This window comes from Amycolatopsis sp. NBRC 101858 (genome assembly GCF_030269325.1).
GTDB lineage: Bacteria > Actinomycetota > Actinomycetes > Mycobacteriales > Pseudonocardiaceae > Amycolatopsis > Amycolatopsis ponsaeliensis.
Genome location: NZ_BSTD01000005.1, coordinates 830,990 through 885,664, shown reverse-complemented (window position 1 = coordinate 885,664; position 54,675 = coordinate 830,990). Strand labels below are relative to the sequence as shown.

Below are 54,675 nucleotides of genomic sequence, written 5' to 3'. Positions count from 1 at the left end.
GTTGACATTGCAGCGGGAGTCACAGGCCCCGAGCGGTGAGGTGCGTGACCGGGGTCACCACCCGTTCTGGTCCCGCAGCCGCCGCTCGAACCACCACGGCGACGGGTCGCGCGGGTCGGGCAGGGTCCGGTCGGCGTACCGGCGGTCGGCGCGCGCCAGCACGGGACCGAGCAGCGCCCGGTCTCGGCGCGGCAGTCGGTCCAGCAGGCCGGCGAGATCGGCGCGGGCGCCGACCGGATCGCAGCCGTGGCACGAACAGTGCGGCCACGACGGCCTCGACAAGCGGCGCGTCTCGTGCAGCCAGGCTCGGAGCGGTTCGGAGACGGCACCGGGCCACAGGCCGGCATCGACTTCGGCGAAGGCGAGCTGCCGCTGAGCGCGGCGGGAGAGGTGGGGAATCTTGGCCGGCGGCGGCCCCGCGACGTCGAGTCGGCGGGTGCGGCGCAGGCTTCCGGGGCGCCTACGCGGCATGGCCCTTTCGGTAAGTGGTCACCCGGCGATCATCCCGGAGCGGCGCACCGGTCACAAGACCCCGGACACCTCGCGCGCCGCCGCTCGCAGGCCGTCCAGTGAAGCCTGGGTCGACCTCGGGTTCAGCGCGTTCGCCGCCAGGCGGAACAGCACCGCGCGCAGCAGCAGCTGGGGCCACTCCGGCAGGTGCGCCCAGCGCTCGAGCAGGTCGCGGGTCGCGTCGCCCCAGGCCAGGGCGTCCACCGCGACGATCGCCGCGCCGTACTCGCCCGGGCGGTAGTACGGGACGAAGTCGACGACGCCCGGTGCCGCGTCGCCGTCGAACAGCAGGCCCGCCAGGAGCTCGCCGTGGGCCACCTGCAGCGGCAGCTTGATCGGGCGGCGGGCACCGGCGAGGACCTCGAACCAGCGGCCGCCCTTCGTCTCCTCCAGGGGGACCTCGAGCTCTTCCCACGCGATCCGGTCGGCAACCGCGTCGACGTCGCGGCGGCCGGCGATGAAGTCCGGGCGCGGCAGGCCGATGGTCGCGCGGTGCAGCTTGACCGCCGCCAGCACCGCCGCGTCGCCGCGGTGCTCCGGTGTGCCGGGGACGAACCGGGACGCCGTCCAGCCGCCGACGATCCAGCGGCCATCGCTGGAGCGGACCGGCTTCGCGACCCGCAGGCCCGGTTCGTGCACGTAGTCGAGCGCGCGGGCGGTCCACAGCGTCTCGGCCTTGTCGGTGACCGGCTTGAACACGAAGTCGCCGCAGCGCCACGCCGTCGAGTCCGGCAGCGGTTCGCCGGCGTCGTCAAGCCCGCCGAAGGCCGCGCAGACGTGCGCCGGAGGACGTTCGAGAGTTGTCCGCACAACTGGTGACGGTACCCGGCCGGGTGGTCCACGATCGAGAAGACGCGCTGGTCACGCAGTGTTTTAGAACCTGCGGCACGACTCGGGCGAAACGCCGTGAAGGCCGCCTCCGAAGCTGGAGGCGGCCTTCACGGGGAACCACTGTCAGTAGGTCGGCAGGCTCGGGTCGATCTGCTTGGCCCACGCCAGCACGCCGCCGCCGAGGTGCGTCGCGTCCTTGAAGCCGGCCGCGTGCAGCGCGGCGAGCGCCTCCGCGGACCGCGCACCCGACTTGCAGTGCAGGACGATCGGCTTGTCCTGCGGCAGCTCCGCCAGCGCCTCGCCCGAGAGGATGCGGTCCTTCGGGATGAGCGTCGCGCCCTTGATGTTGACGATCTCGTACTCGTGCGGCTCGCGGACGTCGATCAGGGCGAAGTTGTCGCCGTTGTCGAACTTGGCCTTCAGCTCGGCCGGGGTGATCGTGCTGCCCGACGCGGCCTGCGCGGCCTCGTCCGACACCACGCCGCAGAACGCCTCGTAGTCGATCAGCTCGGTGATCTTCGGGGTCTCCGGGTCCTTGCGGATCTTGACCTCGCGGTACTTCATGTCCAGCGCGTCGTAGCTGATCAGGCGGCCGAGCAGCGGCTCGCCGATGCCGGTGATGAGCTTGATCGCCTCGGTCACCATGATCGAGCCGATGGACGCGCAGAGCACGCCCAGCACGCCACCCTCGGCGCACGACGGGACCATGCCCGGGGGCGGCGGCTCCGGGTAGAGGTCGCGGTAGTTGAGGCCCTTGCCGTTCGGCGCGTCCTCCCAGAAGACGCTGACCTGGCCCTCGAAGCGGAAGATCGAGCCCCAGACGTACGGCTTGCCCAGCAGCACCGCGGCGTCGTTCACCAGGTAGCGCGTGGCGAAGTTGTCGGTGCCGTCGACGATCAGGTCGTACTGCTCGAAGATCTCCAGCGCGTTCGACGAGTCGAGGCGCTCGGTGTGCAGGTGCACCTTGACCAGCGGGTTGATCTCGGCGATCGACTCCTGCGCGGACGCGGCCTTGAGCTTGCCGACGTCGGACTGGCCGTGGATGACCTGGCGCTGCAGGTTCGACTCGTCCACGACGTCGAAGTCGACGATGCCGAGCGTGCCGACGCCGGCCGCGGCCAGGTAGAGCAGCGCGGGGCTGCCGAGGCCGCCGGCGCCGATGACCAGGACCTTCGCGTTCTTGAGCCGCTTCTGCCCGGTCACCCCGACGTCCGGGATGATCAGGTGACGGCTGTACCGGGCCACCTCGTCCTTGGTGAGCTCGGCAGCCGGCTCGACGAGCGGCGGCAGTGCTGACATCGGGTCCTCCATCTCGCGCGGATCGCGTCCATCCCACTATGCACAACGCGCGCCGGCAAACAGACCTTCCCGGGTCCACATGCTGGGAGCTACGGCGTGGGGTTCGGCCAGGAGTTGGTCTTGCAGATCCGGCCGTCCTTGGCCACCTTGCCCTTGTCGCCGCCGGGGATGTCGTTGAGCATCGACACGTAGTCGTCGTTGACGCCGAAGGACTGCTGCATCATCACCGGCGCCGGCTGGTCGTTGCCGCCGCAGCCGACGTGCTGGTTGCCCAGTGCGTGCCCGACCTCGTGGTTGATGGCGTACTGGCGGTACCCGGTCATGTCGGGGCCGTACGCCTTCGCGCCGCGCACCCAGCGGGCCAGGTTGATCAGCACGCGCCCGAGGCTCTTGCGGTAGCAGGACGCCTCGAACTTGATCTGGAACCCGCAGGCGTCCGGCCGGTGGGTGGTCTCCGGCGTGGTGAGGCTCACCTTGAACGTCGGGTTCGGGAAGTTCGCGTCCACCCGCTGGAACGCGATCTTGCCGTCCCAGGTCCAGCCCTTCTTCGGGTCGGACAGCGTGCCCTGTACCGCCGAGGCGAAGGCGTCGTCACCGGCGTAGCTCGCCGGGTCGATGCCGTCCTCGACCTCGATGGTGTACGTGTACAGCTTCCCGGTGCCGATCTTCGGGCCGCTGCCCGGCACGACGTGCCACTTGCCGGCGCCCGCCTGCGTGAACGGGCCGCCGTCGGGCAGCTCGGCGGTCGGCACCTTGAGGTCGACCGGCGTCGCCGGGTTCTCCGGGATGGTCTGCTCGCCGTTGCCGTCGATCGCGCCGCCCGCCGCGTCGCCGCCCGCCGACTCGACGCCGGCGGGAGCGCCCTGCTCGGCGATCGGCTCGGCCGGGCTGTTCGCGGTGTTGACGACGACGAGCACGGTCAGCACGACGAGGATCGGCAGGGCGTAGACGCGCCAGCCGTAGGTCTTGGTGAACTTCGCGAGACCGCCGGCCTTCGGGGGCTCCGGCTTCTCGCGCGGGGTCTCGGCGTGCGGCTTCCAGGAGGCGCTCAGCGGCTCGGCGCTGGTCCGCCGGCTGCCGGGGCGGTAGCGGTCCTCGCCGACGCGCTGGGCGGCCGGCTGCCGGGCCGGGCGGTACTGGCCGGTCCGCGGGGCGTCTCCGGGCTCCGGGGTGCGGCGGGCCGAGGCACGGTGGGGAGCCCGCCGATCTTCGCCTCGCGCGTCGTGCTTCACCCGGTCCACCGCACCAGGGTGCCACAGCGCCACCGAACCGTTATCGGCGACTGAGGCTTATTCTGGTTAGGCCGCCGCAGCCCTCCGCGAAAACCCACTGGTCACCACGGAAGTCATGCGGCGGCCGACGGCTGAATAAGCCTCACCGGCTGACCACCCGCCGATTCGTACTCCCCCGATCGGGCTACCAGGTGCCCGCTTCGACGTGCTCCCACATGCCCAGCACGGCCTTCGCCACGACGATCGGGCGCTCCATCTGCGCCACGTGCCCCGTCCGCGGCAGGACGAGCAGCCGGGCCTTCGGGATCACCCGGGCCGTCCGCAGCGCGCGCCGCACGGAGATGACCCGGTCCTCGCGACCCCACACCACGAGCGTCGGTGCCTGCACCTTCGGCGCCGACGACCAGAGCGAGGACTTCCCGAGCGACGACCACGCCCGGAAGATCGCGAACGTGCTGCGTGCCATGGCGGGCGCGGCCCAGGTGAACCCGGCGCGGGCGCCGTGCTCCTCGGCCAGCTCGTCCAGCCTGCTGTCCGGGAACCGCGACGGGTCGGCGAAGCACAGCTTGATCACCTGCGCGGCGCGTTCACGCGGGCCGAGGGCGGCCAGCTGCGCCCGCACCCGCGCGCCGACCAGCGGCAGGTACGCCAGCGCCATCCGCGGGTCCGACAGCCGCCGCGGGTCCGGGCGGCGGTCCGGCATCGCGGGCGAGATCAGCGTCAGCGTCTTGACCAGCTCGGGACGGCGTTCGGCGATCATCAGCGCGATCGCCCCGCCCATCGAGTTGCCGAGCAGGTGCACCGGCGCGCCGACGTCCTCGATGTGCCGGGCGACGACCTCCGCGTGCGCCTGGAGGCTGAAGTCGAAGCCCTGCTCGGGCTCCGAGTAGCCGAAGCCGGGCAGGTCGGGCGCGGTGCCGCCGGCGACCGGCGCGAGCAGCGCGGCCAAGTCGGTCCAGTTCGTCGACGAGCCGCCGAGGCCGTGCACGTAGACCGCGGGCACGCCGTCCGGGCCCGGCGTGCGGCGGACGTGGAGGCGGGCCGTGCCGACTTCTTCGAAAGTCGCCGGCCAAGGCGGGAGTATCGGCTCCAGGGACGGCAATTCCCTGGTCGAAAGGGGCACGTGGGTCAGCGGCGCCCGCGTGGTCGCGGCGGTGTTCACGGATCCAGGATGCCCGACACTTGGCAAGGCATACATACCGGCGAGTAATCTTCAGGACGACTTCACGCGGTGGCGACCCCGCCCGTCGAAGGTGTGAAGACGGGAGGATGGGCATGACGGAGATGACACGGCTGCAGCAACGTGGGGTGCGCCTGCCCCGGACTGAGCGCCGGGCCCAGCTCCTCGCCGCGGCGCAGCGGGTCTTCGCCGAGAACGGCTACCACGCCGCCGCCATGGACGAGATCGCCGAAGTGGCCGGTGTCAGCAAGCCGGTGCTGTACCAGCACTTCCCCGGCAAGCTCGACCTGTACATCGCGCTGCTGGAGAGCCACGTCGACGAGCTGGTGAAGCGCGTGCAGACGGCGCTGGACTCGACCACGGAGAACCGCCAGCGCGTCCCGGCGACGGTCGGCGCGTTCTTCGACTTCGTCAGCAACGACGCGGGCGCGTTCCGGATGGTGTTCGAGTCCGACCTGCGCGGCGAGCCGGCGGTCCAGGAAGCGGTCGACCGCGCGACGTCGGCGAGCGTGGACGCCATCACGGAGACGATCACGGCGGACGCCGGCCTCGACGAGGACAAGGCGCGGCTGCTGGCGGTGGGCCTGGTCGGGATGAGCCAGGTCAGCGCCCGGTTCTGGCTGCAGCACCACCAGTCGATGAGCCGCGAGGAAGCGGTGGCGCTGACGGCCAACCTGGCGTGGCGCGGCATCGGTGGCGGCTTCCCGCTCAAGGACTCCTGAGAGGCGTGCCGGCCACCTCGCGAGGTGGCCGGCACGAACTCGGTCACCGTCGCGCGGCCACCCGGACCAGCGCGGTGATCTGCCGGGCGACCTCGAACGGGCGCTCCTGCGGCAGCATGTGCCCGGCGCCCGGGTAGCGCACGAACTCCGCGTGCGGCAGCTCGTCCGCGATCACCTTCGCGTGCGCCAGTGGGCAGAGCCGGTCCTTCTCCCCCGCCAGCACCACCGACGGGACGTCGCACAGCGCCCCCAGCCCGCCGACGCCGCGGTGGGCCGCGATCGCATCGAGGAACAGCCCCGCGCTCGCCGGGTGCGCGCTCAGCAGCTGCTCGACGACGCTGTCCACCTGCACCCGCCCCGGCCGGTCGCCGAAGACCAGGCGCCGCGCCCCGGACCGGACCAGGCCCGGTCGCAGCCGCAGCGTGTCCGCCTTCAGCCGGGCGAGCAGGCGGGCCACCCGCGGCTCGAAGCGCGTCACACCCCGGCCGACCAGGCCCGGGAACCCGAGCGTCAGCTGGTCCATGTCCCCCGACGACGTCGCGACGAACGCCGCCCCCGCGAGCCGCTCCCGGACGAGCGCGGGGTGCCGTTCGGCGAGCACCATCAGCGTCATGCCGCCCATCGAGTGCCCGGCCAGCACCAGCGGCCCCGCCGGGACGCGGTCGGCGATCACCTCGGCCAGGTCGTCGGCCAGCCGCGAGATCGTCGCCGAGCCGGGACGGGCGTGCGCCGAGCCGCCGTGGCCGCGCAGGTCGTAGCGCAGGACCCGCACGCCGGGGTCGAGGTGCGGCAGCACGAAGTCCCACGTCCGGTGGTCCTGCGTCCAGCCGTGCACCAGCACCAGCGTCACGGCGGAGTCGGCGGGCCCGGACTCGGCGATGTGCAGCGCGGCGCCGTCGCTCGCGACGAACCGGTGCGCGATCGACGGGTCACGCAGCCGCGCGGCGGTCGTCACCGGCCCGCCGGGAGCAGGAACGACTTGCGCCAGAAGTACTTCCCGGGCAGCCCGACCAGGCCGGACTCCTCCAGGAACGGCATGATCTTCTCCCCCGCCCACGCGATCGTCCCCTGCCAGTGCGGGTTGTTCAGCGCCGCTTCGACGCCGTCACGCGGCCGGATGCCGACCGCCTTGTAGACGTTCGGGTTGATGAACGCCCGCGTCACGAAGTACGAGATGAGCGCGATGATGAACTGCTGGTAGCCGATCTCGGCCTTCGACAGCTTCGCCATGCCGCGCGTGACCTCTTCGCGGGCGAAGGTGACGTGCCGCGCCTCTTCGAGGACGTGGATCCGGTTGACCATCCGGACCAGCGGCTGGACGCCGTCGTCGTTCATCTGCTCGCGCTGCAGCCGGTCGAGCACCTCCTCGGCGACCAGGATCGCGCCGTAGCGCGCCGGGCCGTAGGAGATCGTCGGCATCAGCTTCGCCAGCTTCCGCAGCCACGGCACCGGGCCGTAGGCGGGGCAGCCGATCCGCGACGCCATCCGCGCGAACATCGTCGAGTGGCGGCATTCGTCGGCGATCTCGGTGAGGGCGAACTGCGCGTGCGCGGACGTCGGGTCCTGCTCGTAGACCTCCTTGAGCAGCATCTGCATCAGGAGGATTTCGAACCACAGTCCCGTGGTGGCGACGCTCGCGACCTCGTGCTTGCCCAGCTCGATGCGCTGCTCGGGGGTCAGCTTGTCCCAGAGTTCGGTGCCGTAGAGCGAAGAGCGCTCGTCGAGGATGAAGCGCTTGCCCTCGACCAGGGGCGCCGTCCAGTCGATGTCGACGTCGGGGTCGTAGAACTTGTTCGCCGACGACTTGAGCAGCCGCTCCGCGGTCTTGTCGCGATCCGGTTCCTTCAGCGTCCGCGTCATTGCCGACCACCCCTTCCGAAACATGTAACTTGAGGTAACAGTTACCTCTGGTAGCATCCCTCCCGTGATCGAACGTGTCAAGCGCTCCGGCAAGCAGTCCAAGCCCTCGTCGCGCGACGAGGAGGCGACCGGCGACGCCCGCCGCGACCGCTGGCGCAAGCACCGGATCGCGCGGCGCAAGGAGTTCGTCGAAGCCGCGTTGCGCGCGCTCGACACGCACGGCCCGGACCTCGGCATGGAGGACGTCGCCGCCGAAGCGGGCGTCACGAAACCCGTGCTGTACCGGCACTTCGACGACAAGGCCGACCTCTACGTCGCCCTCGGGCAGCGCGGCACGGAGATCCTCTTCGAGCGCCTGATCCCGGCGATCAACGCCGAACTGGCGCCGGTCCCGCGGATCCGGATGGCCCTCGACGCGTTCTTCACGGTGATCGAGGAGCACCCGAACCTGTACCGGCTGCTGGCGCACGGGCGCCCGGAGAAGCCGGTGTCGTCGGACGTCGTGGCCGAGGACAAGGAACTGATCGCGACGGCGCTGACCGCGCTGCTCGGCGACTACATGCGGATGTTCAACATGGACTCCGGCGCGGCCGAGCCGTGGGCGCACGGCATCGTCGGCATGGTCCAGAACACCGGCGAGTGGTGGCTCGACCGCCGCTCGATGGGCCGCGACGCGGTGGTCGAGTACCTGACGCAGATCATCTGGGCGGCGATCGACGGGCTGACCCGCCAGCACGGCGTGGTCATCGACCCGAACCTGCCCCTGGAAGCCAACAAGGTGGTCCAGCTGGGCCGCACGGAGTCCGATTCGCTGGAGGAGACGTCATGAGCGACCACGACGAAGACGGCTACAGCGGCGAAGCGACCCTGGTGGTCGACGGCGTCTCGCTGACGACGACGGTGGAGCTGCGCGGGTACTTCCAGCCGATCGACGGGTATTATCGCTGGTACGGCCGGGTCGCGGTGAACGAGGAGCTGTCGAAGCTGGCGGGCGGCAAGAAGAAGCCGGTGTCGATCCAGGCCGGCGCGCATTCGGCGACCGGCGAGCTGTCGGACCCGGACCCGTGGGGGCGGTACCGGATCATGGGGACGAGCACCCCGCCGTTCCACGTGCCCACGACGCTGGAAGAGCTCAACGCCTGAAGCCGGGTCGGCCGACCCGCGCGGCGGCCGACCCGGCCGGATCAGGGGTGACGCGGGCCGGGCAGCGGGCCCGGCAGCTCACGCCCGGGCAGCCAGCCGTTCGGGATGTCCGTCGCGCGCCACTTGCGGACGCTCAGGCGCACGGCGGTGACCGGCGCGGCCAGGAACGGCGCCGCCTCGGGCACCTTCGCCACCAGCAGGTCGCGCACCAGCGCGTCGTCGTCGGCCGGGACAACCTCGGCCAGCGCCTGGGCCTGCAGGAACGGCTGCATCGGCGAGCCCGTCGACACCACCACCGAGACGACCGGGTTCTCCCGGACGGCGGCCAGCGTGCGGCCCCGGTCCTCGAGGACGAGGTTCAGCGTGAACGGTCCGCTCTCGGCGAAGTACACGCCGCCGACCCACGGGCCGTCGCTGCCCGAGGTCGCGAGGAACATCGACTTGTGCGCGGAGAGGGTGTTCCGCACGAGATCCGCCACGTCGCTCGCCATCGGCTCGACAGTGGTCATGCTGGGTGCTCCCGGGGGTCGTCCGTCCGGGTCCCGTGACACCGGATCGCTCGCCGAAGTTAGGCGGCGGAATCGCGACACACCAAGGAGAACCGACCGATCCGGTGAACCCGAACGCACGAAGGCCACCCCGGGAGAACCCGGGATGGCCTTCGCGACGGCTGCGAGTCAGTCGCCGACGCCGAACCCGACCTTGCGGACGTCGGACGGGGCGATCTCGACGTACGCGATGCGGTCGGAGGGGACGATGTACTTGCGCCCCTTCTCGTCGCTGATGCGGAAGAGCCCGTCACCGGCCGTCAGGGCCTCGGCGACCAGCTTCTCCACCTCGTCGGGAGACTGGCCACTGGACACCACCAGCTCGCGCGGCGTGTCCTTGATGCCGATCTTGACCTCCACGTGGGACCTCCGCTGGAAATTCGTAAGGGATGTGCTCGGCAAGGCTAACCGAACGGGCTCGTTCCGGTGGCGCATGTCCGCGCTCGACCGCGTCGTCACTTCCGGGTACTCCATCGGGATCAGCCCAGGCCGAGCGCCTGCATGCGCTTCGTGTGCCCTTGTTGCAACCGCCGGAACAGCGCCGCAATTCCGGAGAGGTCGCCCGATCCGCCGATGATCAGCTCGGCCAGCCCGTCGCGCTCGGCGACGACGTACTGGGCCTGGGTCAGTGCCTCCCCCAGCAGGCGGCGGCCCCACAGGGCCAGCTTGTCACGGGTCTTGGGATCGGCTTCGATGCCGGCCGCGACTTCGCGTTCGGCGAACGCCGAGTGGCCGGTGTCGGCGAGCACAGTGAGCACCAGGTCCTTGGTCTCGGGGTCGAGCCAGCTGGCGATCTCGCGGTAGAGGTCGGCGGCCAGTCCGTCGCCGACGTAGGCCTTGACCAGCGACTCCAGCCACGACTTCGGCGGCGTCGACGCGTGCCAGGCGTCGACCTGGGCGACGAACGGCGTCATCGCGTCTTCGATCTTGACGTCGTGACCGGCCAGGTGCTGGGCGAGCAGGCCGTAGTGACCGATCTCCGCGGCCGCCATCTGCGCCAGCGCGGCCCGCCCCGCCAGGGTGGGGGCGCTGCGCGCGTCTTCGGCCATCCGGTCGAACGCGGACAGTTCGAGGTAGGCGATCACACCCAGAAGGTCGACTACGCCTTCTGAGATCTCTTTCGGCTCGGTCACGGGGGCAGGGTATCGCCGAAGCACCCGGGCGTGTCGGGACGAGACCGATCACACTGGTTCCGGCGTGCCGGGTACTGTCGAAAAACTGCTGACCAGGTACACTGCGATGGAAACAGAAGCTTCCGTACGCCATACCGGCGTCGGGAACAGGCAGGTCACGTTGGCTTGCCGACGTACTGCAATGTGCGTGCACGCCTCTTCCGGCATTCCCGGGACGGACCGGTTCCGCGCTCCAGATCAGCGCCAGGGACCAGGGTTTACTCCCGGTCGAGTGTCGAGCGGACACACGGCTGTGCGCGCTGGTCACGAGAGAGGCGATCACCCTGACCGCAGAAATTCCCACAACCGAACAGACCCCCGCCGTCGCGCTGGAACACAGCGAGACCGGCCCGGCCGCGCTCGACACCTCCCACCCGCTGCAGGCGGGGGTCGAGGTCGAGCCCGAAGCCCCGACCTTCGCGTCCTTCGGCGTCAAGCCGGAGATCGTCAAGGCCCTCGGCGAGGCCGGCATCGAGCGGACCTTCGCGATCCAGGCGCTCACGCTGCCGCTCGCGATGGCCGGCGACGACCTCATCGGCCAGGCCCGCACCGGCATGGGCAAGACCCTGGGCTTCGGCGTCCCGCTGCTGCACCGCGTGCAGGTCCCCGGCGACGGCACCCCGCAGGTGCTGGTCGTGGTGCCGACCCGCGAGCTGTGCATCCAGGTCGCCAACGACCTCAAGGGCGCCGGCAAGCACCTCGGCATCCGCACCCTGGCCATCTACGGCGGCCGCCCGTACGAGCCGCAGATCGAGGCGCTCCGCAAGGGCATCGACGTCGTGATCGGCACCCCGGGCCGCCTGCTCGACCTGGCCGAGCAGCAGCACCTCGTGCTCGGCAAGGTCCGCGGTCTCGTGCTGGACGAGGCCGACGAGATGCTCGACCTGGGCTTCCTGCCCGACATCGAGCGCATCCTGCGGATGGTGCCGGACGAGCGGCAGACCATGCTGTTCTCGGCCACCATGCCCGGCCCGATCATCACGCTGGCCCGCACGTTCCTGCAGCAGCCGACGCACATCCGCGCCGAAGAGAACGACGCGAGCGCGATCCACGAGCGCACCACCCAGTTCGTCTACCGGGCGCACTCGATGGACAAGCCCGAGGTGATCGCCCGCGTGCTGCAGGCCGAGGGCCGCGGCCTCACGATGATCTTCAGCCGCACCAAGCGCACCGCGCAGAAGGTGGCCGACGACCTGGTCGAGCGCGGCTTCGCGGCCGCCGCCGTGCACGGCGACCTGGGCCAGGGCGCCCGCGAGCAGGCGCTGCGCGCGTTCCGCTCCGGCAAGGTCGACGTGCTGGTCGCGACCGACGTCGCCGCCCGCGGCATCGACATCGACGACGTCACGCACGTCATCAACTACCAGTGCCCGGACGACGAGAAGACCTACGTCCACCGCATCGGCCGCACCGGCCGCGCGGGCCGCACCGGCGTCGCGGTCACCCTCGTCGACTGGGACGAGATGCCCCGCTGGAAGCTGATCTCGGACACCCTCGGCCTCGACAAGCCGGAGCCGGTGGAGACGTACTCGTCGTCGAAGCACCTGTACGAGGACCTGGGCATCCCGGAGGGCACGAAGGGCCGGCTGCCGCTGGCCAACCGCACCCGCGCCGGCCTGGCCGCCGAGGAGGAAGAAGACCTCGGTGGCAAGCGCCGCGGCCCGCGTGGCCGGGGCAAGGCCGGCGAGACCGCCTCGGAAGACGCGCCGCGCAAGCGCAACCGCACCCCGCGCAAGCGGACCCGCGGTGGCTCGCGGGCGGCCGAAGCGATCGAGGCCGCGGACAACGCCGCTGCCGCCTCTTCGGACGATGCTCCGGCGTCGTCGGAGGGACGTACCCGGACGCGTCGCCGCACCCGCGGCACCGCACCGGAAGCGACCGGCCCGGCCACCGAGAAGGAGGCCGGCGAGAACGCCGAGCGGCCCGCTCGGCGGCGCCGCCGTCGCCGTCCCGCCGCGACGTCTGATACACCTGCGTCGGCAGACTGAACCTGAGCGCGGGGGTCCCGGCACGTGAGCGACGTCGAGAAGACGCCTGAAGAGACTCCTGAATACGGCTCGGAGGACGTCCTCGAGGACGTCGAAAGCACTCCGCCCGCCCCGCGGGTCAAGGCGCGTCGCTCGCCTTGGAACCGCGGGCGGGACCGGGTGATCGCGGCGCTGGTCGCGGTCGCCGCGCTCGCCGCCGCGCTGGTCATCGGCGTGACGAGCGACAGCGCGGCCACCGACCGGACCGAGGCGGCGGCACCCCCGCCGCTGCCCGCGGCGCCGGACGCGGTGCCCGGCTCGCTGGCCGAGCTGTGGAGCGCCCGCAGCGGCGCGACCCCGATCCCGGTGGTGGCGGGCGACGCGGTGGCGACGGCGGACGGCGGCGAGGTCGCCGCCCGCGACCCGCTGACCGGCCAGATCCGCTGGCACTACACGCGTGACCTGCCGCTGTGCACGCTGAACGAGACGTGGGGGCGGCTGAACGCCGTCTACCACAAGACCGAGAACTGCAGCGAGGTCACGCAGCTCGACCCGGGCACCGGCCGGATCACGGCGCAGCGCAACGGCAACGCGGAGCTGGGCACGCAGCTGGTGAGCGACGGTTCGCACGTGACGGCCACGGGCAAGAAGCTCCTGACGACGTGGCGCGACGACCTGGTGCAGAGCGCCGAGTACGGCCAGGTCCCGGCGCTGGTCAACGCGGGCAAGCAGCCCCGCACGGGCTGCACGTACGGCACGGTCGCGGCGGCGTCGGGCAAGGTCGGCGTGATCGAGCGCTGCCCGGGCGACCCGGCCGACCGCCTGACGGTGTACAAGGCGGCCCCGGAGAAGGACGACGAGCCGTCGGTGGCGTTCAGCAGCGTGCTGGCCGGCAAGCGGGCCCGGGTGATCGCGATGTCGGGTGACCTGACGGCGGTGGTGCTGCCGGACCAGAAACTCCTGGTGATCTACAACGGCGACGGTTCCCAGCGCGCGGCGTACCCGCTGGACGTGCCCGCGGCCGACCTGGCCGCGGATCCCCCCGCGGGCGTCGAGGCGACGACCCAGACGACGCAGAACCTGTACTGGTTCAGCGGGTCGAAGATGCTGGCGCTGTCGCGCGACGACCTTTCGCCGCGGTGGACGTTGAGCAGCGCTTCGGGCCCGGGGATCGTGTTCGCCCGGCAGCTGGTGGTCCCGATCAAGGGCGGCTTGGCGGTGCTGAACGAGAACGACGGGTCGACGATCCGCACGGTCGGGGTGGACCGCCGCGGGTACACGGGAGTGGTCCGGCTGGGCGCGGCGGGCCCGGTCCTGCTGGAAGAACGCGGCGGCACGCTGACGGCCTTGAAGTAAGGGCCGACCCTCCAGGCACGCGAGCCGACCGCCTGGGTACGCGAGCCGACCCTCCGGGTACGCGAGGTGGCGGCTTCGCTTCGGGCTCAGGTGAGCCAGAAGAGGGTCAGGGCCGAGACGGTGAAGAGCACGACCGCCAGGCCCGCACCCGCGGCCGGGGCACCGTCGCGGCGGTCGGCGACCCGCTGGGCCAGCAAGGCCAGTATCGCCGCCACCGGGTGGCCGATCAGCAGCACCGCGCCGGGACCGGGGGCGCCGGTGTTCAGGTCGATCACCGCGACCGCGAGGACACCGATCGCCAGGACCGTGAGACCGGCGGCGAGCGAGCCGGTGAATCCACGCCACCAGCGGCCGCCGGGTTTCGGAGGCTCGGCGGGTGCCTCCGCCTCGGGTTCAGGGGCGGCATCGGCCGGCTCGATCAGCTCGGGCTCGACACGTTCCTGAGGAACCGTCTGCGCCTCAGCCGCGCTGGGACCGTCAGTCGGCCGCTCGGTCTCCTGCTCCGGAACCGCCCGCGCCGCAGCTGCGCTGGAACCCGCGGCCAGCGGCTCGGTCTGCTGCTGCGGAACCGCCCGCGCCTCAGCCGCGCTGGAACCCACGGCCAACGGCTCGGTCTCCTGCTCCGGAACCGCCCGCGCCGCAGCTGCCGGCCCAGCCCCAGCCTCGGACTCCGCGTCAGACCCGCCAGTGGGCATGGGCACCGTGGACAGTTCGTCGGTGTCCGGTGAAGCCACTTTTCCTCCCGGTCAGGGGGCGAGCAGGTCCCAGGGCTGCATCTGCGGGGCCGCTTCCTGCCCCGCCTTGCAGCTCGGCCTGAAGTCGCACCAGGCGCAACGGCGGTCGGGGCGGGCTGGGAACAGCACGTCCTCGTCGCCGCCCGCGTCCAGGGTATCCGTGGCCAGCCTCAGGTCTCCGGCGGTCTCGTCGGCGCGTTGGAGGTGCCTGCGCAGGCTCTCCGGGGTGTGCTCGGCCGCCGCGATCGTGCCCGTCGGGAGGTGGTGCAGCTCCACCGTCGTGCACGGCATCCGCAACGTCCGCGCCGCCGCCACCGCGTACAGCGCCAGTGCCTGCGACGCCCGGGCCTCGTACTCGTCCGGCGGACGGCGTCCCGTCTTGTAGTCGACGATGACCAGCTCGCCCTCGCGGGCGTCGATGCGGTCCGCGCGGCCCTCGATGATCATCGACGGCTTCTCCCCCGGCGCCGGGCTCACCGGCGCCGACACCCACCGCTCGAGCCCGACCGGGTCGTGGCTGACGTCGTTGTCCTCGACGTACTCCGCCACCCACCCCTTGGCCCGCGCCCGGTAGCGCGCCGCCTGCTCCTCACTCTCGAAGCCCGCGTCCTTCCAGAACTCCGCCACCAGCGCCACCGCCCGCTGCGGCACCCGCTTGAGCACCGGCAGGTCGAACAACGCCCGCAGCGCGTTGTGCACCACCGCACCGAGCGTGCTGTGCGCCCACGGCCCCGTGCGCTGCGGGGTCGGCCGTTCGAGGTACGCGAGCTTGTACCGGCGCGGGCAGTCGTCGAAGGTGGCCAGCCGCGCCGGCGACACCTTCGTGAGCCGCACCGGTTGCGCGACGCCGAAGTCGAACCCCATCTGCTCCTTCACGCCGCCCACGCTACGCACCACCACCGACAGTTTTTCCGGGGGTTCGGGTGGCGGAGCCCCCGACGTGGGGCGAAGCCCCAGATGTCACCGACACTTTCCGCGCGGGGCGAGCCACCCCGCGCGGAAAGTGCGGCTACCGCACGACGAGCACCGTGTGCGTCCCGCCGGAGACGGCCAGCGGCCCGCCGTTCCGCACCGGCTTGCCGTCCAGCAGTACCAACCGCCCGGCCGGCACCACCAGCGAACCGGACGTCCCCCGAGGAGCCGTCACCGTCAACGAGAACACCGAACCCTGCTGAGTCCACGAAGCCGACAACGCGCCCTTCGGCGTCGGCACCGCTCCGCGTGCCCACGAAACGGAACCCGGGTGCGGCGCAACCGTCCACGTCGCGAAGCCCGGCGAGGCCGGTGAGACGCCCAGCAGTTCGTTGGTCAACGCGGGCACGACACCCGTCGACCAGCCGTGCGCCGCCGACGTGTACCCCTGCTCGTAGTGCGAACCGCCGTCGCCGATGCCCTCCCACGCCGTGATTCCCGGGTCATGGGACGTCATCCAGCCGTACATCCGCTTGATCTGGTCGATCGCCGACGCCGCCTGCCCGGTCCGGAACCGGGCCTGGATCTCCGGGAACGACGTGAACGCATACACGCGCTTCGTCCCGTCGGAGACGAGAGTGTCGTTGTCCATGAACGGATTCCCGTAAGGCAACGCCCCGGCCGCCAGCCGCGCCAGCGCCGAAGTGGCCTGCGCCGGAGACGCGATACCGGCCAGCACGGCCTGGCTGTTGCCGTCCTGCCCGTGGCGCACCGCGCCCGTCCCCGAATCGAGGTACGCCCCCGCCGCCGGGTCCCACAGGTACTGGTTCACCGCCGCCGCGACGCCGGAGGCCCGCGAAAGCCACCGATCCGCGTCAGCGGCGTGCCCGGTCGCCCGCGCCAGACCCGCCGCGCCCTGGAGCGCCCGGACGTACAACGCGTTGTAGTACGTCACTTCGCCCGTACGCGGCAGGAACGCGTAGTCGCCGTAGCCGCCGGTGCCGTTGAGGCCCTTCGCGAGCAACCCGCGCGAATCGGTGACCGACGGGTACCACGCGTCGAGCGTCTTCACGAGCTGCGAGTAGTACGAAGACGCGTACGCGGTGTCGCCCGTGTAGAGCACGTAGTCCCAGCTCGACGTCACCCACCAGAGCGGATAGTCGAACAGCGGCAACGTGTAGTTGTTGATCGACGCGGGCGGGATCCAGCCGTCGGCCCGCTGGTGGTCGGCCAGGTCGGCCAAGACGTTGCGAGCCGCCGTGCCGTCCTGGTGCGTCAGGTACTCCGTCAGCCCGGACACCGCGACGTCGCCGACGTACGGGTCCCGGTCGCGCTTGGCGCCGTCGTGCAGCACCAGTTTCCCGTCCAGCGACGGGGAGAACGCGCCGCGTGGGTCCACATCGGACTCGCGGAAGGTGTCCATGCCCAGCTCGTTGGTGTACGACGCCGCGTACCAGTAGCGGTTCAAGGCGTCATCGGACGACTCGAACCAGCCCTTGTAGCTGCTCGGCGTGCCGAGGAACGGCGTGAATTCGAGCGAGACGCCGTTGATGCGCACCTCGCCGGAGGGCTCGGTGAGCGGCGCGTCCGACGCCAGCGCGTCGAGGCTGATCCGCAGGTAGCGGAAGCCGCGCAGGCCGTCCGCGCACACCTGGGTCCCGTTGGCGCAGCCCTTCGTGTCGCGCCAGACGGTCGGCGTCGCCGGCACGGCGATCTGGTCGCTGCCCGGCCCGCCGGAGAAGTCCGAGCGCGAGAAGTCGGAGCGTTCGCCCAGGTACTGCTGGGTTTCCGAGGTCGACACCCGGATGCCGGGGTGGTTCGCCGACGCGCCCGCGAACGAGATCTTCGGGTACCCGGCGACGACCTTGCCGAAGTCCACCACCGCGACCGGCACCGGCGGGTCGGCCACCAGGCCGGGCCAGACCTCGTTGACGCGGCTGAACTCCCCCGATGGCGTGTTCTGGTCCTTCGTCACGGTGATCCGGACCTGCGTGGTCGTCACCGGCCGGTCGAACGCGACCGCGCGCTGGACGGCGGTGTTGCCGCTCACCGAAGCCGCGACGCGCCACGCGCCCGCGTCCAGCACCTCCACCGTGTAGTCCTGCGGCACACCGTCCACACTGGACAGAATCGTGACGCCGGGGAGTTCGACCGGTGCGGCCGAGGTGATGGTCAGGACGTCGGGGTAGGCGCCGATCGTGTCGTCGTTCCAGAACGTGTCCGGGTTGCCGTCGACGGCGTTGCCCGGCTCGTACGTCCGCGGCTGGCCGTTCCCGCCGTTGTTCGGCGCGTGGAACGACGACGCGGCCGCCGTGGTCCCCGCCGGCCAGGCCGGCTTCGGCGGCGGCGCCTGCCGCTTGAACGTCGTGACGCCCCGGCCCAGCAGGCCGTTCGGGTTCGTGACGTCGCCGCTGGTCGACAGCACCTTCACCGGCTCGACGTCCCGGCTCGACGGCGCGACGACGTACTTCTGCCAGCCCGGGCCCGGCAGGGCGGTCGCCGCCGGCGCCGCGACCACGCCGCTCGCCACCAGGACCGTGACCGGCAGGATTGCTCTGAGCCACTTCATCGAGGCCTCCGCAAGGCGTTTGAATCGTTTCAACCGCTGGGTTGAGGTTCAATCTGCGGGAGGCGTGCCAACGATGTCAACGAACCCGCCGGTTCCTGTCCGGCAGGACAACCCGAAAGGCGGGGTCAGTTGCCGCCGGCGATGAAGCCCCGGACGGAGTTCGCGACGAGCTCCACGGCGATGGCCGCGAGCAGCAGGCCGGCCACCTTGGCCAGCAGCGTGATGCCGCTTTCCTTGATCAGCCGGATGACGACGCCGGAGTAGCGCATGCAGATGTAGATCACGAAGTGCGTCATCACGATCGCCAGCGCCAGCGCGATGTACGCGCCGATGTGGCCGTCGGCCTGCCGGACGAACACGATGGTCGCGGCGATCGCGCCGGGCCCGGCCAGCAGCGGCGTGCCGAGCGGCACGAGCGCGACGTTGACGTCTTCGGTGGCCGCCTCCTGCTCGTGGCCGCCGCCGGTGAGCAGCTGCAGCGCGATGAGCAGGAGCAGCAGGCCGCCGGCGCCCTGCAGCGCCGGGATGCCGATGCCGAGGTAGGCCAGGATCGCCTGGCCCGCCACCGCGAACAGGCTGATGACCAGCAGTGACACCAGCACGGCCTGGCGGGCGGCGCGCGCCCGCGTCGCCACCGGCTTGCGGCCGACCAGGCTGAGGAACACCGGCACGGTGCCGGGTGGGTCCATGATGACGATCAGGGTGATCGTCGCGCTCATGAAGAGCTTCGCGTCGAAGAAGTCGGCGATGGCCATGTCAGCCCTTCACGACCTGGAACCCCGTCGCCCGCGAAACGAGCTCCTCGAACTGCCCGGGGTCGGTGGTGCACTCGCCGAGCGCGATCGTCTTGTTCGTGCCGTGGTAGTCGCTGGACCCGGTGACGAGCAGGCCGAGCTCGCCGGCCAGCGCGCGGGTGCGGGCCCGCGTCGGCTCGTCGTGGTTGGGGTGGTCGGCCTCGACGCCGGTGAGCCCGTGCGCGGCCAGCTCGGCGAGGGTGTCCTCGCTGATCGTGGCGCCGCGGCTGAAGGCGAAGGGGTGCGCGATGACCGTGACGCCGCCGGCCGCGCTGATCATGTCGATGGCTTCCTCGACGGGCGTGTCGCGGCGGGCGACGTAGTAGCCGCGGCGCGGGCCGAGGTAGTCGGCGAAGGCCTCGTCGACGGACTTGACCAGCCCGGCCCGGACCAGCGCCTGGGCCAGGTGCGGGCGCCCGGGCGGCGAGTCCTCGGGGAGCAGGCCGAAGATCTCGTCGGCGTCGATCGGGAGGCCGTCGGCGGCCATCCGCTCGGCCATCCGGCGCAGCCGCGTGCGGCGCTCGACGCGCAGCCGGGTCTGCTCGGTGACGACGGGCTCCGACGTCGGGTCGAAGAGGTAGGCCAGCAGGTGGACGCTGATCTGGCGGCCGGTCTCGGGGTTGATCGAAACCGTCGAAAGCTCGGCGCCGGGTACCAGCGTCAGGCCTGGGGGGATGGCCGCGGTGGCCGGGGCCCAGCCCGCGGTGGTGTCGTGGTCGGTGATCGCGACGACGTCGAGCCCGGCTCTCGCGGCCGCGGCGACGAGCCCGGCCGGCGAGTCGGTGCCGTCGGAAGCGGTGGAATGGGCGTGCAGGTCGATGCGCATTGCGTCCATTGTCGACGATGCGCTACGTCACAGCTGCGGCGGGCTGAGTCAGCCGACGGGCTTCTTGCCGCGGGCGGCCCGCTGGGCCTTGATCATCGAGAAGCGCTCGGCCTGCTTCTGCTTGTCGCCGAAGACGAGCTCCGAGATCGTGTCGTAGAACTCTTCGGGCTTCGGGAGGAAGTCGATCTTGTTGAGGGCCTGGATCTGACCGGCCGACTCGACGACCATCGTGCCGTAGCCCATCATGCGGCCGGTGGCGGTGCGCACGTAGCTGAGGTCGGTGACCTTGCTGATCGGCATCATCAGCACCTTGGTCGTGAACACCCCGGTGGTCATCACGAACCGCTTGTCGGTGACCACCAGGCGCTCGACCCACCACTCCATCACCACGTAGGCGAACCGCAGCACGACGAGCAGCGCGACGTACCAGAGCAGGTTCTGGCCGATGTACAGCGCCGGTGGCAGCAGGTAGGACACCAGGACGCAGACGGCCAGCAGCGCGGCCGCTTCGAAGGTGTCCCACAGCAGCACCGCCCAGTGGCGGCGGATCCGGATGACCCGTCGCTCGGTGTCGAGGAGGTACTCGTCGGGGTCGCGAGGCGCGAACATGGTTCGAGGGTAGCCCCGCGATCAGCCCTTGAACACGTTGCTGACGAAGGTGATCACCGATTCGGCCGAGTCCCGGAGGAACTGGACGATGTTTCCGACAAGGCCCGCAGCCTGACCGGGCTGGGCAATGACGAAGAACAGCACCAACGCGATACCGGCGAGGCCCGCAATCTTCTTCACGTTCACCGCGATCAAATCCCGTCTCTTACGGTGACACCGGACAACAGCAGAAAGCCTGACTTTTACGTTGTACCGCACTGAACAGGCACACGGGAGGTAAGTCCCGCGCTTGGGTCAGCACGCGGTCGGAAGTGTACCGTATGGCTACTCTCCGTGTACAGGACATCCGTTTTCAAGTCGGTCACGTCTACCGTGGGGGCATGGGAGCACCCGGGAACGCCACGATCCGCTGTGTCGGTGGAATCGCGTTCGACTCGCACGGCCGCTTGCTGCTCATCAGGCGGGCGAATGACCCCGGTTCGGGGCAATGGTCTCTGCCGGGTGGCCGAGTCGAACCCGGCGAAACGGACAAAGAGGCCGTGGTCCGGGAGTTGCTGGAGGAGACGGGGCTCGACGTGATTCCCGGCACACTGGTCGGGACCGTGACCCGGGGGCCGTACGAAATCCACGATTACCGGTGCGAGGTCGCGGGCGGGACGCTCACGGCAGGTGACGACGCCTCGGACGCGCGTTGGGCCGAAGCGGCAGACCTTTCGAGGCTCGAGGCCGCGGGGGAACTGGTGGACCTGCTTTATGTCACCCTCCGCGACTGGGAGGCGCTGCCGCGGGCTTGAAAAGCCGCGAAAGCCCCATTTCGGCAGCGAAAAGGCGCCGGGGAGGCGTTCGCCGCCCCGCTCACAGCGGCAACCAGGTCATCCGCTGCCCGTGCGGCGCGGTCCGCGCCAGGGCATGCGCCTCCGCCTTCCCGTCCTCCCAGCGCACGACGCCCAGCGTCGCCAGCCCGTCGCCCACCAGGTCCGAGCGCCCCGGCAGCACCGTCTCCAGCCCGGCGCCGTAGAACTCCTCCGAGACCCACCACAACGGCCGGGAAGCCGCCAGCTCGGCCAGCGAAGCCACGAACTCGGCCCGCCGAGGCGCCGCGAAGTACGCCAGCGCGTGGCTCGTCACCACGACCAGCCGCCCCTCCAGTGACGCGGCCGCCGAAGGCAGGTCGTCGACGCCGTCGCCCGTGATGAACCGGGGGCGGTGCTTCGCCTGCTCGGCCGCCGCCGTCCTCAGCAGGCGGATGCGGTCCGGCTGGTCGGCCCAGACGCACGCCTCCAGCCACGCCAGCTCGTCCTCGTCCGAGAGGTCCACCGGGGCCCGGTCGAGGCCGGCCCGGTCGAGCACGGACAGCTTCTTCGGCAGCTTCGGCGCCACCGCGCCGGGGGCCAGGTCGAGTGCGCAGTGCAGCCCGACCGGGGTCTTCGCCGGGCCCGCCGTCAGCTGCTCGCCGCCGTCGCACTGGTAGCGGTAGCCGAAGCGGTCCAGCCCCAGCAGGAGCCCCGCACTGCAGCCGACCTCCAGCAGGGAGATCTTCCCGCCCGCCTCCTTCGCCGCCCGCGCGACGCCCGGGTACAGCAGCGCCGCCCGCCGGACCTCGTTCGTCTGCGTGTACCGCGACGAAATCAGCGAACGGGCCTTGTCCGCCCGCTCCAGCAGGAACGACCGGAACAGCGGCCAGGTCTCCGAGTCGACGCCGTCGAAGCCACCCAGTGACGGGTAGTACCGCGAGAGCGGGTGGATCGGGTCGGCCTGCACGAGCCGGTGCGCCGTCGCCATCAGCAGCGTCGCCCGCACCTCGCCGTCGCGGGCCGAGGCGAGCAGCCCGGCGACGTCGTCGTCCTCGGCCGCCTGCAGCGCCAGGTGCTCGTACAGCGGCGAGACGCCGCGAGCCTCGACTTCCGCGAACGTGCGCAGTATTTCCTTGATGCTGTCCAGGTCCATCAGAGCCTCATTCGTGGGGCACCGGACGGCCCGGCTGCTCCCCGCCCCGAGTTTCCCCGTAGGAGCGCTTCGGCACCATCACCTTCCGCCGGAAGGTGCACACGATCAGGCCATCCTGCTTGTACCCGCGCGTCTCGACGTACACGACGCCGCGGTCGTCCTTGGACTTCGACGGCGTCTTGTCCAGCACCTCGGTCTCGCCGTAGATGGTGTCGCCGTGGAAGGTCGGCTTGACGTGCTTCAGCGACTCGACCTCGAGGTTCGCGATGGCCTTGCCGGAGACGTCGGGCACCGACATCCCGAGCAGCAGCGAGTAGACGTAGTTCCCGACCACGACGTTCTTGCCGAAGTCGGTGGTCTCTTCGGCGTAGTGCGCGTCCAGGTGCAGCGGGTGGTGGTTCATGGTGAGCAGGCAGAACATGTGGTCGTCGTATTCGGTGACCGTTTTGCCCGGCCAGTGCTTGTAGACCGCACCGACCTCGAACTCCTCGTAGTACCGACCGAACTGCACTCGTCTCTCCCTGTTCCGCGTAACACCGCGTGAGGCTGGTACGACACGCATCCGTAGTGAGGAGTACCCTCAACCATTGGTTCTCGCGCGTCAACGCGAGCCCCACCACTCTCCGCCCCGGCCCGAAGGAGGTGAGGAACCCCGATGAGTAGTGGCGATAGTCCGCTCCCTAGTAGTCCCAGCGTTCCCACCACACCCGCCGGCCGGCTCATCTCCTGGTAGGCCCTTTCCCGGGAACGCTGGTGTCGCCGGGCGGACGCGTTTCCGCCCTGGTCAGTCGTCTCGCACGACCACGCACGACGCCCAGGAGATCCCATGCCTGCCATTCCCTCGCTCGGCGGCCTTCGCGGCCGCGGCAACAAGGGCGCCGTCCCCGTCCGCCCGGTCCCGGTGCCGCTGTCGGCGTACGTCGTCGACTGCGCGGTGTACGTCGCGGGTGAACGCCTGCCCGGCCGCTGGACGCACATCGAGGCGATCAAAGAGGTCCGGAAGCGGCACGAGGGCTTCGTCTGGATCGGGCTGCACGAGCCCGACTCCGAGCAGATCCAGGGCATCGCGGAGACGTTCGGCCTGCACGAGCTGGCCGTCGAAGACGCGCTCGAAGCGCACCAGCGCCCGAAGCTGGAGCGCTACGACGACACGCTCTTCCTGGTGGTCAAGACCGTCCGGTACGTCGAACACGAGTCCCCCACCACGGCGAACGAGATCGTCGAGACCGGCGAGCTCATGGTGTTCCTCGGCCGGGACTTCGTGATCACCGTCCGCCACGGGAACCACTCGGGCCTGGCGCGCCTGCGCCGCGAGCTGGACGAGGACGCCGAGCGCCTGCAGCTCGGCCCGTCCGCGGTCGTGCACGCGATCGCCGACCACGTCGTCGACCACTACCTCGACGTCACGGGCCGGATCGAGAACGACATCGACGTGATGGAGGCGCAGGTCTTCGCGCCGCGGTCGCAGGTCAGCGCCGAGCAGATCTACCTGATGAAGCGGGAGGTCCTCGAGCTGCGCCGCGCGGTGATGCCGCTCGCGACGCCGATCCAGCGGCTCGCCGAGGGGTACACGCGGCTGGTGCCGGACGAGGTCCGCTCCTACTTCCGCGACGTCGCCGACCACCTCACGACCGTCTCCGAGCGGGTGGCGGCGTTCGACGAGCTGCTGTCCACCCTGGTCGACGCGACGGTCGCGAAGATCTCCCTGCAGCAGAACACCGACATGCGCAAGATCACGTCGTGGGCGGCGATCATCACCGTGCCGACGATGATCGCGGGCATCTACGGGATGAACTTCGACTACCTGCCCGAGCTGCACTGGAAGTTCGGGTACCCGCTGGTGATCACGGTGATCCTGGCGATCTGCCTGTTGCTGTACCGAATATTCCGGAAGAACGGCTGGCTCTAGGTCCCCTTTCTCCACCGGAATCCGTACAGGAGATTTCTCATGTCCAGGATGCTGTCCAACCTGAAGTTCTGGGCGCTCGCGCTCAGCGTGCTGTGGATCGTCGTCATCACTTTCGTCATCGTCGCCGACCCGGGGTTCGCGCACGGCATGAAGTAGCGCCCCGGGGTCGTACCCTGGGGCCATGCCGAAAGCGCTGGTCGTCTCCGACGAGGTCGACGAGCGGCTGTGGACCGCCGCGGTCCGCGGCTGCTCCGTCGACCTCGTCATCGGCGCCGGCGACCTCCCCTACGACTACCTGGCGTTCCTGGCCAGCGCGCTCGACGCGCCGTGCGTGTTCGTGCCCGGCAACCACGACCCGGACCTGAGCGGCTACACCCGCTACGGCGGGCTGTCCATGAAGGACGGTTTCCCCACGGTCTGGCCGGGGCCGGCGGGCGGCGTCAACGCCGACGGCCGGGTCGTCGACGTCGCCGGGCTCCGGTTCGCCGGGCTCGGCGGGTCGATCCGCTACAACGACGGGCCGAACCAGTGGACGCAACGCCAGCAGGCACGCCGGGCCCGCGGGCTGGTACGGCGCGCTCGCCGGCGGCGTCGCCGTGACGGCCGGGACGTCGACGTCCTGCTGACGCATTCACCGCCGCTGGACCTCGGCGACCGGGCGGATCCGCCGCACCGCGGGTTCGCGTGCCTGCACCGGACGATCGACGTGCTGCGCCCGAAGTGGTTGCTGCACGGGCACATCCACCCCCACGGCGAGCCGGTGCCGGACCGGGTCGTCGGTGAAACGCGGATCCGCAACGTGGTGGGCCACCGGATCATGGAGTTCTCATGAAAGAGACGGGGTTCCCCCGCGCCGACGCGGAGAACGACTTCCTCCGCGCGCGCCGGGGCCAGGTGCTCTCGCGGCTTTCGACGTGGCTGCGCCGCGAGCCCGACGACGTCAACATCATGCTGCCGTTCCACGAGGTGGTGGAGGCGCTCGGGTACCTCGGCGAGAGCCGGATCGGCCTGCGGGTGATCAAGCTGGACTCGATCGCCGGCACGGTCGACCGCAGCCGCGACTTCGACCGCCGCTTCCGCCCGACGTCGGCCCGGGTCCGCGAACGCTGGGAGCGCCTGGCGCTGGCGGCCCGCCGCGGCGAGGAGATCCCGCCGATCGAGGTGTACCGCGTGGGCGAGCTGCACTTCATCATCGACGGCCACCACCGCGTGTCGGTGGCGCTCGCGCAGGGACTGTCCACAATAGAGGCATCGGTGACGGTCGTCCGCACCAAACTGGACCCGAGCGGCATCCGCCACCGCGGCGACCTGATCGTCAAGGACTACCGGCGCCTGTTCCTGGAGCGGGTCCCGCTGACGGGGCACGCGCGGGCGTCGGTGATCGTGTCGGACCCGTGGGACTACGCGAAGCTGGGCGAACACGTGGAGGCGTGGGGTTTCCGGCTGATGCAGGACGAGGGCAAGTTCTGCGACCGCGCGAGCATCGCGCAGCGGTGGTTCGACGAGGAGTTCGTGCCGGTGGTGGGGATGCTGCGGCAGGCCGGGATGGTCGGCGACCGGACGGACGCCGAGGCGTACATGTGGGTGGCGGCGGAGCGGTACCGGCTGATCCGGACCCACCGCTGGGACGACGAGGTCATCGAGACGCTCCGGTCCCGGCGGTCCTAGAAAGCCAGTCCCGGAGTCAGCGCCAGCTGCCGCACCTGCTCGAGGGTCAACGTCGGCTCCGGGCGCTGCTTCGGCAGGCGTACGCCCGTCTGCTCCAATACCCCGCTGTCCGTCGACCAGAACTGCACCTGCGCTTCCGGTCCCGCCAGTGACACCCGGTTCTTCACCGCGTCGCCGGTGTGCAACGACGATGACCACATGACGCCCTGGGGTGTCGGCTCCGTGTTGCACGTGATCTCGCCCGGTTCGCCGCACGGTGGACCTCCGCGGCCGCCCGGCACGATCAGGACGTACACCGAGCCCGTCCCCTGCTCGTCCGTCACCCGGACTCCCATGTGGAACAACGCCTGCTCGGGCGCCGGCCCGATCGCGTCGGCGACCAGGTGGAACGGGTCCTCCGGCGGGGTCTCCCCCGGGATCGTCAGCCGCGAGATCTGCGCGTCCGGCGACAGCAGCGATCGGACGGCGTTGCCCACCACGCAGCTCAGCCGGTCGACCAGCGCGCCACGCGTGTCCGATGCCGTGGGACACGGGCGGTTCGCGACCTCGGCCCGGTGCGGCAGCACCACCACCGCCAGCCCCAGTGCGAGGACCACGACGGCCAAGGCCACCGCGCCGGTCAGCAGGTGCCGTCGGCGTGAAAGGCGGGCGGCCGACAGCACGGCGTCCCCGGAAAGACCCAGCGGGGGCTCGCCTTCGGTCACGTACGCCGCCAAGGCGGTCCGGACGTCTTCCATCACCGCTCCTCCGCCGTCGGCGCGGGCAGGACCGCGCGCAGGGCTTCGACCCCGCGGGCCGTCTGGGACTTGACCGTGCCCTCGGCGACGCCGAGCAGCGAAGCGACCTCCGCCACCGGGAGGTCTTCGAGGAACCGCAGCACGACCATCGCGCGCTGCCGCGGCGTGAGCCCGGCGAGGGCGCGCTCCACGTCGAGGCGCATGAGGGTGTCGCGGCCCGGTGGCGACTCCTGGTCCGGCGGGGACGAAGTCACGTACTCGCGGACCGGCCCACGACGGCCGGCCAGGAAGAGGTTCAGCAGGATGCGGCGCGCGTACGCGTCGACCGTGCCCGGCCGGACGCGGCGCCAGCGCCGGTACAGCTGCACGAACATGGCCTGGACCAGGTCCTCCGCCTGGTGCCAGTCGCCGCAGAAGGCGAACGCCACGCGGCGGAACCGCTGCACCCGCGCGGCGAAGTACTCGCTGAAATCGAGGTCTCTCGACGCCCCCACCCGGCCCTCCTTCGCACGTTCTCAGTCTTACTAGTGCGCGGAGGGCCGGGAAGGTTCAACTCACATGTGCACGACGCCGGGAGCGGCTTCACCCTTCGGCGCACCCGAGCGCAGCAGCAGGCCGCTGATGACCGCGCCGGCCGCGAAGATCACGGCCGCCCAGGTGAACGCCGTCGTGTAGCTCTCGATCGCCGCCTCGGCCGCCAGCTGCGGCGTCGGGACCTTGCCCGCGAGGTACGACGTCGCCGCGTTGCCGGCCAGCGTCGACAGCAGCGCCGTGCCGATCGAGCCGCCGACCTGCTGCATCGTGTTGACCGCGGCCGACGCGACACCCGCGTCGTGCGCCTCGACGCCGAACGTCGCGACGCTCATCGCCGGCGCCATCGCCAGCCCGATGCCGAAGCCCATCACCAGCAGCGGGCCGAGGACGCCGGACGCGTACGTGCTCTCGAGACCGATGCCGCTCAGCCAGAACAGGCCGACCGCGGCGATCGCCATGCCCGTGGGCACCAGCGGACGCGGGCCGAAGCGCGGGAGCAGGACGGCCGTCGCCGAGGTGGCGGCCAGCATCAGCGTCGCGACCATCGGCAGGAAGCCGACGCCGCTCTCGATCGGCGTGAACTTCAGGTTCTGCTGCACGTAGAACGTCAGGAACAGGAAGATCGCGAACATGCCGATGGCGAGCAGGAACATCGCCAGGTACGAGCCGCCGCGGTTGCGGTCCAGCAGCACGCGCAGCGGGAGCAGCGGGTGCGAGACGCGCTGCTGCAGCCACACGAACACGCCCAGCAGCACGACGCCGCCGGCGAGGAAGCCCCACACCGAGGGCGCCGACCACGAGTCCGACTCGGCGTTCGCGAAGCCGTAGACCAGCGCGAACAGGCCGGCCGACGCGGTGACCGTGCCCGGCAGGTCGAGCTTCGGGCGCGGGCCGTCGTCCTTCTGGTTGCGCAGCAGGACCGAGCTGCCGGCGAACGCGACGACGGCGAAGATGATGTTCACGAACATGCACCAGCGCCAGTCGAGGTACTCGGTGAGCACGCCGCCGAGCAGCAGCCCGACCGCCGCGCCGCCACCGCCGATGGCGCCGAACACGCCGAACGCGCGGCCGCGTTCCTTCGGGTCGGTGAACGTCGTGGTGAGCAGCGAAAGCGCGGCCGGCGCCAGCAGCGCGCCGAACACACCCTGGGCCGCACGGGCGATCAGCAGCATCTCGATGTTGCTGGCCGCGCCCCCGAGCGCGGACACCGCGGCGAACCCGGCCAGGCCGACGAGCAGGGCGTTCTTGCGGCCGAAGACGTCCGCGAGCCGCCCGCCGAGCAGCAGCAGGCTGCCGAACGCGAGCGCGTACGCCGTGACGACCCACTGGCGGGCGTCGTTGGAAAAGCCCAGGTCGACCTGGGCGGACGGCAGCGCGATGTTCACGACGGTCGCGTCCAGCACGACCATCAGCTGCGCCAGGCCGATCATCACCAGGATCAGCCACCGCCGGCTGTGGTGGGGGTTCTCGGCGGCGCGCGCGTCCCCCGGCGGCGCGACGGCGAGAGTGGATTCGGACATGGGTGTCCCCTCACTGGGAGTGATCAGGAAGCTATGTGGAGTAGGTATCTCCCCTTACGCGACCCAAGGTACACACAAACCGGAGAGGGTGCCTCTACTTTGTGAGCTAGACTGGGGGAATGACACGGGACGCTGGTCCCGCCGCACCGGCGCGGCCGCTGCGGCGCGACGCCGAACTCAACCGCCGCCGCATCCTCCAGTCGGCCCGGGAAGTCTTCGGCCGGCGAGGCCTCGAAGCCACGCTGGACGACATCGCGCACCACGCCGGTCTCGGCGTCGGCACGGTCTACCGCCGCTTCCCCAGCAAGGAACACCTGGTCGAGGCCATGTTCGCCGAGCGCATGGAGGAGATCGGCGACCTCGCCGAAGAGGCACTGAAGGCCGACGACCCCTGGCAGGCGTTCGTCGACTTCACCTGGAAGTCGATCGAACTGCACTCCGGAGACCGCGGGCTGCGCGAGATCATGCTGTCCAACAAGTTCGGCCACGAGCACGTCGCCGAAGAGAAAGCCCGCATGGTGCCGTTGATCACACGGCTCGTCGAACGGGCCCAGGAGGCGGGTGGCCTGCGCGCCGACTTCGCCCCGACGGACATCCCGCTGCTGCACATGATGGTCGGCTCGGCGATCGAGTTCACGTCCGCGGTGGAGCCGGACCTGTGGCGCCGCTGCCTCGCGATGCTCCTGGACGGGCTGCGCGCGCAGCCCGGCAAGCCGTCGCAGCTGCCGCACCCGCCGCTCGGCGTGGACGAAGTCGACGAAGCGATGTCCTGCTGGCGCCCCTGAGGGGGTGACCGGGGAATGCGCGAGTGCGCTATTCGCGGACTCGGGAACGTGCGAATGCGCCGCGGTGAGCGGCTGCGGGGCGAGAATCCGCTCAGCCCGGACGCGATCGTCGACGAAACCGCACTGCCTGCGCCGAAGTCACCTTCACGTCAGCCGTCATGGCGGTGCGGGCGCGGAGGATCCCTCCGGCCCGCACTCCGCCGTCGACGCCCCGGCCCGGCTGAGCTTCCGCACCGCCGTCACTCGGACGGGATGATCGCCCACATGATCAGGTAGGCCACGAACTGCGGCCCGGGAAGCAGGCACGACAGCACGGCCAGCAACCGCACCGTGCTGGTCTTCATGCCCCACCGCTGGGCGAGACCCGCGCACACGCCGCCGATCATGCGGCCGTAGCGGGGACGGGACAGCCGTCGGGTCGTGACCGGTGCGCTCATCGTCTTTGCCTTTCCTCGAACTTCCTCGGGCTTCGGAGAACTTCCGATATCTCCACTTCACCACCGGAGTACCCGCTTCCGCATCGCTCGCGGGAAGGATCCTTCCCTTAGGGGACGGTAAAAGCGAAAAACGTTCGGCAAGTCCGGCGAAACCCGGGAAACCGGCGTGGAATCCGGTGACCTGCGCGTTCTCCTGACCAGGCACGAAAAACATTGAGAGATGTCCCCGTCAGGGCTGGTATTTCCGCTCGATCCGGTGATACTTGCACACCGTGTACCCGCGTCTGCAGTCCTTGGTCGTCGCCATGCTCTGTGCCCTCCTCACCGCCGGGTGCGCGACGACCCAGGCCGCTCCGGAAGCGTCTTCCGGGCCCACTCCGCTGACCGCGTCCGCCGCACTCGGGGACTTCGGGACCGTCGACTACTGCAGCCTGCTCGACGTGGGCGCGGTGGCCCCCGGCGCGGCCGTCACCCCGACGTTCGAGAGCTGCCGGGCCGACGCCGGCGGGCGCACGATCCTCGTGGGGCCGCTGGCCTTCGACTCCGATCCGAACATCAAGCCCTACTCCTACGAAGGCTCGCTGCCGGACGGCGTCGCGGTGCAGCAGTCGATGTTCAACGACCAGCGCGCCTGCACGCGCGCCATCACCTTCGCCGACGGCAACCGGCTCGACCTGTCGGTCACCGACTCCGGTGCCGACCAGGCCGGCCGGTGCGGGGTCGCGGACGCGGCCGTCGGCTCGGTGCTGACCGCCGTCACCGCGAACAAGGTGGGCCGGCTGAAGTTCCCGGACCGCTCGTGGGGCCTCGTGGCGCCGTGCGCGATGCTGGACGACCCCGCCCTGGACGTCGTCGCGGGCGGCGGCAGCCGGCCGACGACCGGCCTGTCCGGGCACAGCTGCATCCGCGGCAAGCTGAGCTTCAAGCTGACCGTGCAGACCGACGAGCCGGCGACCCCGGCCGAGAAGGTGGGCGGACGCGAAGCGCAGGTCCGCGTCGCGGGCGCGTTCTGCCTGGTCGACACCACGCAGCCGGCGCCGGGCCTGCCGGGCCGGCGCGAACTGGCGGAGCTGAGCGTGGTGGAGACGGCGGGCACGGCGGGCGACGGCACGTGCGCGCTGGCCCGCACCGCGGCGAACGTGATCCTGCCCCGGCTCCCGGTGGCGTAGCGCGCACCTTTTCTCAAAACTTTTCTCCGGGGGATGTCGAACGGCGCCGAGCCGGTTCGTAGCCAAGGTGAGAGACCCGCACCGAGCGGTCACCGGAGGAAGGAGCCTGAGATGAAGCAGTACCTGCTGGCCGTCCAGCTCGACGAGAGCGCGCCGCCGGAACCCGAAGAAGCCGTGCAGGCCCAGCTGGCCCGCACCGGCAAGGTCACCGACGAGATGAAGGCCGCCGGCGTGTGGGTGTTCGTCGGCGGCCTGCAGCACTCGGACGCTTCCACGGTCGTCCGCACGCCGGGCGGCACGACCACGCTCACCGACGGCCCGTTCGCCGAGACGAAGGAACAGCTCGGCGGGTTCTGGGTGATCCAGGCCGAGGACCTCGACCAGGCGCTGACCTGGGCCGAGAAGTGCTCACTGGCCTGCGAGCAGCCGATCGAAGTGCGCCCGTTCGACGACGGTTCGCGCCGGCGCTGATGGATCTCGACGGCGTCTACCGGGCGGAGTACGGCCGGTGCGTGGCCACGCTGACGCGCCTCCTCGGGGACATCGGGCTCGCCGAGGAAGCCGTGCAGGACGCGTTCGCGGTGGCCGTCACGAAGTGGGACGAAGCGCTGCCGCCCAACCCCGGCGCGTGGATCGTGACCACCGCCCGCAACCGGGCGATCGACCGCCTGCGCCGGGAGTCCACCCGCGAAGCCCGGCACGCGCAGGCGTTGCTGCTGAACCAATCCGACGAGCTCCAGGAGGTGGGACCCGTGCGCGACGACCAGCTCCGCCTGATCTTCACCTGCTGCCACCCCGCGCTTTCGCCGCTCGCGCAGGCCGCGCTGACGCTGCGCCTGCTCGGCGGGCTCGAGGTGCCGGAGATCGCGCGGGCCTACCTCGTCCCGGAAGCGACCATCTCGCAGCGGATCGTCCGCGCGAAGAAGAAGATCCGCGACGCCGGCATCCCCTACCGCGTGCCGGACGCCGCCGAGCTCCCCGACCGGCTGGCCTCGGTGCTCACCGTGCTGTATCTGATCTTCAACGAGGGCTACGCGTCGACGTCCGGGGAGCTGCTGCGGACGGACCTGTGCGCCGACGCCGTCCGCCTGGCGCGGGCGCTCGCCGAGCTGATGCCGGACGAGCCGGAGGTGCTCGGGCTGCTGGCGCTGCTCCTGCTCACCGAAGCCCGGCGCCCCGCCCGCGTGGGCCCCTCAGGTGAGCTGGTGGTGCTCGCGGAGCAGGACCGGTCGCGGTGGAACCGGGAGCTGATCGCCGAGGGGCACGACCTGGTGCGGCGGTGCCTGCGCCGCAACCGGCCGGGCCCGTACCAGCTGCAGGCCGCGATCAACGCCGTGCACACGGACGGGCCCTCGACCGACTGGACGCAGGTGCTGGCGCTCTACGACCAGCTGCTGGCCCAGAACCCGACCCCGGTCGTCGCGCTCAACCGCGCGGTGGCCGTCGCCGAGGTCCACGGCCCGGCGCTGGCGCTGGCCACCATCGAAGACCTGGACCTGCCGGGCTACCACCTGCTGCCGGCCACCCGGGCGGACTTCCTCGCCCGGCTCGGGCGGACCACCGAGGCCGTCGCCGCCTACGACGAGGCGATCGCCTTGGCGGGCAACGCAACCGAACGAACGTTCCTGGAGACACGGCGAGCGCGCCTGGCTCCGGACGACGAAAGGACATCGCCGTGACCGACCTGGAGAAGGTGAGTGCCGGCCTGACGTTCGCCGTGCCCGCCGCGACGGTGTTCGCGGTGCTGGCCGACCCGGCGGCCCACGCGTCGATCGACGGCACCGGCTGGGTCCGGGACCCGATCGACCCGGCGCCGCTGACCGAGCGGGGCCAGCTCTTCCGGATGGGCATGCACCACGACGACCACCCGGACGGGAACTACCGCGTCGTCAACAAGGTCGAGCTCTTCGACCCGCCGCGGCTCATCGGCTGGCTGACGGGCTACGAAAAGGACGACGGCGAACCCGAGTTCGGCGGCTGGCTCTGGCGCTACGACCTGGTGCCGCGAGGTCCGTCCGAAACCGAAGTCACGCTCACCTACGACTGGTCCGGGGTGCCGCAGTTCGTCCGCGACCGCGGCATCCGCTTCCCGCCCTTCGGACCCGGGCACCTCATCGAATCCCTGCACCACCTGACCGAACTCACCACGACGAGGAGCGCATCATGACCGCCACCTACACCTTCGACGTCTTCTGCAGCCTCGACGGCTTCGGCGACCACCACGGCGACTGGGGTGGCTACTGGGGCAAGCAGGGCCCGGAGCTGCTCGCGCACCGCCTCGCCCAGTACGAGCAGGAGCAGCGGATCGTCTTCGGCGCCACCACCTTCCGGATGACCGCCGAGATGCTGAGCGCCGTTCCCGAGGACGACCTCGACCCGTGGGTGACGCGGCTGCACACCCTGCCCGCCACCGTGGTGTCGAACACCCTCGAAGGCACGCTCGGCTGGCCGGACGCGACCATCCTGGGCGGCGACGCCGTCGACGTCGTGGACCGGCTGAAGAAGGAGTCCGACGTGCCGCTGCGCTCGCACGGCAGCCTGGCGATGAACCGGGCGCTGCTGGCCGCCGGCATGGTCGACCGCGTGCAGGTGACGCTCTACCCGGTCATCACCGGCAAGACCGGCGAGGGCCCGATCTTCGCCGGCGCGGAGGACTTCGACCTCGAACTGCTCGAGACCCGGACGCTCGACGGCAACATCCAGGAGCTGATCTACCGCCCGGCCCTGCACCCCTGAAACGCCCTGAAGGGCACCTTCATGGACATAAGAGCCATGAGGGTGCCCTTCAGGACAGGGGGCTAGTCCTCGTAGGTGAGGTTCTTGCCGTTGGACGGGTCGAACAGCTTGATCTTGTCCGCGTCGTACCAGACCTCGAGGTCCGCGTTCTCCGTCGCGGACGACTCCGCCGAGAGGCGGGCCACGATCTGGGACTCCGAGCCCGGGACGTCGGCCGAACCGCTGTCCGCGGCCAGCTCGGCGAGCTCGGCGGACGTCGCCGTCTCGCCTTCGAGCGTGAAGTGCGCGAACTTCTCCGAACCCATCGACTCCAGGACGTCGATGTGCGCGGTGAACGTGCCGCCGCCCGCCTTCTGCCCGGCCTCGACCAGCGACGCGTCCTCGAAGTGCTCCGGCCGGATGCCGACCAGCACCTCGCGGGGCGCGCCCGCCTTCTCCACGAGCTGCCGGACCCGGTCGGTGAGCGGCGTGGTGCCCAGCGGGCTGCGCAGCTCGTTGTTCTCCAGCGTGGCCGGCACGAAGTTCATCGACGGCGAGCCGATGAACCCCGCGACGAACAGGTTGGCCGGGTTGTCGTAGAGGAACTGCGGCGAGCCGATCTGCTGCACGAAGCCGCCGCGCAGCACCACGACCCGGTCGCCGAGGGTCATGGCCTCGGTCTGGTCGTGCGTGACGTACAGCGTCGTCGTGCCGAGCTGCTTCTGGATCTTCGACACCGACGTCCGCATCTGGCCGCGGAGCTTGGCGTCCAGGTTGGACAGTGGCTCGTCCATCAGGAACGCCTTCGGGTTCCGGACGATCGCCCGGCCCATCGCGACGCGCTGCCGCTGGCCACCGGAGAGGTTGGCCGGCTTGCGGTCCAGGTGCGCGTTGAGGTCGAGGATCGACGCGGCTTCCTCCACCTTCGCGCGCACCGTCTTGTCGTCGACCTTCGCCAGCCGCAGCGGGAAGGCCATGTTCTCCCGGACGCTCATGTGCGGGTAGAGCGCGTAGGACTGGAACACCATCGCGATGTCCCGGTCCTTCGGGGCCTTCTCGTTGACGCGCTTGCCGTCGATGCGCAGCTCACCGGAGGAGATGTCCTCCAGGCCGGCCACCATGTTCAGCGTGGTCGACTTCCCGCAGCCGGACGGGCCGACCAGGATGATGAACTCGCCGTCGGCGATGGTGATGTCCACTTCGGACACCGCGAGGGCGCCGTCGGGGTACTTCTTCGACACCTTGTCGAGCACGATCTCTGCCATAGCGCTACCCCTTCACCGCACCGGAGGTCAGCCCCGCCACGATGCGACGCTGGAAGAACAACACGAACACAATGATCGGGATGGTGATGACGACCGCGGCCGCGCTCACCTGTCCCGTCGGGTCCTCGAACTGCGAGGACCCGGTGAAGAACGACAGCGCGGCCGGCACCGTGCGCGACGCCGTGGTCGACGTCAGCGAGATGGCGAACAGGAAGTCGTTCCAGCAGAAGATGAACACCAGGATCGCGGTGGTGAACACGCCCGGCGCGGCCAGCGGCGCGATCACCTTCCGGAACGCCTGGGCCGGCGTCGCGCCGTCCATCTTCGCCGCTTTTTCCAGTTCCCACGGGATTTCCCGGAAGAACGCCGACAGCGTGTAGATCGACAGCGGCAGGGCGAACGTGATGTAGGGCAGGATCAGCCCCGGCCAGGTGTCGAACAGCGCCAGGTTCCGCTCGATGTTGAACAGCGGGGTCACCAGCGACACCTGCGGGAACATCGCGATCAGCAGCGACAGCCCGACCAGCAGCTGCTTGCCGGGGAACTCCAGCCGCGCGATCGCGTACGCGGCCATCGTGCCCAGCACCACCGCGATCACCGTGGAGATGATCGCGATACCGATCGAGTTGACCAGCGCCAGCAGGAACTCCGACGTCTGGAAGATGTCCGCGTAGTTCTGCCAGGTCCACGACTGCGGGATGAACGACCCGTCGGTCAGCGTGTCTTTGGTCTTGAACGACAGCGAAACGACCCAGAGCACCGGCACCAGCGCGAACACCAGCACGAGGATGTCGACCAGGCCCCACCTGAGCTTGCGGCCCGTCGTGACGGTTCCCATCACCATCAGCGCTTACCCCCGTCGTCCGAACCCGGTGCGGCCGTGCCGAACACCTTGATGAAGATGAAGGCGATGATCGCCACGGTGATGAAGATCAGCACCGCCATCGTCGACCCGATCCCGAGGTTGAGCCCCTTGACCAGGTTGTCGTAGGTCTGCATGGACACCGAACCGGTGTCCTGCGCGCCACCCGTGAGCACGTAGATGTTGTCGAAGATCCGGAACGCGTCGAGCGTGCGGAACAGCAGCGCCACCAGGATCGCCGGCTTCATCACCGGCAGCATCACCTTCGTGAACCGCTGCCACGCGCTCGCGCCGTCCATCGCCGCGGCCTTGAGCAGGTCGTCCGGCACCAGCGCGAGACCGGCCATCAGCAGCAGCGCCATGAACGGCGTGGTCTTCCACACCTCGGCGGCGATGATGATGAACATCGACGGCCACTGGTCGGTCAGCGGCGCCGCGTCCGCGGCCAGCCAGTTCGCCAGGTAGCCGGTCTTCGGCGTCCACGCGTAGTACCACGAGAACGCCGCGACGACCGTGACGATGCCGTACGGGATCAGGGCGACCGTGCGGACCAGGCCGCGCCCGACGAGCGTCCGGTGCATGACCAGCGCCAGCGCCATGCCGAGGACGAACTCGATCGCCACCGACACCACGGTCAGGAACATCGTGGTGCCGAACGCCGTCCACCAGTACGAGTTGGACAGCACGGCCCCGTAGTTGTCGAGACCGACGAACTCCTGCTGCGCGGGGAACCTGAGGTCGTACCGCTGCAGCGACAGCCAGATCGAGTAGACGATCGGGTAGCCGGTGACCGCGATCATCACGAAGAACGCGGGTGCGCACAGCCACAGCCCGAGCTTCCGCTCGGCCTTCTTCCCTTCCGAGAGGGCGGGCTTGCCCTTCTTGTGGGAGGCCGCCTCCTGGGCGACCGTGGCCCCGGAGGTGTCCGCCGGGGTCGAGTCCTGGACGGTCACGGGATCACTCCCTTCGACTGGAGCGCGTCGTTGAGCTGCTCGCGCAGCTTGTCCGCGGTGGCCTTCGGATCGATGTCACCCGGCGGGGAAAGGACCTTCGACATCACGGTCGACATGTTCTGGTACGCCGGGGTCAGCGGCCGCACCGCCGAGTCCTTGATGGCGTCGATGATCGAGTCGCGCATCGGGTACTTGAGCGCCATGTTCGGGTTGTCGGCGCTCGCCGGCTTCGACGGGTCGAGCGGCGTGTCGTTGTGGTACACCGATTCGATGGTCGGCGGCACCCCGTCGTTGATCGCCGAGAACTTCTGGTTCTCCGCGTTGCGCAGGCACAGCGCCGCCTCGAACGCCTCGGGCTTGTGCTGCGACAGCGAGCTGACGCCGAGGTCGTAGCCGCCGATCGTGGTCTTGGCCGGCGTGCCGGCCTTCGCCTCGGGGTAGACGGCCCACTTGAAGTGCGAGACGTCCTGCGGCTTTTCCTTGGCGTAGGAGGCGTAGACGAACGGCCAGTTGAGCTCGAACGCGGCGTCCCCGCGCTGGAACGTCTGCCGGACGTCGTCCTCCTTCGAGTTGGTCAGGGACGGGTCGGTGATGCCCGAGGAAGCGATCTGCTTCAGCAGGGCGAGGGCCTGCACCGCGCCGTCGTCGAGGACGACGGACTTGCCGTCGTCGGACAGGATGTGCCCGCCCATCGACTCCACGAGCGTGTTGTAGAAGACGACGAGGCCTTCGTACTGGGCGCCGGTGAACACGATGCTGTAGGGCTTGCCCTGCGCCTTGAGCTCCTTCGACTTGGCGATCATCTCTTCCCACGTCTTCGGCGGCGTGGGCGTGATGCGGTCGTCGTACCAGAGCAGCTGGACGTTGGTGTTCTTCGTGGCCGCGTAGAGCTTCCCGTTGTAGGTCGCCGTTTCCAGCGGTCCCTGCAGGACGCCCTCGGTCGCCGCGGCCTTGTTCTGGTCCTTCCACTCCTCGACCCAGCCGGCTTCGGCGAACTCCGAAACCCAGGTCACGTCGAGGCCCAGGACGTCCATCGCGGTGTCTCCGGCGGCGAGCCGCCGGGCCATCTGCAGGCGCTGGTCGTCCGCGCCGCGCTGGAGCTTGTTGTAGACGATTTCGTACTTGCCGTTCGCCGCCGCGTTGCAGTTGTCGACGACTTTCTGGAAGCTGTCTTCGGGCGCGTAGTAGACGTTGATCTTGAGCCCGCCGCTCGATCCGCAACCGGCCAGCATGCCGGTCACCAATGCCCCTGCCCCCAGCAGGACCGCGGTACGGCCGGGCGATCGCCCCCGTTTGCCCGCGCCGATCCTCTTCCCCATAAGGCCTCCTCACCCGCGTGCACGCCGGATACCGCGGTGCCCGGTGGGCACCACAGCGCGATGAGGCGAACCGCGCCAGCACCCCGACGTGCTAGTGCTCGGGCGGCCACGCTGGTAGGGCGCGGCCGCCTGACTGGTGTCGGACAACTTATGCCGGGCGATCACACCCCGCAAGCAGTATCGGTAACGATTCAGCCCACTGCAGACTGAACTGTGATTTTCCCCTGGTATTGGCGGGATTTTCCAGGGTTTCTTTCAGATGTTCGCGGACGGCGGCTTGAGCGCCAGCTTGGCCAGCAGCTCCCGGGCCCGCTCGGCCGAGCGCGGCTGGCACAGGACGTCGTAGCGGCCGGCGACCAGCTGGCTCGCCGAGGAGAACTCCCGCCGCCCGCGCGACATGCTGTACCCGATGGCGGCGAACACCAGCCCGGAGAGGATGCCCAGCACGATCCCGGTGAGCACCTGCAGCACGAAGCCCTGGTTGACGAACAGCGCGAGCATCAGCCCGGCGAACAGGCCGAACCAGGCCCCCGAGAAGGCACCGGTGGCGAGCACGCGGCCCCAGCTGAGCTTCGCGATGACGCGTTCGACGAGCATCAGATCCACGCCGACGATCGTGACGTCGCTGACGGCGAACTCGCCGTCCGCGAGGAAGTCGACGGCCTGCTGTGCCTCGCCGTAGGTCGCGTACGACCCGATCGGCCAGCCGGTCGGCGGGGTCGGCAAGCGTGGCAGGTTGCCGGGCGGCCGGCTCCCGCCGAAGGGACTACTCACCATCATCACCTGCGCACTCGTGGGTCTTGGGCGTCCATCTTGTCAAGAACGCCCGGACCGTGCGAGCCGCTTACCCCGAAAGGCCGGGCGCCGATTGTCGCTGTATCGACAATCGGCGCCCGTTCGTCACGAGCGGGACTTGTACTCGCGCAGCAGGCCGCGGCTGATGATGGTCTTCTGGATCTCGCTCGTCCCCTCGCCGATCAGCAGGAACGGCGCCTCGCGCATCAGCCGCTCGATCTCGTACTCCTTCGAGTACCCGTAGCCGCCGTGGATCCGGAACGAGTCCTGGGTGACCTCGGCGCAGTACTCCGACGCGATCAGCTTCGCCATCCCGGCCTCGACGTCGTTGCGCTCGCCCGAGTCCTTGAGCCGGGCCGCGTTCACCATCATCAGGTGGGCCGCCTCGACCTTGGTGGCCATCTCGGCCAGCTTGAACGCCACGGCCTGGTGCTCGGCGATCGCCTTGCCGAACGTCTTGCGCTGCTGGGCGTACTCGACGGCCAGCTCGAACGCCCGGATCGCGATGCCGCACGCCCGCGCCGCGACATTCACGCGGCCGACCTCGACACCGTCCATCATGTACGAGAAGCCCTTGCCGGGTGCCTCGCCGAGGACCATGTCGGCGCCGATCTTGTAGCCGTCGAAGACCGCTTCGGTCGTGTCGACGCCCTTGTAGCCCATCTTGTCGATCTTGCCGGGGATGGTCAGCCCCGGCGCCACCTCGCCGAAGCCCTCGGGCTTCTCCACGAGGAACGTCGTCAGGTTCTGGTGGGGCTTCTCGGCGCCCTCGTCGGTCTTGACGAGCAGCGCGATCAGGTTCGACGAGCCGCCGTTGGTCAGCCACATCTTCGAGCCGTCGATGACATAGTGAGCACCGTCGTCGCTACGCCGCGCCTTGGTCTTGATGGCGGCGACGTCGGAGCCGAGGTCCGGCTCGGACATCGAGAAGGAGCCGCGCACCTCGCCGGTGGCCATCCGCGGGAGGAAGTGCTGCTTCTGCGCCTCGGTGCCGTGGCGGGAGATCATGTGCGCCACGATGAAGTGGGTGTTGATCACGCCGGACACGCTCATCCAGCCGCGCGCGATCTCCTCGACGACCAGCGCGTAGGTCAGCAGCGACTCCCCGAGCCCGCCGTACTCCTCCGGGATGGTGATCCCGAACAGGCCCATCTCCTTCATGCCCTCGACGATGTCCGCCGGGTAGGTGTCGGCGTGCTCGAGCTCCTGCGCGTGCGGGATGACCTCCTTGTCCACGAACGAGCGGACGGTCGCGAGGATCTCCGACTGCACGTCGGTCAGGCCGGCGGTCTGGGCGAGACGGGCCATCACGGCTCCCTTTCCGGGTAGGACGCCGGCTCCCGGCGCTGGGTTACCGGTGAGTATGACCCGAAAGCCCCGACCCTGCTATGAGGGCGCTCACGCTCACGCTGATCAGCACCGTAAAGTGCTGCGGGAGGGGAGAAACCATGACTTATCCACAGGACCCGAACAATCCGTACGGCCAGCAGCCGCCCTCCGGCGGCTACCAGCAGCCCGGGTACGGCCAGCAGTACCCGAGTGGCGGTTTCCCGCAGTACCCGCCGCAGTACCCGGGCGGGATGCAGCGCCCGCCGGAGGGGCCGGGCCTCGCCATCGGCGGGCTGGTCTGCTCGATCCTCGGCATCTTCCTCTGCGTCCTCGTGACCATCGCGGGCATCGTGATGGGGCACATCGCCCTCGCCAAGGCCAAGCGCGGCGAGGCGGAGGGCCAGGGCGTCGCGCTGGCGGCGGTCATCGTGGGGTACGTCGGGATCGGGCTCAACATCCTGCTGGCGGTCTTGCTCTTCGGGTTCGGCTTCGCGCACGAGCTCTTCCGCTGACCGGCTAAGTTGGGCTCCAGCACGCACCGAGGGGACCCGCCATGACCGACCCGTCCGGGGACAAGGACCGTCCGGCCGCCGATCCGGCCGTGTCGTACGACCCGCCGCCCACCGCGGAACCCGCGCCGTACACGCCGGAGAACTACGACCCGCCGGCGGGCGACAGCACGGTCGCCGACAGCACGGTCGCGGACACCACGATCGCCGACACCCCGGCCGCGCACCAGCCCGCTCCGGAGCAGCCCGCCCCGGAGCCGCCGGGGCAGCTGCCGCCGGGCGCGTTCGAGGCTCCCGCCGCGCACATCCCCGGCACGCCGTACGTCGCGCCCGGGCAGCCTCAGCCGACGTACGCGTACCAGTACCAGCAGCCGTACGCGCAGCCCTACGGCCAGCCGTACGGCGGTCCGGCGCCCTACGTCCAGCCGCCGTACGTCCCGGTCGCGCGCCGGCCGGACAACGCGCTGGCGATCGGCGCGCTGGTCTGCTCGATCCTCGGCTTCTGCTCCGGCATCACCGCGATCGCCGGCCTGGTCATGGGCCACATCGCGCTGAGCAAGACGAACCGCGGCGAAGCGGGCGGCCGCGGCCTGGCCACGGGCGCCGTGATCGTCGGCTACGTCGTGATTGCCCTGTGGGCCGGCTTCTTCACCACCCTGATCATCCTGGGCGCGAACGGCCAGCTGAGCTAGTCGGCGGGCAGCACCGCGTCGCCGGGGCTGCGCGGCGAGGGCGTCGCGTGGCCGTTCGCCTCCGGCTTGGCGTCCGCGCTCTCGAGCTCCGGCTGGGGCTCGGGCACCTCGGGCGCGGCCGCCGGAGCCGGCGCCGGCGCGGCGGGCCTCGGCGTCTGCGCGTCGAGGAACCGCAGCAGCTCCACCGGGAACGGCAGCACCAGCGTCGAGTTCTTCTCCGACGACACCTGCACGACGGTCTCGAGCAGCCGCAGCTGCAGCGCCGCCGGGGTGTCGGCCATCTGCGCGGCGGCCTGCGAAAGCTTGTACGACGCCTGCAGCTCACCGTCGGCGGAGATGACGCGCGCGCGCCGTTCCCGCTCCGCCTCGGCCTGCCGCGACATCGAGCGCTTCATCGCCTCCGGCAGCGCGACGTCCTTGATCTCGACGCGGTCGATGTGGATGCCCCAGTCCAGCGCCGGGCTGTCGATCATCAGCTCGAGGCCCTCGTTGAGGCGTTCGCGGTTGGAGAGCAGGTCGTCGAGATCGCTCTTGCCGATGATCGAGCGCAGCGACGTCTGCGCGACCTGGCCGACCGCCGCCCGGTAGTCCTGGACGTTGACCGCCGCGACGACCGGGTCGATGACCTTGAAGTAGACGACCGCGTCGACCCGGACGGTGACGTTGTCCCGGGTGATGCCGTCCTGGGCGGGCACCGGCATGGTCACGATCTGCATGTTGACCTTCTGCATCCGGTCCACGAACGGCACCAGCAGCGTCAGGCCGGGCTCCGAGACCCGCGACCGCACCCGGCCGAACCGGAAGACCAGCCCGCGTTCGTACTGCCGCACGACGCGCACACCGGCCGCGAGCCAGGCTCCGCCCGCGACGACCACCGCGCTGAGGATCTCCACCACCATGGCTGCTCCCGGGGTTGCGTATTTCCCCTGAAAACCCAGCGTACGCCCGTGCCGAGCAGGACGAAACGCGCTGGACGAGCCGACCAGACTGGGGTGGTGAACGATCTCCGCGTCCCGCCCCTGTTCGCCGGCCGGGCACCCCGCGTGCTCGGCCCGGAGGCCGTCCCGTGGCTGGCCGCCCTGCCGGACCTCGCCGCCGGCTACGCCCGCGAGTGGGGCCTGACGTTCGAGGGCGAGGCGATGCACGGCTACGTCGGCGTCGTGCAGCCCGCGCGGCTCGCCGACGGCACGCCGGTGGTGCTGAAACTCGGCTGGCGCGACGAAGAGTCCGCCGGCGAGCCGCTCGCACTGTCCACATGGGCCGGCCGGGGTGCGGTGCTGCTGCTGGAGTCCGCGCCCGAGGACGGCGTCCTGCTGCTCGAGCGCCTCGACGCCACGCGCACGCTCGACGACCTCCCGCTGCGCGAAGCGATCCCGCTCCTCGGCGAGCTGGCCCAGCGCCTCGCCGTGCCCGTGCCGCCGGGGCTGGCCAGGAGCGTGCGCGCCGAGGCCGAAAGCCTTGCCGACGAGCTGCCCCGCCGCTGGGCCGAGCTCGGCAAGCCGTTCGAGAAGCGGCTGGTCGACGACGCCGTCGCGGTCTGCCGCGAGTTCGGGCCGTCCGCGGGCGAACTCCTGGTGAACGAGGACCTGCACTTCCAGAACGTCCTGGCCGGCACGCGCGAGCCGTGGCTGGTCATCGACCCGAAGCCACTGGCCGGCGACCTCGAATGGGGCGTCATCCCGTTGTTCTGGAACCGGTTCACCGAGTCCACACTGGACGAACGGTTCGCCCTGATCGTCGCTTCGCACGAGTTCGACGCCGAGAAGGCGCGGGCTTGGACGCTCGTGCGGGCGGTCCAGAACTGGATCTGGATGGCCGAAGACCTCGAAGAGTTCGAAGCGGACAGCGACGACCCGGCGTTCGTCACCGTGCCGGAGATCGCTGCCTGGGCAGCCAGCCGATAGGGTCGGCGGCATGGCCGCGGTCAACAGGGTTTTCGCAGCTCAGCTGTCCGGTTTACCGGTGTTCGGACCGGACGGCGAATCCATCGGCCGGGTCCGTGACCTGGTGGCGGGCCTGCGTCTGGACGCCCAGCCGCCGCGGATCCTCGGCGTGGTCGTCGAGCTGACCACGCGGCGGCGGGTCTTCGTGCCGATGCTGCGCGTCACCTCGATCGAACCGAGCGCCGTGACGCTCGCCACCGGCTCGGTCAACATGCGCCAGTTCAACCAGCGCCCCAACGAGGTCCTCGTGCTCGGCCAGCTGCTCGACGCGCACGCGACGCTGGCCGGGTCCGACGCGCGGATCACCGTCGTCGACGCCGCGATGGAGCCGACCCGCACCCGCGACTGGGTGCTGGCGAAGCTCGCCATCCGCGAGCGGCGCGCCGGGCTGGGGCGCCGCCGGTCGGCCATGCAGGTGCTGCGCTGGGAGGAGGTCTCCGGCCTGGGGCTCGCCGACCTGGCGAAGCAGCCGCAGGGCGCCGGCCAGCTGCTCATGCTGTTCGACACCATGCGCTCGGTCGACGTCGCCGCGACCGTCCGCGACCTGCCGCTCAAGCGCCGGCACGAGGTCGCCGACGCGATGGACGACGAGCGGCTCGCCGACGTCCTCGAGGAGCTGCCGGACGACGACCAGAAGGAGCTGCTGTCCTACCTCGCCGAGGAGCGCGCGGCCGACATCCTCGAGGCGATGAACCCGGACGACGCCGCCGACCTGCTCGCCGAGCTCGCCCCCGCGGACCAGAGCCGGCTGCTGGAGCTGATGGAGCCGGAGGAGTCCGCGCCGGTCAAGCGGCTGCTGGCCTACTCGTCCGACACCGCGGGCGGCCTGATGACCCCGGAGCCGGTGGTGCTCACGCCCGACACGACGATCGCCGAGGCACTGGCCCACATCCGCAACGCCGAGCTGCCGCCCGCGCTGGCCAGCATGGTGTTCGTCTGCCGCCCGCCGACCGCGACGCCGACCGGGCGCTTCGTCGGCGTCGTGCACTTCCAGCGGCTGCTGCGCGAGCCGCCGGCCGAGCTCGTGGCGAGCGCCGTCGACACCGGCCTGGCCGCGCTGCGGCCCAACGCGACGCTGGCCGAGGTCACGCGGTACTTCGCCGCCTACAACCTGACCTGCGGGCCGGTCGTCGACACCGAGGACCACCTGCTCGGCGCGGTCACCGTGGACGACGTGCTCGACCACCTGCTGCCCGAGGACTGGCGCGAAACCGGCCTGCACGACACCACCGGCGAGACCGGCGAACACCTGGAGGAGGCCGACCGTGCCTGAACTGACGTCCGGACGGCGGCTGGACCAGCCGCGCAGCCAGAGCCGGTTCAAGCTGAACATCGACCCGGACACCTTCGGCAGGCTCACCGAGCGCGTCGCCCGGTTCCTCGGCACCGGGAAGTACCTGTTCTGGCAGACGCTGCTGGTGTTCGTCTGGATCGTGCTGAACCTGTTCGCGGTGTCGCTGCAGTGGGACCCGTACCCGTTCATCCTGCTCAACCTGGCCTTTTCCACGCAGGCGGCGTACGCGGCGCCGCTGATCCTGCTCGCGCAGAACCGGCAGGACGACCGCGACCGCGTCTCGCTGGACGAGGACCGGAACCGGGCCGCGCAGACCAAGGCGGACACGGAGTACCTGGCCCGGGAGCTGGCGGCGCTGCGGCTGGCGGTCGGCGAGGTGGCGACGCGGGACTACCTGCGCAGCGAGCTGGACCGGCTGCGGGAGGACCTCGACGTCCAGCCCAGGAAGGCCAAGCCCAACCGCACTCCTACCGGGTCGTAACATCGACGGGGTGACCAGCACTCAGCAGCTCCCCAGCGTCGACGACGTCCGCAGCGCGCTGAAGAGCGTGCAAGATCCCGAGATCCACAAACCCATCACGGACCTCGGGATGGTGAAGGACGTCGTCGTCGGCGAAGACGGCGTCGTCACGGTCGGGATCTACCTGACGGTGGCGGGCTGCCCGCTGAAGGCGACCCTGACCAACGACACCAAGGAAGCCGTCGCGAAGCTCCCCGGCGTCGCCGACGTGCGCGTCGAGCTGGACGTCATGAGTGACGAACAACGCTCCGAGCTGCGGAAGTCGCTGCGCGGGGACGCCGCCGAGCCGGTCATCCCGTTCGCGCAGCCGGGCTCGATGACGCGGGTGTACTGCGTGGCGTCGGGCAAGGGCGGCGTCGGCAAGTCGTCGGTCACGGTGAACCTCGCCGCGGCGATGGCCGAACGGGGCCTGTCGGTCGGGGTCGTCGACGCCGACATCTACGGCCACTCGATCCCCCGCATGCTGGGCACGCACGAGAAGCCGACCAAGGTCGACACGATGATCATGCCGCCGCAGGCGCACGGCGTGAAGGTCATCTCGATCGGCATGTTCACCCCGGGCAACACGCCGGTGGTGTGGCGCGGCCCGATGCTGCACCGCGCGCTGCAGCAGTTCCTGGCCGACGTCTTCTGGGGCGACCTGGACATCCTGCTGCTGGACCTGCCGCCGGGCACCGGCGACATCGCGATCTCGGTGGCCCAGCTGATCCCGAACGCGGAGATCCTGGTCGTCACCACCCCGCAGCAGGCGGCGGCCGAGGTGGCCGAGCGGGCCGGCGCGATCGCGCTGCAGACGCGTCAGCGCGTGGCCGGCGTCATCGAGAACATGTCGTGGCTGGAGCAGGAAGACGGCTCCCGCCTGGAGATCTTCGGCTCGGGCGGCGGGCAGGCGGTGGCCGACTCGCTGACGAAGTCGATCGGCTCCGAGGTGCCGCTGCTGGGCCAGGTGCCGCTGGACCCGCGCCTGCGTGAGCAGGGCGACGCGGGGACGCCGCTGGTGCTGTCCGCGCCGGACGCGCCGGCGTCGGTGGTGCTGAAGGAGACGGCGAAGAAGCTGACGGTCCGGGCGCGCGGCCTGGCCGGGATGATGCTGAACGTCACCCCGGCCGGCCGCTGAGTTTTCCTAGGAGCAGCGCCAGACGTAGGCGGTCGAGTGCTGCGTGGCGGAGTCGTGGCGAAAGCCGCCCGCGGTGCCGTCGTCGCCGATGACGACGGGGAGGTCGGCCTTGAGGTCACCGAACTTCGAGACGAAGGTGCCCTGGTCCCAGACGCCGTAGCCGGTGCCGGCCGCGTCGTTGCCGCCGCTGGCTTCGTCGATCCGGCCGATGATCAGGCCGTTGGCGTTGATCGTGAAGCCCGGGTTGCCGTTGGAGAGGTTGTAGCTGGACTTCGGCAGGACGTGGGCCGCGTGCTGCTGATCCCAGTAGACGCCGACCTTCTTGCCGTTGTAGACGCCGTAGCCGACGACGCGGCCGTTCTTGATGGCCTCGGGCGAGGCGTTTTCGAGGCCCGGCAAGGTGCCGAGGTGGGTCAGCGTCCCGTCACGCCAGATGTCCCGGCTGTACAGCAGGATCGAGCCGTCGGTGTCGACCGCGGCGATGCCCGACGGCAGGCCGGTCAGGAGCGTGACGGTGCCCGGCTGGGCGGCGGGCCAGCGGACGGAGACCGAGCCGGAGCCGTTCTGCTTGCGCACGACGCCGACGACGTCCCCGGAGTCGGTGATACCGAGGGCGCTGGAGAGCGTGTAGCCCGCGGGCAGCTGGCTCGAGGTCGGGAAGGGCAGCTGCACGAGGGTGCCGCCGGAGCTTTTGAAGGCTCGCTGGAAGAGGAAGCCGGACCCGAAGAGCGCGTAGGTCGCGGTCCCGGCGACGGCACCCGAGCGGTTCTCCGCCGTCACGGCGGCCCCGGCGGTCCCGGCGGTGCCGAGGTCGGCGAAGGTCCCGCCGGTCCAGGAAGCGGCACGGCGGGTCTCACCGAACTCGTCGGTCGGCAGGGTCCAGCCGGCGAAGTTGCCGTGGTCGTCGGTGGCGGTCACGCTCGCGCTGACGGAGGTACCGGCGCCGAGAGCGGTGGGCTTCCAGGTACAGGCGGCTTCCGTGGCGGCTTCCGCGACTTGGCCGGATCCGAGCAGGCCTGCGGCGAGCAGCGCGCAGCCCAGCGATCTGAGTTTCATCTCTCTCCCCTTCGTGTGCGGGCGGCGGACAGCCGCCCCCACTCGAACGTAGGAGGGAAAGGATCTTCTGCTCAGGACCGGGCGCGGGGACTAGGGAAATCCCCGGAAACCGTGCGCAAACGGGTGTTCGCGCCGATTTCGTCCACAGTGGACCAGGTCAGGTGGCATCCGGGTCGATCGGCGGGCGCTCCCCCGGCTTGAGCGGCTCCGGCTGCTTGGCCTGGCCGCATCGCCGTTGGTTCCGTTGCCGGAGCTGAGCGGACCAGCTGATACCGGAGGCGGCACCAACGATGTCGCCGAACTCGACCGTCGCGAACGCTCGCCCCGGTACCCCGACTCTCAACTTCATCCGGGGTAGCAGAAGGAAACCCCGATTAGCCGGGGAACGGCCGACTTGTCCACATCACGGCCGAGCTGGGGACAACCGCCGAAGCTACGTGGCGTCCGGGTCGATCGGCGGGCGCTCCCCCGGCTTGAGCGGCTCCGGCTGCTTGGCCTGGCCGCATCGCCGTTGGTTCCGTTGCCGGAGCTGAGCGGACCAGCTGATACCGGAGGCGGCACCAACGATGTCGCCGAACTCGGCCGTCGCGAACGCTCGCCCCGGTACCCCGACTCTCAACTTCATCGGGGGAGGCAAAAGGAAACCCCGAATAGCCGGGGAACGGCCGACTTGTCCACATCACGACCGGGCTGGGGACAACCGCCGAAGCTACGTGGCGTCCGGGTCGATCGGCGGGCGCTCGCCCGGCTTGAGCGGCTCCGGCTGCTTGGCCTGGCCCGCCAGGTAGCCGTTCGAGCCGTTGGTCCCATTCGTCCCGTTGGAACCGTTGGTGCCGCCCAGGTTCGGGCTGCCGTTCGTGATGCCCTTGATGCCGAGCGGGTCCGCGTCGCCGTCGAACAGGTGCTGCGTCACCACCCGCTTCGGGTCGAAGTTGCGCAGCCCGCGCAGGTCTTCGAGGGGCTTGCGGAGCTGGTCGAACTCCGGGCCCATCTCCTCGCGGAGCTGTTCCCGCGCGCCGGTGGCGAAGTCGCGGACCTTCTTCACGCTCTTCGCCATCCAGGACGCCGCTTCGGGAAGCCGTTCCGGGCCGAGGATGAAGAGACCGGCGATGATGAGGACGAGGATTTCCCCCCATCCGACACTGTCGAACACCGTCTACCTCCGCTCGGAACCTGCTCGCCCAGGGTACCCGCCCCGGCCCGCGCTCCGGCAGGCCGAACGCGGGAACTCAGTCGGAAGCCAGGGTTACGTCGACGACGAAGCTGGCGCCGTCCCGGACCAGTTGCACCGGGACGACCTGGCCGACGTCGTGGGCGCGCACCGCGACCGTCATCTCGGCGGAGTCCCGCACCAGGCGGCCGCCGATCTTCGTGATGACGTCGCCCTCCTTGATGCCGGCGTTCGCGGCCGGCCCGCCGGGCGCGACGTTCTTGACCTGCGCGCCCATGGTGGACGAGCCGGCGACGGTCGAGGAGGCGTTGATGCCGATGTCCGCGTGCTGGACCTTGCCGTCCTTGATCAGCGCCTTCGCGATCTTGACCGCGTAGTCGCTGGGGATGGCGAAGCCGATGCCGATGCTGCCGCCGTCCGCGCCGGAGGAGCGGATCGAGGAGTTGATCCCGACGAGCGCGCCGGTGGCGTCGACGAGCGCGCCGCCCGAGTTGCCGTGGTTGATGGCGGCGTCGGTCTGGATGGCTTCGTAGGTGACCGGCGGGGCGCCGTTGTCGCCGCCGGCGGTGATCGGCCGGTTGAGCGCGCTGACGATGCCGGCGGTCACGGAGTTCTGCAGCGCGAGCGGCGAGCCGATGGCCATCACGGTGTCACCGACCTGCAGGTCCGAGGACTTGCCGATCTGCAGGACGGTCGGGTTGGTGACGTTGACCTTGACGACGGCGAGGTCGGTCTTCTGGTCGGAGCCGACGAGCTTGGCCTCGGTGCGGGTGCCGTCGATGAAGATGGCGGTGACCTTGACGCCGGGGTCGGCGCTCGCGGAGGAGATGACGTGCTCGTTGGTGAGGATGTAGCCCTGCGGGTCGATCATGACGCCGGAGCCCTGCTCACCGGAGTCGGCCCCGGGCTTGAAGACCTCGAGCGAGACGACGGCGGGCGCGACGCGCTTGGCGATCTCGGCGACCGAGCCGGCCGGGCGTTCCTTGGCGGCCTCGGCTTCGGAGATGGTGGCGGAGCCGGTGAGCTCGTTCCCGGTGTCGGCAACCCACCAGCCGACGAGCCCCCCGACGGCCCCGACGAGCAGCGCGACGACCCCGAGCAGGGCGAGCGCCTTCGGCTGAACGCGCCGGCCGAAGAGCACCTCGGGCAGGCTGAGCAGGGCACCGGGCGGCCGCTTGGCGGGCTTCTCCTCGTCTTCGGCGGGCATCGCGGGCCCGGCGAGAACGGCACCGGCGCCGGGGTCACGCCAGGGATCGCTGGTGCTGTTCCACAGGGGCGGCTCGGCTTCTTTCGGGTCCCCGGTGGCTTCACGAGGCCGTTCGAGCAGAACGCCGTCAGCCCCGGGCGGCCGCCGGAAGGCCTCGGCGAGCGACTCGGGAGCGGGCGGCGCGAGCCGGACACCGTTGGACTTCTGCGGGGAGTAGAGCTGGTCGAACGCACCATCGACGCCACTGGGCCGCCCGAAAACGGCGGCCTGAGCCGGATCGACGGCAGGCCGCGCGAGCGGCCGCGGACCCAGCCGGTCGGCATCACGCGCGCCGGGCTGCTCGGGATTCACGTTCGGCTCGGTCATCATTCCCCGGTGCAGAAGATCAGGTGGCTGGGCGTGACGATACCCAAGCCCAGTGCTCCGAGTCTGCCGGTACGCCAGTGAAATGGCTGTTGCCCGGGCTCTGGGCGGTACCCGTCACAGCCACGATCGCGCCTTTGAGCCGACTTGGCCCGGACATGACGAAGGCCGCCACGAGGAATCCCTCATGGCGGCCTTCGCGGGAAACAAGTCTCAGCGGATGCCCACCGGCACCGCGGCCGGTGTCGTGCTCGCCGGGGTCGATGCCGGCACCACCGGCTGCGGCACCGCCATCTGGGCCGGCAGCAGGTTCGCCTGCTGGGGCACCCCGCCGCCGTTCTCCGGGCTGCCGTCGCCGCTGTCCGCGGTCGTCCCCACCAGCGCCAGTGCGCTCAGCACCAGCCCGGACACCACCACGCCCGCCCCCTGCGCGGCGCGGCGCTTAAGCCGGCCGCCGCCGAGGACGTTCGGGGACTGGCCCAGCGGCGCCGATGATCCCAACGGCGCGACACCACCCAGGACACCCGAGTCTCGCAGCCCCGCCACCCGGTCCGGGCGCTGGACCGCGACCAGCTGGCCGTCGGCCGTGATGGCCAGGTTGTCCGGCGCGCTCGGGAGGTCCGTGTGCTCCGGGATCGACTGCAGGCTCGCCAGGAACCCCGCCGACATCGACGGCGCTCCGGCGCGGCGAATCGCGTCGACCGTCTGGCGCTGGGCGCGTACCTCGGCCGCGCAGGCCGGGCACCGCGTGATGTGCGACGCCGCGCGGTCGCGGGCGCCGTGTGAGAGCTCCCCGTCGACGAACGCGACCACGGCGTCCGGCAGCAGGTGCGATTCGGGGAGTCCCCAGCCTCGGGGTGCGGTCATACCGACACCTTCGCAGACTCCGAAGCGTGAGCGCGCCGACGCTCGAGCGACGCCCGCAGCGCCTGCCGCCCACGGTGGATCCGGCTGCGGACGGTGCCCAGCTTGACACCGAGCGTCGCGCCGATCTCCTCGTACGAGAGCCCTTCGACGTCACACAGCACCACGGCCGCGCGGAACTCCGGCGGCAGCTCGTCGAGCGCCGCCTGCAGGTCCGGGTCCAGGTGGGTGTCGGAGAAGACCTGCTCGGGGCTCGGGTCGTCGCCCACGATGCGGTCGGTGTCCTCCGGCAGGCCTTCCATCCGCACGCGCGAGCGGCGGCGGGCCATGTCGAGGAACAGGTTGGTGGTGATGCGGTGCAGCCAGCCCTCGAACGTGCCGGGCTTGTAGGACGCCAGCGACCGGAAGACCCGGATGAAGGTCTCCTGGGTGAGGTCTTCGGCGTCGTGGGTGTTGCCGGTCAGGCGGTAGGCGAGCCGGTAGACCCGGTCGCTGTGCTCGCGGACGACCTCGTCCCAGGACGGTGGCGTCCAGGCCGCCTCGTCCAGGGACACGGGCTGAGCCGCGTCGGCGTCGTTATCGGCAACGGCGTTCTGCATCGCGGGAGCAGGCACCTCCATCTGTGTTTCTCCTGTCTGCTCCACCCAACGCGGGCTGTCGCCACGGTGTTCCCCGCGGCCTCGGATTTCAGTCTCTCCGGACTCCTTATGGTTCTAGTGAGACTGGACTGAGAGCAGGCTGAGAACTTCTTCCGGGGTGCTTACCAGGGAGCCTGCGCGGATTTATCGACAACCAACGCTAACCTCCGTGCGTGAACACGCCCACCCCTGCGGCCGCACCGGCCGACTCCGGGTTCGTCGACGGGTACCTGCCCGACGACGAGGTGCTGTCTTCGGCGCGCGCACGGGCCGATGACCTGGGCTGCAGCTCGCTGAGCGCGGGCGCGGGCGCGACCCTGCGCTTCCTGGCCGCGACGCTGCGCGCGAAGGCCGTGGTCGAGGTCGGGACGGGCGCCGGGGTGAGCGGGCTGAGCCTGCTGCGCGGCATGGCGCCCGACGGGATCCTGACCTCGATCGACGTCGAGCCGGAGTACCAGCGGGCGGCGCGCCTGACGTTCCGCGAGGCGGGCTTCGCACCGGGCCGGACGCGGCTGATCGTGGGGCGGGCGCTGGACGTCCTCCAGCGGCTCACGCCGGGTGGCTACGACCTGGTGTTCGTCGACTCCGCACACATCGAGTACCCGGGCTGCTACGAGCTGGGCGTGTCACTGCTGCGGCGCGGCGGGATCATCGCGTTCCACAACGTGCTGGCCGGCGGGCGGGTGATCGACCCGTCCCACCGCGACCCGGAGACGCTGGCGCTGCGCGAGGTGGCAAGGGCGTTCCGCGAGGACGACCGCCTGGTTCCGGCGCTCTTGCCGGTGGGCGGCGGACTGCTGGTCGCGGCCGCCACCTGAGTCAGCTCGGCACGAGTTCACGCCGCTCCGTGCGGACCCGCGTCCCGGCGCCGACCGCGGCCGCCGCCACGAGCAGCCACGCCGCCACCACCGCGATCAGCCACGGCCAGCCCGCGTGCCCGTAGACCCACGCCCCTGCCGCGCCGCCGACGCTGCTGCCCAGGTAGTACGTCGCCGTGTACATGCCGCCCACCTGGCCTCGCGCGTTCTCGGGGGCGTCGGCCGCCGCCCAGCCGTTCGCGACCGCGTGGGCCGCGAAGAACGCGCACGTCAGCACCAGGAAACCGGCGATGACCAGCGGCAGTGAGTCCGGCAGCGTCAGCGTCGCGCCGAGCGCCGTCAGCAGCAGCGCGCCGATCAGCGCGCGACGGCGGCCGACGCGCGCCACCAGCCGGCCGGCCGCCGCGGAGGACACCGAACCGGTCGCGTAGGCGAGGAAGACCAGGGACGCGATCGCCGGCGACAGGTTCAGCGGGTCGCCGGTCAGCCGGAACCCGGCCGCGTTGTAGAGCGCGACGAACGAGCCCATCGCGAGCAACGCCACCGCGTACTGGGCGAGCAGCACCGGCTTGCTCACCGCCGTGACCAGCCCGCGGGCGACCGCGCGAAGCTGCGCGTCACCGCGGGGGCGGGTGCCCGGCGGCAGCGTCACGACTGTGATCGCCGAGCAGAGCGCGCCTACACCCGCGACGACGAACAGCGCGCCGCGCCAGCCGAGCGGCCCGGCGGTGAACCCGCTCGCGAGCCGGCCGAGCATGCCGCCGATCGTGTTGCCCGCGATCATCGCGCCGACGGCGGCCGCGACCCCCGCGCGGCCGAGGCGTTCGGCCAGGTACGCGGCCGCGACACCGGGGAAGCCGGCGATGGCGATGCCTTGAAGAGCGCGAAGGACTAGCAGCGCCGGGTACGTCGGCATCAGCGGCAGCAGCAGCCCGAAGACGACGGACGCGATCACCGACGTCAGGATCACCGGGCGCCGGCCGATCACCTCGGACAGCGCGGCGATCGGCAGGACGGCGATCGCGAGCGCGCCGGTCGCGACGCTGACCGCGAGCGCCGCGCCGCCGGGGTCGAGGTGGTACTGCGCGGCGAGCTGGGGCAGCACCGGCTGCGGCGCGTAGAGCAGGGCGAAGGAGGAGATCCCGGCCGCGGCGACGGCGGTCTTGACTCGGCGCGTGGAAGTCACCAGCTGAAAGTAAGCAGAGCTAACCAATACGTCCAATGCGCGAATCTGCCATGATTCATGCGATGACGTATGACTCGCTGTCGGCGCAGGTGGCGCCGCACCTGCCGCTGCTGGCCGCGTTGCGCGAGACGAGGAACGTCACACGCGCGGCCGAGCTGCTGGGCGTCCCGCAGCCGACGGTGAGCCGCCGGCTCGCGGCGCTGTCCGACGCGCTGGGGGCGCCGCTGACGGTGCCGGACGGCCGCGGCATCCGCCTCACGCGTGCGGCGGAACTGCTGGCCGAGGCGGCCGAGCGCGGCTTGGCGGCGGTGGACACGGGCGTCCGGCTGGCGCGCGAGGAGGTGGCGCCGGAGTCGGGGCACGTGGTGCTCGGGTTCCTGCACCTGCTCGGGCGGTCGCTGGTGCCTTCGCTGCTGCGCGGCCACCGGGCGCGGTACCCGGGGGTGCGGTTCACGCTGGTCCAGGGTTCGCGCCAGGAGATGATCGACCGCCTGGTGGACGGCGAGCTGGACCTGGCCCTGCTGGCCCCGCTCCCCGCGGCGCCTTCACTGGCGACGGCGGGGCTGGTGGACGAGGAGATCCTGCTGTCGGTCCCGGCGGGCCACCGCCTGGCGGGCCGGGAGTCGGTGCGGGTGGCGGAGCTGGCCGACGAGGAGTTCGTGCTGCTGGAGCAGGGGTACGGGGTCCGGACCCTGACGGACGAGCTGTGCGCGGCGGCGGGGTTCACGCCGCGGATCGCGTTCGAGGGGCAGGAATCGGACACGGTACGAGGGCTGGTGGCGGCGGGTTTGGGGGTGGCGCTGCTGCCGCGGTTCGGGCCCGGGAGCCCGGCGGGGGTGGCGGAGGTGCCGCTGAAGCCGCGGCCCTACCGGACGATCGGGCTGGCGTGGCGGGCGGACGAGCCGATGACGCCGGCGGTCACCGGCTTCCGCGACCACGTGCTGACGACGGCGGCCGAGCACTGAGGCCGCCGGACAGCCCCATCAGAGCGAAGCCGCCAGCTCCACCAAAGTCCGCGCCGCGAAGCCCGTCGCCCCGGGCACCACGTCGTCGTAGTTCTTCTCCGACCTCGCCGGTCCCGCGATGTCCAAG

60 protein-coding genes (1 of these 60 running past the window's edge) are annotated in these 54,675 nt (G+C 70.7%); 23 read left to right on the top strand and 37 right to left on the bottom strand.

Features of this window, described 5'->3' with window-relative positions:
- Positions 1–54: 54 nt before the first annotated feature.
- The 5 genes from QSK39_RS38480 to QSK39_RS38460 form a co-directional block, all read right to left on the bottom strand.
- A complete protein-coding gene (locus QSK39_RS38480) occupies positions 55–471 on the bottom strand; it encodes a hypothetical protein (protein WP_285482721.1) in 417 nt (138 codons plus the stop codon).
- Positions 472–522: 51 nt separating this feature from the next.
- Positions 523–1,320, bottom strand: a complete 798-nt coding sequence (locus tag QSK39_RS38475) for a TIGR02569 family protein (protein ID WP_285482720.1) — start codon at positions 1,318–1,320, stop codon at positions 523–525.
- 144 nt (positions 1,321–1,464) lie between these two features.
- A complete protein-coding gene (gene moeZ / locus QSK39_RS38470; protein ID WP_285482719.1) occupies positions 1,465–2,640 on the bottom strand; it encodes an adenylyltransferase/sulfurtransferase MoeZ in 1,176 nt (391 codons plus the stop codon).
- An 89-nt stretch (positions 2,641–2,729) separates the two neighbouring features.
- On the bottom strand, positions 2,730–3,881 hold the full coding sequence (locus QSK39_RS38465; protein ID WP_285482718.1) for a DUF3152 domain-containing protein: 1,152 nt from the start codon (positions 3,879–3,881) through the stop codon (positions 2,730–2,732).
- Between the two features lie 175 nt (positions 3,882–4,056).
- Positions 4,057–5,070 (bottom strand): alpha/beta fold hydrolase, encoded by a 1,014-nt coding sequence (locus tag QSK39_RS38460; protein WP_285482717.1) that lies wholly within the window; start codon positions 5,068–5,070, stop codon positions 4,057–4,059.
- A gap of 77 nt (positions 5,071–5,147) precedes the next feature.
- Between QSK39_RS38460 and QSK39_RS38455 the strand changes: the two genes are divergently transcribed.
- Positions 5,148–5,774, top strand: a complete 627-nt coding sequence (locus QSK39_RS38455; RefSeq protein ID WP_125307066.1) for a TetR/AcrR family transcriptional regulator — start codon at positions 5,148–5,150, stop codon at positions 5,772–5,774.
- 43 nt (positions 5,775–5,817) lie between these two features.
- On the opposite strand, the gene QSK39_RS38450 is transcribed toward QSK39_RS38455, so the two are convergent.
- Positions 5,818–6,729 carry an alpha/beta fold hydrolase gene (locus tag QSK39_RS38450; protein WP_285482716.1) on the bottom strand — a complete coding sequence of 304 codons (912 nt, stop codon included), beginning with the start codon at positions 6,727–6,729 and terminating at the stop codon, positions 5,818–5,820.
- Positions 6,726–7,634: an AurF N-oxygenase family protein gene (locus tag QSK39_RS38445; RefSeq protein ID WP_285482715.1), complete on the bottom strand. Its 909-nt coding sequence runs from the start codon at positions 7,632–7,634 to the stop codon at positions 6,726–6,728. Before QSK39_RS38445 ends, QSK39_RS38450 begins: the two co-directional genes overlap by 4 nt.
- Before the next feature lie 55 nt (positions 7,635–7,689).
- Here QSK39_RS38445 and QSK39_RS38440 point away from each other — a divergent pair, with 55 nt between their 5' ends.
- Positions 7,690–8,463 carry a TetR/AcrR family transcriptional regulator gene (locus QSK39_RS38440; RefSeq protein ID WP_285482863.1) on the top strand — a complete coding sequence of 258 codons (774 nt, stop codon included), beginning with the start codon at positions 7,690–7,692 and terminating at the stop codon, positions 8,461–8,463.
- Positions 8,460–8,777 (top strand): DUF4873 domain-containing protein, encoded by a 318-nt coding sequence (locus QSK39_RS38435; protein WP_285482714.1) that lies wholly within the window; start codon positions 8,460–8,462, stop codon positions 8,775–8,777. Before QSK39_RS38440 ends, QSK39_RS38435 begins: the two co-directional genes overlap by 4 nt.
- Before the next feature lie 41 nt (positions 8,778–8,818).
- On the opposite strand, the gene QSK39_RS38430 is transcribed toward QSK39_RS38435, so the two are convergent.
- From QSK39_RS38430 to QSK39_RS38420, 3 genes are all read right to left on the bottom strand, one after another.
- Positions 8,819–9,286 carry a pyridoxamine 5'-phosphate oxidase family protein gene (locus QSK39_RS38430; protein WP_285482713.1) on the bottom strand — a complete coding sequence of 156 codons (468 nt, stop codon included), beginning with the start codon at positions 9,284–9,286 and terminating at the stop codon, positions 8,819–8,821.
- Positions 9,287–9,454: 168 nt separating this feature from the next.
- Complete coding sequence (locus tag QSK39_RS38425) at positions 9,455–9,685, bottom strand: DUF3107 domain-containing protein (RefSeq protein ID WP_284747446.1); 231 nt, start codon at positions 9,683–9,685, stop codon at positions 9,455–9,457.
- Positions 9,686–9,804: 119 nt separating this feature from the next.
- Entirely contained in the window at positions 9,805–10,458 is a 654-nt protein-coding gene (locus QSK39_RS38420; protein ID WP_284747445.1) for a ferritin-like fold-containing protein, read from the bottom strand.
- A 554-nt stretch (positions 10,459–11,012) separates the two neighbouring features.
- Between QSK39_RS38420 and QSK39_RS38415 the strand changes: the two genes are divergently transcribed.
- Both QSK39_RS38415 and QSK39_RS38410 read left to right on the top strand, forming a co-directional pair.
- A complete protein-coding gene (locus QSK39_RS38415) occupies positions 11,013–12,482 on the top strand; it encodes a DEAD/DEAH box helicase (RefSeq protein WP_285482712.1) in 1,470 nt (489 codons plus the stop codon).
- Between the two features lie 24 nt (positions 12,483–12,506).
- A complete protein-coding gene (locus QSK39_RS38410; RefSeq protein ID WP_285482711.1) occupies positions 12,507–13,817 on the top strand; it encodes an Rv3212 family protein in 1,311 nt (436 codons plus the stop codon).
- A gap of 86 nt (positions 13,818–13,903) precedes the next feature.
- On the opposite strand, the gene QSK39_RS38405 is transcribed toward QSK39_RS38410, so the two are convergent.
- The 7 genes from QSK39_RS38405 to QSK39_RS38375 form a co-directional block, all read right to left on the bottom strand.
- Positions 13,904–14,416 carry a hypothetical protein gene (locus QSK39_RS38405; RefSeq protein ID WP_285482862.1) on the bottom strand — a complete coding sequence of 171 codons (513 nt, stop codon included), beginning with the start codon at positions 14,414–14,416 and terminating at the stop codon, positions 13,904–13,906.
- Positions 14,417–14,563: 147 nt separating this feature from the next.
- On the bottom strand, positions 14,564–15,415 hold the full coding sequence (locus QSK39_RS38400) for a RecB family exonuclease (protein ID WP_285482861.1): 852 nt from the start codon (positions 15,413–15,415) through the stop codon (positions 14,564–14,566).
- Between the two features lie 145 nt (positions 15,416–15,560).
- A complete protein-coding gene (locus tag QSK39_RS38395) occupies positions 15,561–18,032 on the bottom strand; it encodes an alpha-L-rhamnosidase-related protein (protein WP_285482710.1) in 2,472 nt (823 codons plus the stop codon).
- 125 nt (positions 18,033–18,157) lie between these two features.
- Positions 18,158–18,787 carry a MarC family protein gene (locus tag QSK39_RS38390; protein WP_285482709.1) on the bottom strand — a complete coding sequence of 210 codons (630 nt, stop codon included), beginning with the start codon at positions 18,785–18,787 and terminating at the stop codon, positions 18,158–18,160.
- A gap of 1 nt (position 18,788) precedes the next feature.
- A complete protein-coding gene (locus QSK39_RS38385; protein WP_285482708.1) occupies positions 18,789–19,661 on the bottom strand; it encodes a PHP domain-containing protein in 873 nt (290 codons plus the stop codon).
- A gap of 39 nt (positions 19,662–19,700) precedes the next feature.
- Positions 19,701–20,261: a PH domain-containing protein gene (locus tag QSK39_RS38380; protein WP_284747438.1), complete on the bottom strand. Its 561-nt coding sequence runs from the start codon at positions 20,259–20,261 to the stop codon at positions 19,701–19,703.
- 21 nt (positions 20,262–20,282) lie between these two features.
- Positions 20,283–20,447: a hypothetical protein gene (locus QSK39_RS38375; RefSeq protein ID WP_196425937.1), complete on the bottom strand. Its 165-nt coding sequence runs from the start codon at positions 20,445–20,447 to the stop codon at positions 20,283–20,285.
- Between the two features lie 194 nt (positions 20,448–20,641).
- On the opposite strand from QSK39_RS38375, the gene QSK39_RS38370 reads away from it, so the two are divergent.
- Positions 20,642–21,055 (top strand): NUDIX hydrolase, encoded by a 414-nt coding sequence (locus QSK39_RS38370; protein ID WP_285482707.1) that lies wholly within the window; start codon positions 20,642–20,644, stop codon positions 21,053–21,055.
- A gap of 61 nt (positions 21,056–21,116) precedes the next feature.
- On the opposite strand, the gene QSK39_RS38365 is transcribed toward QSK39_RS38370, so the two are convergent.
- Positions 21,117–22,208 (bottom strand): DUF2332 domain-containing protein, encoded by a 1,092-nt coding sequence (locus tag QSK39_RS38365; RefSeq protein WP_285482706.1) that lies wholly within the window; start codon positions 22,206–22,208, stop codon positions 21,117–21,119.
- A 7-nt stretch (positions 22,209–22,215) separates the two neighbouring features.
- Positions 22,216–22,719, bottom strand: coding sequence for a MaoC family dehydratase (locus QSK39_RS38360; protein ID WP_043784350.1), 504 nt, complete (start codon positions 22,717–22,719; stop codon positions 22,216–22,218).
- Between the two features lie 315 nt (positions 22,720–23,034).
- Here QSK39_RS38360 and corA point away from each other — a divergent pair, with 315 nt between their 5' ends.
- The 3 genes from corA (at position 23,035) to QSK39_RS38345 (ending at position 25,785) form a co-directional block, all read left to right on the top strand.
- Complete coding sequence (corA, locus tag QSK39_RS38355; RefSeq protein WP_285482705.1) at positions 23,035–24,117, top strand: magnesium/cobalt transporter CorA; 1,083 nt, start codon at positions 23,035–23,037, stop codon at positions 24,115–24,117.
- Positions 24,118–24,298: 181 nt separating this feature from the next.
- Positions 24,299–24,949 carry a metallophosphoesterase family protein gene (locus QSK39_RS38350; RefSeq protein WP_285482704.1) on the top strand — a complete coding sequence of 217 codons (651 nt, stop codon included), beginning with the start codon at positions 24,299–24,301 and terminating at the stop codon, positions 24,947–24,949.
- The gene (locus QSK39_RS38345; RefSeq protein WP_285482703.1) at positions 24,946–25,785 is read left to right on the top strand and encodes a chromosome partitioning protein ParB; all 840 of its coding nucleotides are present in this window, start codon (positions 24,946–24,948) and stop codon (positions 25,783–25,785) included. The genes QSK39_RS38350 and QSK39_RS38345 overlap by 4 nt, the downstream gene beginning before the upstream one ends.
- On the opposite strand, the gene QSK39_RS38340 is transcribed toward QSK39_RS38345, so the two are convergent.
- From QSK39_RS38340 to QSK39_RS38330, 3 genes are read right to left on the bottom strand one after another with little or no spacing between them, the layout of a single operon-like run.
- Positions 25,782–26,522 (bottom strand): hypothetical protein, encoded by a 741-nt coding sequence (locus QSK39_RS38340; protein ID WP_285482702.1) that lies wholly within the window; start codon positions 26,520–26,522, stop codon positions 25,782–25,784. The genes QSK39_RS38345 and QSK39_RS38340 overlap by 4 nt on opposite strands.
- A complete protein-coding gene (locus QSK39_RS38335; protein ID WP_285482701.1) occupies positions 26,522–27,016 on the bottom strand; it encodes a SigE family RNA polymerase sigma factor in 495 nt (164 codons plus the stop codon). Before QSK39_RS38335 ends, QSK39_RS38340 begins: the two co-directional genes overlap by 1 nt.
- A 60-nt stretch (positions 27,017–27,076) precedes the next feature.
- The gene (locus QSK39_RS38330) at positions 27,077–28,576 is read right to left on the bottom strand and encodes an MFS transporter (protein ID WP_285482700.1); all 1,500 of its coding nucleotides are present in this window, start codon (positions 28,574–28,576) and stop codon (positions 27,077–27,079) included.
- A 119-nt stretch (positions 28,577–28,695) separates the two neighbouring features.
- Here QSK39_RS38330 and QSK39_RS38325 point away from each other — a divergent pair, with 119 nt between their 5' ends.
- Positions 28,696–29,361, top strand: coding sequence for a TetR/AcrR family transcriptional regulator (locus tag QSK39_RS38325; protein ID WP_285482699.1), 666 nt, complete (start codon positions 28,696–28,698; stop codon positions 29,359–29,361).
- A gap of 239 nt (positions 29,362–29,600) precedes the next feature.
- Here the strand turns inward: QSK39_RS38325 and QSK39_RS38320 are convergent, their stop codons facing one another.
- Complete coding sequence (locus QSK39_RS38320) at positions 29,601–29,798, bottom strand: PspC domain-containing protein (protein WP_284747428.1); 198 nt, start codon at positions 29,796–29,798, stop codon at positions 29,601–29,603.
- Positions 29,799–30,070: 272 nt separating this feature from the next.
- Here QSK39_RS38320 and QSK39_RS38315 point away from each other — a divergent pair, with 272 nt between their 5' ends.
- The 5 genes from QSK39_RS38315 (at position 30,071) to QSK39_RS38295 (ending at position 33,703) form a co-directional block, all read left to right on the top strand.
- Entirely contained in the window at positions 30,071–30,967 is an 897-nt protein-coding gene (locus QSK39_RS38315; protein ID WP_285482698.1) for a hypothetical protein, read from the top strand.
- Between the two features lie 111 nt (positions 30,968–31,078).
- Positions 31,079–31,438, top strand: a complete 360-nt coding sequence (locus QSK39_RS38310) for a YciI family protein (protein ID WP_285482697.1) — start codon at positions 31,079–31,081, stop codon at positions 31,436–31,438.
- Positions 31,438–32,646 carry an RNA polymerase sigma factor gene (locus QSK39_RS38305; RefSeq protein ID WP_285482696.1) on the top strand — a complete coding sequence of 403 codons (1,209 nt, stop codon included), beginning with the start codon at positions 31,438–31,440 and terminating at the stop codon, positions 32,644–32,646. Before QSK39_RS38310 ends, QSK39_RS38305 begins: the two co-directional genes overlap by 1 nt.
- Positions 32,643–33,134 (top strand): SRPBCC family protein, encoded by a 492-nt coding sequence (locus QSK39_RS38300; protein WP_285482695.1) that lies wholly within the window; start codon positions 32,643–32,645, stop codon positions 33,132–33,134. Before QSK39_RS38305 ends, QSK39_RS38300 begins: the two co-directional genes overlap by 4 nt.
- Positions 33,131–33,703, top strand: coding sequence for a dihydrofolate reductase family protein (locus tag QSK39_RS38295; protein WP_285482694.1), 573 nt, complete (start codon positions 33,131–33,133; stop codon positions 33,701–33,703). The genes QSK39_RS38300 and QSK39_RS38295 overlap by 4 nt, the downstream gene beginning before the upstream one ends.
- 62 nt (positions 33,704–33,765) lie before the next feature.
- Here QSK39_RS38295 and QSK39_RS38290 read toward each other — a convergent pair whose 3' ends face one another.
- From QSK39_RS38290 to QSK39_RS38265, 6 genes are all read right to left on the bottom strand, one after another.
- Positions 33,766–34,947 (bottom strand): ABC transporter ATP-binding protein, encoded by a 1,182-nt coding sequence (locus tag QSK39_RS38290; protein WP_285482693.1) that lies wholly within the window; start codon positions 34,945–34,947, stop codon positions 33,766–33,768.
- 4 nt (positions 34,948–34,951) lie between these two features.
- Positions 34,952–35,791: a carbohydrate ABC transporter permease gene (locus tag QSK39_RS38285; protein ID WP_155549210.1), complete on the bottom strand. Its 840-nt coding sequence runs from the start codon at positions 35,789–35,791 to the stop codon at positions 34,952–34,954.
- Positions 35,791–36,762, bottom strand: coding sequence for a carbohydrate ABC transporter permease (locus QSK39_RS38280; RefSeq protein ID WP_285482692.1), 972 nt, complete (start codon positions 36,760–36,762; stop codon positions 35,791–35,793). Before QSK39_RS38280 ends, QSK39_RS38285 begins: the two co-directional genes overlap by 1 nt.
- Positions 36,759–38,081 carry an ABC transporter substrate-binding protein gene (locus QSK39_RS38275; protein WP_285482691.1) on the bottom strand — a complete coding sequence of 441 codons (1,323 nt, stop codon included), beginning with the start codon at positions 38,079–38,081 and terminating at the stop codon, positions 36,759–36,761. The genes QSK39_RS38280 and QSK39_RS38275 overlap by 4 nt, the downstream gene beginning before the upstream one ends.
- Before the next feature lie 255 nt (positions 38,082–38,336).
- Positions 38,337–38,861, bottom strand: coding sequence for a YflT domain-containing protein (locus tag QSK39_RS38270; RefSeq protein WP_285482860.1), 525 nt, complete (start codon positions 38,859–38,861; stop codon positions 38,337–38,339).
- Between the two features lie 120 nt (positions 38,862–38,981).
- Positions 38,982–40,184 carry an acyl-CoA dehydrogenase family protein gene (locus tag QSK39_RS38265; protein ID WP_285482690.1) on the bottom strand — a complete coding sequence of 401 codons (1,203 nt, stop codon included), beginning with the start codon at positions 40,182–40,184 and terminating at the stop codon, positions 38,982–38,984.
- Between the two features lie 140 nt (positions 40,185–40,324).
- Here QSK39_RS38265 and QSK39_RS38260 point away from each other — a divergent pair, with 140 nt between their 5' ends.
- Both QSK39_RS38260 and QSK39_RS38255 read left to right on the top strand, forming a co-directional pair.
- Entirely contained in the window at positions 40,325–40,717 is a 393-nt protein-coding gene (locus tag QSK39_RS38260) for a DUF4190 domain-containing protein (RefSeq protein ID WP_285482689.1), read from the top strand.
- A 41-nt stretch (positions 40,718–40,758) separates the two neighbouring features.
- Positions 40,759–41,406: a DUF4190 domain-containing protein gene (locus tag QSK39_RS38255; protein ID WP_285482688.1), complete on the top strand. Its 648-nt coding sequence runs from the start codon at positions 40,759–40,761 to the stop codon at positions 41,404–41,406.
- Here QSK39_RS38255 and QSK39_RS38250 read toward each other — a convergent pair.
- Entirely contained in the window at positions 41,403–42,305 is a 903-nt protein-coding gene (locus QSK39_RS38250) for a slipin family protein (RefSeq protein WP_285482687.1), read from the bottom strand. The genes QSK39_RS38255 and QSK39_RS38250 overlap by 4 nt on opposite strands.
- Before the next feature lie 93 nt (positions 42,306–42,398).
- Between QSK39_RS38250 and QSK39_RS38245 the strand changes: the two genes are divergently transcribed.
- The 4 genes from QSK39_RS38245 to QSK39_RS38230 are packed head-to-tail and all read left to right on the top strand — an operon-like array spanning position 42,399 to position 46,280.
- Positions 42,399–43,310: an aminoglycoside phosphotransferase family protein gene (locus QSK39_RS38245; protein ID WP_285482686.1), complete on the top strand. Its 912-nt coding sequence runs from the start codon at positions 42,399–42,401 to the stop codon at positions 43,308–43,310.
- 10 nt (positions 43,311–43,320) lie between these two features.
- On the top strand, positions 43,321–44,622 hold the full coding sequence (locus QSK39_RS38240) for a magnesium transporter MgtE N-terminal domain-containing protein (RefSeq protein WP_285482685.1): 1,302 nt from the start codon (positions 43,321–43,323) through the stop codon (positions 44,620–44,622).
- On the top strand, positions 44,615–45,124 hold the full coding sequence (locus QSK39_RS38235; protein WP_285482684.1) for a DUF1003 domain-containing protein: 510 nt from the start codon (positions 44,615–44,617) through the stop codon (positions 45,122–45,124). Before QSK39_RS38240 ends, QSK39_RS38235 begins: the two co-directional genes overlap by 8 nt.
- A gap of 10 nt (positions 45,125–45,134) precedes the next feature.
- A complete protein-coding gene (locus QSK39_RS38230) occupies positions 45,135–46,280 on the top strand; it encodes an Mrp/NBP35 family ATP-binding protein (RefSeq protein ID WP_285482683.1) in 1,146 nt (381 codons plus the stop codon).
- Between the two features lie 6 nt (positions 46,281–46,286).
- On the opposite strand, the gene QSK39_RS38225 is transcribed toward QSK39_RS38230, so the two are convergent.
- The 5 genes from QSK39_RS38225 to sigE all read right to left on the bottom strand — a co-directional run bounded on the left by QSK39_RS38225 (position 46,287) and on the right by sigE (position 51,540).
- Positions 46,287–47,336: a hypothetical protein gene (locus tag QSK39_RS38225; RefSeq protein ID WP_285482682.1), complete on the bottom strand. Its 1,050-nt coding sequence runs from the start codon at positions 47,334–47,336 to the stop codon at positions 46,287–46,289.
- A gap of 709 nt (positions 47,337–48,045) precedes the next feature.
- Positions 48,046–48,489 carry a Sec-independent protein translocase protein TatB gene (gene tatB, locus QSK39_RS38220; RefSeq protein ID WP_285482681.1) on the bottom strand — a complete coding sequence of 148 codons (444 nt, stop codon included), beginning with the start codon at positions 48,487–48,489 and terminating at the stop codon, positions 48,046–48,048.
- A gap of 76 nt (positions 48,490–48,565) precedes the next feature.
- A complete protein-coding gene (locus QSK39_RS38215) occupies positions 48,566–50,083 on the bottom strand; it encodes a S1C family serine protease (RefSeq protein ID WP_285482680.1) in 1,518 nt (505 codons plus the stop codon).
- Positions 50,084–50,290: 207 nt separating this feature from the next.
- Positions 50,291–50,944: an anti-sigma factor family protein gene (locus QSK39_RS38210; RefSeq protein ID WP_285482679.1), complete on the bottom strand. Its 654-nt coding sequence runs from the start codon at positions 50,942–50,944 to the stop codon at positions 50,291–50,293.
- Positions 50,941–51,540 carry an RNA polymerase sigma factor SigE gene (gene sigE / locus QSK39_RS38205; RefSeq protein ID WP_434056877.1) on the bottom strand — a complete coding sequence of 200 codons (600 nt, stop codon included), beginning with the start codon at positions 51,538–51,540 and terminating at the stop codon, positions 50,941–50,943. Before sigE ends, QSK39_RS38210 begins: the two co-directional genes overlap by 4 nt.
- 212 nt (positions 51,541–51,752) lie before the next feature.
- Here sigE and QSK39_RS38200 point away from each other — a divergent pair, with 212 nt between their 5' ends.
- On the top strand, positions 51,753–52,397 hold the full coding sequence (locus QSK39_RS38200; RefSeq protein WP_285482678.1) for an O-methyltransferase: 645 nt from the start codon (positions 51,753–51,755) through the stop codon (positions 52,395–52,397).
- A gap of 1 nt (position 52,398) precedes the next feature.
- On the opposite strand, the gene QSK39_RS38195 is transcribed toward QSK39_RS38200, so the two are convergent.
- Positions 52,399–53,583, bottom strand: a complete 1,185-nt coding sequence (locus QSK39_RS38195; RefSeq protein ID WP_285482677.1) for an MFS transporter — start codon at positions 53,581–53,583, stop codon at positions 52,399–52,401.
- Between the two features lie 62 nt (positions 53,584–53,645).
- Between QSK39_RS38195 and QSK39_RS38190 the strand changes: the two genes are divergently transcribed.
- Positions 53,646–54,548 (top strand): LysR family transcriptional regulator, encoded by a 903-nt coding sequence (locus tag QSK39_RS38190; RefSeq protein WP_285482676.1) that lies wholly within the window; start codon positions 53,646–53,648, stop codon positions 54,546–54,548.
- 18 nt (positions 54,549–54,566) lie between these two features.
- Here QSK39_RS38190 and QSK39_RS38185 read toward each other — a convergent pair whose 3' ends face one another.
- Positions 54,567–54,675 carry the 3' portion of a leucyl aminopeptidase family protein gene (locus QSK39_RS38185; protein WP_285482675.1) on the bottom strand. 1,340 nt of this gene lie beyond the right edge of the window, so 109 of the gene's 1,449 nt are visible here — the last part of the coding sequence; its start codon lies beyond the right edge, outside the window — the gene reads right to left on this strand; the stop codon is at positions 54,567–54,569.

Bases quoted from the DNA above. Each gene is read 5' to 3' on its own strand.
- QSK39_RS38480 (WP_285482721.1), bottom strand. From the start codon at position 471: ATGCCGCGTAGGCGCCCCGGAAGCCTGCGCCGCACCCGCCGACTCGAC.
- moeZ (WP_285482719.1), bottom strand. From the start codon at position 2,640: ATGTCAGCACTGCCGCCGCTCGTCGAGCCGGCTGCCGAGCTCACCAAG.
- QSK39_RS38460 (WP_285482717.1), bottom strand. From the start codon at position 5,070: ATGTATGCCTTGCCAAGTGTCGGGCATCCTGGATCCGTGAACACCGCC.
- QSK39_RS38455 (WP_125307066.1), top strand. From the start codon at position 5,148: ATGACGGAGATGACACGGCTGCAGCAACGTGGGGTGCGCCTGCCCCGG.
- QSK39_RS38445 (WP_285482715.1), bottom strand. From the start codon at position 7,634: ATGACGCGGACGCTGAAGGAACCGGATCGCGACAAGACCGCGGAGCGG.
- QSK39_RS38435 (WP_285482714.1), top strand. From the start codon at position 8,460: ATGAGCGACCACGACGAAGACGGCTACAGCGGCGAAGCGACCCTGGTG.
- QSK39_RS38430 (WP_285482713.1), bottom strand. From the start codon at position 9,286: ATGACCACTGTCGAGCCGATGGCGAGCGACGTGGCGGATCTCGTGCGG.
- QSK39_RS38415 (WP_285482712.1), top strand. From the start codon at position 11,013: ATGGCCGGCGACGACCTCATCGGCCAGGCCCGCACCGGCATGGGCAAG.
- QSK39_RS38400 (WP_285482861.1), bottom strand. From the start codon at position 15,415: ATGGGGTTCGACTTCGGCGTCGCGCAACCGGTGCGGCTCACGAAGGTG.
- QSK39_RS38395 (WP_285482710.1), bottom strand. From the start codon at position 18,032: ATGAAGTGGCTCAGAGCAATCCTGCCGGTCACGGTCCTGGTGGCGAGC.
- QSK39_RS38390 (WP_285482709.1), bottom strand. From the start codon at position 18,787: ATGGCCATCGCCGACTTCTTCGACGCGAAGCTCTTCATGAGCGCGACG.
- QSK39_RS38385 (WP_285482708.1), bottom strand. From the start codon at position 19,661: ATGGACGCAATGCGCATCGACCTGCACGCCCATTCCACCGCTTCCGAC.
- QSK39_RS38380 (WP_284747438.1), bottom strand. From the start codon at position 20,261: ATGTTCGCGCCTCGCGACCCCGACGAGTACCTCCTCGACACCGAGCGA.
- QSK39_RS38370 (WP_285482707.1), top strand. From the start codon at position 20,642: ATGGGAGCACCCGGGAACGCCACGATCCGCTGTGTCGGTGGAATCGCG.
- QSK39_RS38365 (WP_285482706.1), bottom strand. From the start codon at position 22,208: ATGGACCTGGACAGCATCAAGGAAATACTGCGCACGTTCGCGGAAGTC.
- corA (WP_285482705.1), top strand. From the start codon at position 23,035: ATGCCTGCCATTCCCTCGCTCGGCGGCCTTCGCGGCCGCGGCAACAAG.
- QSK39_RS38350 (WP_285482704.1), top strand. From the start codon at position 24,299: ATGCCGAAAGCGCTGGTCGTCTCCGACGAGGTCGACGAGCGGCTGTGG.
- QSK39_RS38345 (WP_285482703.1), top strand. From the start codon at position 24,946: ATGAAAGAGACGGGGTTCCCCCGCGCCGACGCGGAGAACGACTTCCTC.
- QSK39_RS38340 (WP_285482702.1), bottom strand. From the start codon at position 26,522: ATGGAAGACGTCCGGACCGCCTTGGCGGCGTACGTGACCGAAGGCGAG.
- QSK39_RS38330 (WP_285482700.1), bottom strand. From the start codon at position 28,576: ATGTCCGAATCCACTCTCGCCGTCGCGCCGCCGGGGGACGCGCGCGCC.
- QSK39_RS38325 (WP_285482699.1), top strand. From the start codon at position 28,696: ATGACACGGGACGCTGGTCCCGCCGCACCGGCGCGGCCGCTGCGGCGC.
- QSK39_RS38320 (WP_284747428.1), bottom strand. From the start codon at position 29,798: ATGAGCGCACCGGTCACGACCCGACGGCTGTCCCGTCCCCGCTACGGC.
- QSK39_RS38310 (WP_285482697.1), top strand. From the start codon at position 31,079: ATGAAGCAGTACCTGCTGGCCGTCCAGCTCGACGAGAGCGCGCCGCCG.
- QSK39_RS38305 (WP_285482696.1), top strand. From the start codon at position 31,438: ATGGATCTCGACGGCGTCTACCGGGCGGAGTACGGCCGGTGCGTGGCC.
- QSK39_RS38295 (WP_285482694.1), top strand. From the start codon at position 33,131: ATGACCGCCACCTACACCTTCGACGTCTTCTGCAGCCTCGACGGCTTC.
- QSK39_RS38290 (WP_285482693.1), bottom strand. From the start codon at position 34,947: ATGGCAGAGATCGTGCTCGACAAGGTGTCGAAGAAGTACCCCGACGGC.
- QSK39_RS38285 (WP_155549210.1), bottom strand. From the start codon at position 35,791: ATGGTGATGGGAACCGTCACGACGGGCCGCAAGCTCAGGTGGGGCCTG.
- QSK39_RS38275 (WP_285482691.1), bottom strand. From the start codon at position 38,081: ATGGGGAAGAGGATCGGCGCGGGCAAACGGGGGCGATCGCCCGGCCGT.
- QSK39_RS38270 (WP_285482860.1), bottom strand. From the start codon at position 38,861: ATGATGGTGAGTAGTCCCTTCGGCGGGAGCCGGCCGCCCGGCAACCTG.
- QSK39_RS38265 (WP_285482690.1), bottom strand. From the start codon at position 40,184: ATGGCCCGTCTCGCCCAGACCGCCGGCCTGACCGACGTGCAGTCGGAG.
- QSK39_RS38260 (WP_285482689.1), top strand. From the start codon at position 40,325: ATGACTTATCCACAGGACCCGAACAATCCGTACGGCCAGCAGCCGCCC.
- QSK39_RS38255 (WP_285482688.1), top strand. From the start codon at position 40,759: ATGACCGACCCGTCCGGGGACAAGGACCGTCCGGCCGCCGATCCGGCC.
- QSK39_RS38250 (WP_285482687.1), bottom strand. From the start codon at position 42,305: ATGGTGGTGGAGATCCTCAGCGCGGTGGTCGTCGCGGGCGGAGCCTGG.
- QSK39_RS38240 (WP_285482685.1), top strand. From the start codon at position 43,321: ATGGCCGCGGTCAACAGGGTTTTCGCAGCTCAGCTGTCCGGTTTACCG.
- QSK39_RS38225 (WP_285482682.1), bottom strand. From the start codon at position 47,336: ATGAAACTCAGATCGCTGGGCTGCGCGCTGCTCGCCGCAGGCCTGCTC.
- QSK39_RS38215 (WP_285482680.1), bottom strand. From the start codon at position 50,083: ATGATGACCGAGCCGAACGTGAATCCCGAGCAGCCCGGCGCGCGTGAT.
- QSK39_RS38210 (WP_285482679.1), bottom strand. From the start codon at position 50,944: ATGACCGCACCCCGAGGCTGGGGACTCCCCGAATCGCACCTGCTGCCG.
- sigE (WP_434056877.1), bottom strand. From the start codon at position 51,540: ATGCAGAACGCCGTTGCCGATAACGACGCCGACGCGGCTCAGCCCGTG.
- QSK39_RS38190 (WP_285482676.1), top strand. From the start codon at position 53,646: ATGACGTATGACTCGCTGTCGGCGCAGGTGGCGCCGCACCTGCCGCTG.